The sequence below is a fragment of the Microbacterium sp. genome, assembly GCF_003248605.1.
Taxonomy (GTDB): Bacteria; Actinomycetota; Actinomycetes; order Actinomycetales; family Microbacteriaceae; genus Microbacterium.
This window is the reverse complement of sequence record NZ_QFPF01000008.1, coordinates 1-42,603: the sequence shown is the minus strand read 5'-3', so window position 1 is coordinate 42,603 and position 42,603 is coordinate 1. Positions and strand designations below refer to the sequence as shown.

The window sequence follows — 42,603 nt, the reverse complement described above, 5'->3', positions numbered from 1 at the left end:
CACCGCACCGAACAGCGCGGCCGAGGCCGCTGAAGCGCGCATCGACATCGACCAGGTGACCGACATGCTGCTCGGCACGTGGGCCGACACGCGGCGCGAGGCGCGCGAGATGATCAAGGACCCGGCGTTCTGGCGGGTCGATGACCTCGGCAAGGACGAGCACCGCGAGCGCGTGTTGAGCCAGCTGCACCTTCTGGTCGAGAACGGCGGGGTGCATCGCGCCTTCCCTGTCGAGTACGGCGGAGAGGCGAACAACGGCGCCAACATCGCGGGCTTCGAAGAACTCGTCGCCGCCGACCCCAGCCTGCAGATCAAATCGGGAGTGCAGTGGGGTCTGTTCGGGTCGGCCGTGCTGCAGCTGGGCACGAAAGAGCACCACGATGCCTGGCTGCCCGGCATCATGAGCCTCGAGATCCCCGGCGCCTTCGCCATGACCGAGACGGGCCACGGCTCGGATGTCGCGGCCATCGGCACGACGGCGACCTACGATGCCGCGACCGAGGAGTTCGTCATCCACACCCCCTTCCGCGGGGCGTGGAAGGACTACCTCGGCAACGCAGCCCTCCACGGGATCGCAGCCACCGTGTTCGCGCAGCTGATCACGAACGGCGTCAACCACGGCGTGCACTGCTTCTACGTCCCCCTGCGTGATGAGAGCGGCGCGTTCCTGCCCGGCATCGGCGGCGAGGACGACGGACTCAAGGGCGGTCTGAACGGCATCGACAACGGTCGCCTGCACTTCGACCACGTACGCATCCCCCGCACGAACCTGCTCAACAAGTACGGCGACGTCGCCCCCGACGGCACGTACTCGAGCGCCATCGCAAGCCCCGGCCGCCGATTCTTCACGATGCTCGGCACGCTCGTCCAGGGCCGCGTCTCGCTCGACGGCGCGGCGGCGTGGGCCTCGGCCCTCGGGCTGAAGATCGCGATCACCTACGCCACCCAGCGCCGGCAGTTCGACTCGGGCACGGGCACCGACGAGGTGGTGCTGATGGATTACGGGCGTCATCAGCGGCGTCTGCTGCCCCGCCTCGCGACGACCTACGCCCACATCTTCGCGCACGACGAGTTCCTGCAGAAGTTCGACGCCGTCTTCAGCGGCGCCGCCGACACCGATGCCGACCGCGAGGACCTCGAGACCCTCGCCGCCGCGCTCAAGCCGCTCTCGACGTGGCACGCGCTCGACACGCTGCAGGAGGCCCGCGAGGCGTGCGGCGGCAACGGGTTCCTCTTCGAGAACCGTCTGGTCGGCCTGCGCGCCGACCTCGACGTCTACGTCACGTTCGAGGGCGACAACAACGTGCTGCTCCAGCTCGTGGGCAAGCGGCTGCTCAGCGACTACGCCAAGCAGTTCACCGGCAAGGATGCCAAGGCGCTCGCCGCCTTCGCGGTCGGCCAGACCGCCGGCAAGGTGTTCCACGGCGCGGGGCTGCGTCAGCTCGGTCAGACGGTGGGCGACCTCGGCCAGGTCGCGCGGTCGGTCGAGCGGGGCCTGCGCGCCGACCAGCAGCAGGAGCTGCTCACCGGTCGCGTGCAGCAGATGATCGCCGACGTCGCGGGGCGTCTGCGGCCGGCCGCGAAGCTGCCGAAGGAGGATGCCGCCGAGCTGTTCAACGCCAATCAGTCGGAGCTCATCGAGGCGGCGCGAGCGCACGGCGAACTGCTGCAGTGGGAGGCGTTCACGGATGCTGTCGCCCGCACGAGCGACGAGGGCACCCGGCACGTGCTGACCTGGCTGCGGGACCTGTTCGGGTTGACGCTGATCGAGAAGCACCTGGCGTGGTACCTCATCAACGGGCGCCTCTCCACCCAGCGGGCGGCCGCGGTCTCGAGCTACATCGATCGCCTGTGCGCGCGACTGCGTCCGCACGCGCTCGATCTGGTCGATGCGTTCGGCTATGCGCCCGAACACGTGCGGGCGCCGATCGCGTCCGGGACGGAGAAGGCGCGGCAGGACGAGGCGCGCGAATACGTCGCCGCCCTGGAGGCATCGGGTGAGGCCCCCGTGCCGGAGAAGGTCGCGCGCGCGAGGCGGTGAGATTCCTCGCGGTATCACGCGCCGCGCCCCGCGGCGCGTGATACCGCATCGGGCGCTCGCCGCGCAACGCCCTCGCGTCAGCGGGGCATCCCGCGTAGCTTCATGGGTTGGCACGGCCCAGAAGGCCGCCCCGACCAAGGAAGCAGGAATGTCATGAGTATCGGTTTCGGAATCTTCCTCTTCGCGATCGGCGCGATCTGCGCGTTCGCGCTCAACCTCGATCTCGGCTGGATCGACATCACGACCGTCGGCTACATCCTCATGGGCGCGGGCGCCATCGTGACGTTGATCGGCATCGCACTGCTCGCGCGCCGCCGCAGCGCCTCGTCGACCACGCGCACGCAGGTCGACCCGGCCTCGGGCACGCGTGTCACGCAGCACGAGTCTTCGGCACCGGACGACCCGCGGGTCTGACGCTCCGGGTCCGACGCTCCGGCGCTCTGCCCGATCCCGAGGACAGCGGATGTCCGCGGGATCGGGCACACTGGTGCCCGGCAGAGAGGGGCATCACATGCCGGAGGAGCAGGCCGCAGCATCCATCGCCGACGTGCACGGGGTGATCCGCGTCGTGGGGGCGCGCGAGAACAACCTCAAGGACGTCTCGCTCGAGATCCCCAAGCGGCGCCTGACCGTCTTCACGGGCGTCAGCGGATCGGGCAAGTCCTCGCTCGTGTTCGGCACGATCGCCGCCGAATCCCAGCGGCTGATCAACGAGACCTACCCCACGTTCGTGCAGCAGTTCATGGCGCAGCTGCAGCGCCCCGAGGTCGATGCGCTCGAGAATCTCAGCGCCACCATCCGGGTCGACCAGGAGCGCATGGGCGCGAATGCGCGCTCGACCGTGGGAACCGCGACGGATGTGCACGCCATGCTGCGGGTGCTGTTCAGCCGCCTGGGCCAGCCGCACGTCGGGTCGCCGCAGGCGTTCTCCTTCAACGTGCCCTCGATCAAGGGCGCGGGCGCGGTGACGATCCAGACCGGGACGAAGAAGGGCACGAAGGAGCGCCGGGCGTTCGAGATCACCGGCGGCATGTGCCCCGAGTGCGAGGGTCTCGGCGAGGCGAGCGACATCGACCTCGACGAACTGTTCGACAAGACCCGCTCGCTCGCCGAGGGCGCGATCACGATCCCCGGCTACAGCGTCGACGGGTGGATGGTGAAGGGATTCACCGAGTCCGGCTTCGTCGACGCCCACAAGCCGATCCAGGACTACACCGAGACCGAGCGCGCCGACTTCCTCTACAAGGAGCCGACCAAGGTCAAGATCGGCGGCATCAACATGACCTACGAGGGCCTCGTGCCCAAGGTCACCAAGAGCATGCTGCAGAAGGATCGCGACGCGCTGCAGCCGCACATCCGCGCCTTCGTCGAGCGCGCCGTGAAGTTCCTCCCGTGCCCGGCGTGCGAGGGCACCCGCCTGAACGAGGGCGCGCGCTCGTCCCGCATCAAGGGCGTCAACATCGCCGACGCCGCCGCGATGCAGATCAGCGACCTCGCCGCGTGGGTGCGCAGCATCGACGACGCGCAGGTCGGGCCGCTGATCGAGGGGCTCGCCGCCACGCTCGAATCCTTCGTCGAGGTGGGACTGGGCTACCTCTCGCTCGACCGATCCAGCGGCACGCTGTCGGGCGGTGAGGCGCAGCGCACGAAGATGATCCGGCATCTGGGTTCGAGCCTGACCGACATCACGTACGTCTTCGACGAGCCGACGGCGGGTCTGCACCCGCACGACATCCAGCGCATGAACGCGCTGCTGCAGCAGCTGCGCGACAAGGGCAACACGGTGCTCGTCGTCGAGCACAAGCCCGAGGTCATCGAGATCGCCGACCACGTCGTCGATCTGGGGCCGGGGGCCGGGCGTCACGGGGGCGAGATCCAGTACGAGGGCGATGTCGCGGGGCTGCGGGCATCGGGCACCCTCACAGGGCGGCATCTCGATCACCGGGCGCGGCTGAAGACCTCGTCACGCGCGGCCCGCGGGGCGCTCGAGGTGCGCGGGGCGTCGCAGCACAACCTCGTCGGCGTCGACGTCGACATCCCCCTGGGCGTGCTCACGGTGGTCACCGGCGTCGCCGGGTCGGGCAAGTCCTCGCTCATCCACGGCAACGTCCCCGCGTTCGACGATGTCGTCGTCGTCGATCAGGCGCCGATCAAGGGGTCGCGGCGATCGAGCCCCGCCACTTACACCGGCATCCTCGATGCCGTGCGTACCGCCTTCGCGAAGGCCAACGGCGTGAAGCCGGCGCTCTTCAGCGCCAACTCGGCGGGGGCCTGCATCGCCTGCAAGGGCCTCGGCGTGATCGTCACCGAACTCGGTTTCCAGTCCACCGTCGAGACGCTCTGCGAGCTCTGCGAGGGCACGGGCTTCAGCGACGAGGTGCTCGAGTACACCCTCGAGGGCAAGAACATCGCCGAGGTGCTGGCGATGTCGGCGGTCGAGGCGGCCGAGTTCTTCCCGTCGGGTCCCGCACACACCACCCTCGCCCGCATGATCGATGTGGGCCTCGGCTACATCACACTCGGCCAGGCCCTCAACACCCTCTCGGGCGGCGAGCGTCAGCGGCTCAAGCTCGCGATCAGCATGGCGAAGAAGGGCGCGATCTACGTGCTCGACGAGCCGACGACGGGCCTGCACCTCGCCGACGTCGACAACCTGCTCGGACTGCTCGACAGGTTGGTGGATGCCGGCAACTCGGTCATCGTGATCGAGCATCACCAGGCGGTCATGGCGCACGCCGACTGGATCATCGACCTCGGCCCGGGGGCGGGTCACGACGGCGGCCGGGTCGTGTTCGAGGGCACGCCCGAGCGGCTCGTCGAGACCGCCGAGACGCTCACCGCCCGCCACCTGCGGGACTACGTCCGATCCGGGGTGTGACCGGGTACCCGGGTACTCACACCCGTCGGGCGCGGCCGAGACCCCGGGTTAGGCTGTTCGACGGATAACGCCCCGCCGCGCTCGCGCGGATGCGGGTGGCGCCGCCCGCCGGCGCCGAGAGCTTTGAGAACACGAGAGCGCGCCCCGGGGGGAGGTCGAACTTTCGCATGAGATCCTTCGCGTGGATTCGTGCGCGCCGCAAGGCGCTCGCCGGGGCGAGCGTGGTCACCGCGTCAGCGGTGGTGATCACCACGCTCGCGTTCGTGTACGAGGGGCTCCCCACCACCGAGGTCGATCTGCACGACGGCGGCGTGTGGATCACGAAGTCCTCGAGCCTGCTCGTCGGTCACTTCAACCACGAATCGCGTGTCCTCGACGGCGGCCTGCGCACGACCAGCGACGACTACGACATCCTCCAAGCGGGCACCACGGTGCTCGTCGTCGACTCGGCCGGGTCGACCCTCAGCACGGTCGACCCGGCGCGTGTCGTGCTCGACGAGGGCAGCGAACTGCCCGCGGGCGGCGGCGTCGCACTCGGCGGCGAGACCGTCGCGGTCGTCGATCCCGCGTCGGGCGCGCTCTGGGCGATGCCCGCCGACGCCGTGGGCGGATTCCAGCCGCAGGGCGTCGAACCCCTCGTCGAACTCGGCGAGGGCGCGCGAGCGGTCGTCGGGCTGGACGGCGTCGTGCACGCCGTCTCGCCGCGGGACGGCGAGATCGTGAGCATCGCGCCCGACGAGGGCGGGGAGATGGCCGAGCCCGTGCGGCACGCCGTCGAGGGCCTGGAGGCAGCATCCACCGCCGCCTCGATCACCGCGGTCGGCGACCGGGCATACGTACTCGACCCGGAGACCGGCGTGCTCTCGGGCACCGACGGCACGCGGGTCGACGTCGAGGACGCCGACGCCGCCGTGCTGCAGCAGCCCTCGGTGGCCTCAGACGCGGTGACGCTGTCGACGGTGTCGCACCTCGTGCAGGTGCCGACCGACGGCTCGGAGCCGGTGCGCCGCTCGAGCGGGGCGCAGGGCCTGCCCGCGGCGCCGGTGTTCCTGGGCGGGTGCACCTATGCCGCGTGGTCGGGGTCGGCGCTCTTCATCCGCGACTGCCCGGGAGAGCTCGACGATCTCGAGACGGGCATCGAGGGAGCGGATGAGACGTCGGTGCTGCAGTTCCGCGTCAATCGCGACGTCGTCGTGCTCAACGACGTCGTCGGGGGCGCGGCGTGGATGGCGAGTGATTCGATGCAGCGCGTCGACAACTGGAACGACGTCACCCCGCCCGAGTCCGAGAGCGAGGAGGAGGACGAGCAGACCACGGAGGAGACGGTCGAGACGACCCTTCCCGAGCGCACGGAGCAGAACACGCCGCCGATCGCGGTCGACGACGACTTCGGGGTGCGTCCGGGGCGCACGACCGTGCTTCCGGTGCTCGACAACGACAGCGACGCCGACGGTGACGTGCTCGTGGCCTCAGCCCTCGACGGCGGGCCGTCCATGGGCGTCATCCAGCAGATCCACAACGGCGGTGCGCTGCAGATCGCCGTCCCCGAGGGGGCGACGGGGTCGGAGACGTTCCGCTACGGCGCCGAGGACGGCCGAGGAGGCGAGGCGGAGGCCGCGGTCACCCTCACCGTTCACGATTGGGACGTCAACGCCGCGCCGGTGCAGAAGCGCGTCACGGCGGTCACCGTCGAATCGGGCGGCGTGGTGTCGTACAACGTGCTGCCCGATTGGATCGACCCCGACGGCGACGACGTCTTCCTCAAGCAGGTCACCCCGACCCCCGGCGACGAGGCCGACTTCACGTCGGACGGTCAGATCACCTACCGCGCGATCGGGGGCGTGCAGGGTCGCGTCGACGTGCCGATCGTCGTGTCGGACGGCACCGAGGACGCCGCCGGTGTGTTGCGCCTCGACGTGCGTCCGCTCGGATCGACGACCCCCGTCACGAACGCCGACCACGTCGTCGTGCGTGCCGGGCAGACGGTCACCGTCGCCCCGCTGACGAACGACACCAGCTCCGGCCGTGAGCCCCTGCGCCTGACCCGCGTCGACGAGCTCGACGGCGCGACCATCGTGCCGGACTTCGCCGATCGCACCTTCTCCTTCACCTCGGCTCAGCCCGGCACCTACTACGTGCAGTACCTGGTCTCGGCGGGGGCGAACTCCGTGCCGGGGCTCGTGCGCGTCGACGTCCTGGCCGACGGTGACACCGAGGTGCCCCCGGTCGCGGTGCGGGACGTCGCGCTCCTGCCCCGCGGCGGAGAGGTGCTGGTGAACGTGCTCAGCAACGACACCGACCCGGCGGGCGGCATCCTCGTCGTGCAGTCGGTCACCGTCGATCCCGGCACCGGCGTCTCTGTCGCGGTGCTCGGCCACGAGACGCTGCGCATCAGCGACCAGTCCGCGCTCGACCGGCAGGTCAGCGTGCGGTACCGCATCTCCAACGGCACGCAGACGGCCGAGGGTGAAGTGGTCGTGATCCCGGTTCCGGCCCCGCCGACGCTGCGCCCGCCGGTCGCGAACGACGACCAGGTGGTCGTGCGCGCCGGCGACATCGTCACGATCCCCGTGCTCGAGAACGACTATCACCCCAACGGCGACGAGATCCACGTCGCGCCCGACCTCGTGGCGCCCCTGCCCGATGCCGCCGACGGCGAGATCTTCGTCTCGGAGGACACCCTGCGATTCCGCGCGAGCAACGAGCCGGGCACGGTCTATGCGACCTACGAGGCCGTCGACTCGACGGGGCAGCGGGATGCCGGCTACGTCACGATCCAGGTTCTCCCGGTCAACGCCGAGACCAACGCCGCGCCGCGTCCCCGCGACATCGAGGCCCGCACCCTGAGCGGGTCGGAGGTGCGCATCGCGGTGCCGCTGGACGGCATCGACGAAGACGGCGATTCGGTCGAGCTCGTGGGGCTGGCCTCTGCACCCGGCAAGGGGCGCATCGTCGAGACGGGCGCGAACTTCTTCGTCTACGAGGCGTTCGAGGACTCCGTCGGCGTCGACACCTTCACCTACCGGGTGCGCGATCGCCTCGGCAAGGAGGGCACGGCCCCCGTACGCGTGGGCATCGCCCCGCCCGAGTCGGCCAACCAGGCGCCGTACGCGCTGAAGGATGCCGTCATCATGCGCCCGGACCGGCAGGTCGCCGTCCCGGTTCTCCAGAACGACTCCGATCCCGATGGCGATGAGATCTCGCTCGTGCGTGGCGGGCTCGTGCTGCCCGATGTGCCGGGCCTGGACGCCGAGGTCTTGAACGGCCGCGTCCTCGTGACCGCGCCGCCCTCGCCCGTCGAGACCTCGCTGCAGTACACGATCGAGGATGCGCGCGGAGCGCGCGCCATGGCGGTGCTGCAGATCACGGTGGCCGAGGACGTGCCTCTGCAGCGGCCGATCGCACGGGATGATCGGGTACGCGCCGAGGACGTGACCGACGAGGGCACGGTCGATCTCGAGGTGCTCGGCAACGACGAGGACCCCGACGGCACGGTGGCCGCCCTCGAGGTCTCGGTCGCGGACGGGGCTCAGGTACGCGCCGACGGCACGGTGCGCGTGGTGCTCGGTGAGAGCGCTCAGCTGCTGACGTACACGATCACCGATCGTGACGGCCAGAGCGCGTCGGCGTTCATCCACGTCCCCGCGCTCTCGGCGCTCGTGCCCAGCCTCTCGTCGACGAGTGGTGTCGAGGTGCGAAGCGGCGAGACGATCCAGATCCCCCTCGCCGAGCACGTGCGCGCCGCGGGTGGTCGCGCGGTCGTGATCACCGAGGCCGGCAAGGTCACCGCCGCCCACCACGACGGCGCCTCGCTCGTGCAGGATCAGTCCACGCTCGTCTACACCTCGCGCCAGGGCTACTTCGGTCAGGACGCGATCGTGTTCGAAGTCACCGACGGCCAAGGACCCGACGACCCCGAGGGGCGCAAGGCGACGCTCACCCTGCCCGTCACGGTGCTGCCGCCCGCGAACCAGCAGCCGGCCTTCGCCGGAGCGCAGATGGATGTCGCACCCGGCGAGGATCCGGCATCCCTCGACCTCGCCGCCCTGGTCACCGACCCCGATCCGGGCGACCTCGACGGCATGGGGTACACACTCGTCGGCGGCGCGCCGAACGGGTTCACCGCGTCGATGGACGGATCCGCGCTGAACGTCGCGGCGGACTCCGACATGCAGAAGGGCACCACGATCGATCTGCGCGTGCGCGTGGACGATGGCACCACCGAACCCGTCGAGGGCACCGTCCAGGTGCGCGTGAGCGCTTCCACGCGCCCCGTGCCGACGGCCAACGACGACGTGATCACGGAGGCGGACCAGGGCGAGAGCATCACCGTCCCGGTGCTCGACAACGACTTCAACCCCTTCCCCGAGACGCCGCTGGTCGTCGTGGCCGCATCCGCCGAGACGGGCGTGGGCGTCGCCGAGGTCGCGGGCGACCAGGTGCGGGTGACCCCTGGCGACAGCTTCGTCGGCACGCTCGTCGTGCGCTACCGCGTGCAGGACGCGACCGCCGACGCCGACCGCGAGGTCGAGGGCCGCATCCGCATCACGGTGCAGGGACGCCCGGGCACGCCCGGAACCCCCACCGTCTCGAGCGTGCAGGATCGCACCGTGGTGCTGGCCTGGACGCCGCCGACCGACAACGGCGCGCCCATCACCGGATACACCGTGGCCGCGACCTCGGGCGGCTACACCACCGAGTGCGCATCGACGACGTGCACACTCGGCGGGCTGACCAACAACGTCGAGTACAACTTCGTGGTCACCGCGACAAACCGGGTGGGCGAGTCCGACCCGTCGCCGGCCTCGCAGACGGCTCGTCCCGACGCGCGCCCCGACACCCCGCAGCCCCCGACCCTCGACTTCGGCGACCGCAGCCTGCAGGTGGCGTGGACGACGCCCCCCACGCCCGGATCGCCGGTCGAATCCTTTTCGCTCGAGATCTCGCCCGCACCGCCCTCCGGTGCGGCGCAGAAGACCGATGTCTCGGGCACGTCGCTCACCTGGGAGGGTCTCGAGAACGGCGTGAACTACCAGGTGCGCGTGCGCGCCCACAACCGCGCCCCCGAGCCCTCGACGTGGAGCGCCTGGTCGGCAGGCATGGTGCCGGCGCGAGCGCCCGAGGCCCCCGCCGCCCCGACGACCGAGCGCCTCGAGCCCGTCGGCTCGCAGGCGCAGATGCGGGTGAGCTGGACCCCGCCCGCCAACAACGGCGATCAGATCTCCGGATATCGGCTGACCGTGCAGGGGGGCGGCGGGAGCCGCACGATCGGCGTGCCCGCCGGCCAGACCTCGCAGGCGCTGGCCCTCGACGCGTCGACGAGCGACTACACCTTCACCGTCGCGGCAGAGAACAAGGCCGGCTGGGGCGCGACGAGCGCGCCCTCGGCGCCGCGTCGTGCCTTCGTGGCGCCCGACGCGCCGACCAATGTGCGGGCGACCGAGGGTGATGACCGCGTGTCGGTCACCTACGGCGCCGCCGACGGCAACGGCGCCAACGCGGGGGAGCTGCGCTACGAGTACTCCGTGAACAACGGGTCGTGGCGCGCCGACTGGGACGGCACGACGATCACGAGCGGCGTCGGCAACGGCGGCTCCTACTCGGTGCGGGTGCGGGCCTATACCGCGCTCGACGGTGTGCGCTACGACGGCGCCGCGTCGGCGGCATCCAATACGGTGCAGCCCTACGGTCCCGTGCGCCAGCCCGGGGTCTCGGCGAACGCGAACGGCACGAACATCACCTACCGGTGGACGGCGCCTGCCGAGAACGGCCGCGCGATCACCCGTATGGAGATCCGCATCGACGGGGGCGGCTGGCAGCAGGTCTCGCTCAACGACGCGACTACGCGCGGGTACGGCCACGCCGAGACGCACCGCATCGAGGTGCGGGCCACCGATGCCGCCGGGCAGACGAACACCAACTCCGCGCAGGCGCGCACGTCCGACCCGCCGCAGCCGCGGGCGTGGGCGTCGCGGGGCTCGGCCGTCAACAACGGCAACTGCAACACCGCCAGCTGCGCGCAGGTGCGCCTGAACGTCGAGAACTTCCCCGCGGGCAACTACCGCATCTGGTGCAGCGCCGACGGCGACGCGCGCTGGGGCGGCGGCTACACGATCAACATCCCCGCCAACGGGTCGGTCGAGCCCGGCTGCTACTACGGCTGGCCGGGGGCCCGCGTCTACGTCGAGATCGTCGGCTGGGGCGACTCCGAGAGGGTGACGTGGTGACCGATGGCGCGAGCTCCCCAGACGCACGAGAAGAAGGACGACACACGATGAGCATGACCGCCGAGCAGGCCGCCTGGTTCGAGGGCACCTTCACCAGACTGGTCGACAACGTCGATCGCGCGCTGATGGGAAAGCGCGAGATCGTCGCCCTGGTTCTGCAGGCGATGCTCGCCGAGGGGCACGTGCTCCTCGAGGACGCCCCCGGCACCGGCAAGACGAGCCTCGCGAAGGCGCTCGCGGCCACCGTGCAGGGCACCTCCAACCGCATCCAGTTCACGCCGGACCTGCTGCCCTCCGACGTCACCGGTGTGACGATCTACGACCAGGACTCGCGTCGCTTCGAGTTCCACCGCGGCCCGATCTTCGCCTCCATCGTGCTCGCCGACGAGATCAACCGCGCCTCACCCAAGACCCAGTCGGCGCTGCTCGAGGTCATGGAGGAGTCGCGTGTCACGGTCGACGGGACCGCGCACGAGGTCGGCCGGCCCTTCCTCGTCATCGCAACGCAGAACCCGATCGAGCAGGCGGGCACGTACAAGCTTCCCGAGGCGCAGCTCGACCGCTTCCTGCTCAAGACCTCGATCGGCTACCCCGACCTCGCCGTGGCCGAGCGGATCCTGGCGGGCGCCGCCGAGCGCAATCCGTCGGCGCACCTCACCGCGATCATCACGACCGGCGCCGTCGCCGACATGGCCGATCTGGCAGCATCCGTGCACGTCGATCCCGTCGTGCTGCGTTACACGGCGCAGCTGGCCGAGGCCACGCGCACCGACGCCGCCACCCGGCTGGGGGTCTCGGTGCGCGGCTCGCTCGCGATGGTGCGCGTGGCGAAGGTGCGCGCGGCGTCGCAGGGGCGCCACTACGTCGTGCCCGACGACATCAAGGCGCTCGCCGCGCCGGTCTGGACGCACCGGATCGTGCTCGATCCCGAGGCGGAGTTCGCCGGAACCACCGCCGAGAGCGTCGTCACCCGCGCGCTCGCCGACGTCGAGGCACCGCTGGCGAGGTCGTCCGCGGCATGATGTCACCCTCCCCCGTCACGACGCGCGCAGAGGCCCGCGCGGCTCGCGCCGCCGATCCCTCAGCCGTCGCGGTCCCGCGCGCGGCCGACGTGCGGGGGTCCGGCACAGGGGAGCGGGCGGATGCCGGGGTCTCCGCGCCGGCGGCCACGCCCGTCGCCGCGACATCCGCGCGCGAGCCGTCCTGGCGCGAGAGCGCGGTTCCCGTCGCGGCGTATGCGCTCCGTCGAGTGGCGGGGGTGCTGTCGGTGGCCCGTCCCGTGACGTGGGTGCTGATCGCAACCGTGATCGTGTGCGCGCTCGCCGGATCGATGCTCGGCTGGGCGGAGCTCGTCGTCGCGGCCGTCGTCATCACGACGGCGCTCGCGGTCTGCGCGCTGTTCCTGATCGGCCGCACGACGTACGACGTCGCCCTCGATCTCACGCGCACGCGGGTGGTGGTCGGCGAACGCGCGGTGGGCGCCCTCACCCTCACGAACGGCGGTGACCGGGCGATTCTGCCCTCCCGCGTCGTGCTGCCCGTCGGCTCGGGTCGGGGCACGTTCGATGTGCCGCGCCTATCGGCGGGCGAGTCGCGCGAGGAGCTCTTCACCATCCCCACGACCGCGCGCGGTGTGCTGGCGGTGGGTCCGGTGAGCGTGCTCCGCGGCGACCCGCTCGGCCTCTTCGAGCGCGTGCACAACCGCGAACGGGCGGTGCAGCTCTACGTGCACCCGCGCACCACGGGGCTCGACGGTCTCTCGCTCGGGCACCTGCGCGACCTCGAGGGATTGCCCGCCAGCGACCTCTCACCGGACGACGTGTCCTTCCACGCCCTGCGCGAGTACCAGCCGGGCGATGACCGCCGTCATGTGCACTGGCGCTCCAGCGCCCGTACGGGCACCCTCATGGTGCGCCAGTACGAGGAGACGCGACGGTCGCACTTCGTGGTCGGCCTGTCGGTGCGTCCGGGGGACTACCGGGACGCCGACGAATTCGAGCTCGCGATCTCGGTGGCGGGCTCCGTCGGCCTCCGGGCGTTCCGCGACAGCCGCCGCCTCGATGCGTGGGTGCAGGGTCGCGCGCTGCCCGCGGCCTCGGGACGACGATTCCTCGACGTCCTCGCGGGGCTCGAGCAGGGTCGCACCCGCACGGGCGGCCTCGTGGAGCTGGCGGGCGTGATCGCTGCGGGGGCATCGACCGCGAGCGTGGCGGTGCTGGTGTGCGGCTCCGGTGTGCCCGCGGCGCAGCTGCGTGCAGCGTGCGCCCGGCTGCCGCGCGAAGTGCGCGTCGTCGTCGTCATCGCCGAGTCCGGTGCCCGGCCGGGCCTGCGCCGCATCGGGGATGCCGATGTCGTGACCGTCGGCGCGCTCGATGACCTGCCCGCGTCGCTTCGCAAGGTGCTCGGATGAGCGCCGCCGCCCCCCGGGCCGATCTCCCGCGTGCCGCCGCGCGGCGGCGCACACTCGTCGACGTCGTCGCGGTCGCGCTGCTGCTGGCGGTGCCGGTGATCGGGTTCGCGCCCACCTTCGCCGGCCCGGGCTTCGCCGTCGCCGGGTTCGGGGGACTCGCCGCGGGCATGGGTCTCGCCGTCCTCGGCGCACGGCTGCGCTGGGGCGTCCTCACCCTCACGGCGGCGACGGCGGCCCTGTACTTCGTCCTCGGCGGGGCGCTGGCGCTGCCGCACACGACGCTCGCGGGTGTCGTTCCGACGATCGAGACGTGGCGCCCGCTCGCGGTGGGCATCGTCACGAGCTGGAAGCAGCTGCTCACCACCGTCGCCCCCGTGGCATCCGGAGACGGCCACCTCATCGTGCCGTTCCTGCTCGCGCTGGTCGCCTCCGTGCTGACCGCCGGCCTCGCGCTGCGCGTGCGCCCGCCGGCCTGGGCGCTGGTTCCCGCCCTCGCCTTCCTCGGCGTCGAGATCGCCCTCGGTATGTCGCAGCCCGCGCTCCCGGTGGTCCAGGGCATCGTGTTCGCGGTCGTCGCCGTCGCGTGGCTCGCGCTGCGCCAGGCGTGGGATCCTGCCCGCACCGTCGTCGAGGTGGGCGCACCCGACGCGCTGCCCGTGCCCGGACAGGGGATCCGCCGGCTCGTCGCCGGCGCGGCGATCCTCGGCGTCGCGGCCGCCGCAGGCGTCGCCACCGCGGCGATCGCCGCCCCCGCCGGCCCCCGCTACGTGCTGCGCGACGTCGTGATCCCACCCTTCGACATCCGTCAGTACCCCAGCCCGCTCCAGTCGTTTCGCGGATACGTCCGCGACAGCGCCGACGAGACGCTCTTCACGGTGACGGGGCTGCCCGACGACGCTCGTGTGCGCCTGGCGGTGATGGACGCCTACAACGGCATGGTCTACAACGTCTCCGACGAGGGCGCCGGATCGTCGAGCGCGTTCACTCCCGTTCGCGAGAACATGTCGCCGGATGCCGAGGGCCAGACGATGACCCTCCGCTTCGAGATCGACGAGCTCGACGGCGTGTGGCTGCCCGACGCGGGGGCGGTGACCGAGGTGCGCTTCGACGGCGAACGCGCCGATGACCTGCGCCGCGCGGCGCACTACAACGACGCGACGGGCACCGCCGTGGTCACCGCGGGACTCGCCCAGGGCGATGCCTACACGATGACGACGGTGTTTGCGGCGTCGCCGAGCGATGAGGCGCTCGCCGACGTCGGGTTCGCTCCCGTCCGCATGCCGGAGCAGCGTGAGGCGCCGGAGGGACTCGCCGAGGCGGCGACCGACGCGATGGCCGAGGCGGTCACCCCGATCGAGCGCGTGCGGGCGCTCGAGAGCTGGCTGGCGCAGGACGGGTTCTTCAGCCACGGACTCGAGGGCGAGGCGCTCTCGCCCGCCGGCCACGGCGCCGCGCGCGTGACGACTCTGCTCGGCTCGGACCAGATGATCGGTGATGACGAGCAGTACGCGGTCGCGATGTCGCTCATCGCGGCCGAGCTCGGCATCCCCGCCCGTGTCGTGATGGGCTTCCACGCCGACGAGGAGGATCCGGCGGGGCAGGTCTTCACGGCGACGGGTGCGGACCTGCACGCCTGGGTGGAGGTCGCCTTCGAGGGCTACGGCTGGCTGCCGTTCGACCCGACCCCGCCCGAGGACCAGGTGCCCAACGACCAGACCACCAAACCCAAGGCCGATCCCCGGCCGCAGGTGCTGCAGCCCCCGCCGCCGCCGCAGGAGCCGGTCGAGCTGCCGCCCACGGTCGCCGACGATCGCGAGTCCGAGGAGGATCAGGAGGCGGGCGCCGGGTGGATCGTCACCGTGCTGCTGATCGCGGGCGGTGTCCTCGCGGTGTTGGCCGTACTGCTCGCGCCGTTCATCGCGATCCTCCTGCTCAAGGCCGCCCGCCGCCGGCGTCGCCGCGCCGCCCCCGCCGTCGCCGACCGCATCAGCGGAGGCTGGGACGAGCTGGTCGACCGGGCCGTCGACCTGCGCGCGCCGCTTGCGGCGGGTGCGACCCGTGCCGAGAGCGCTCCGGTCGTGGGGTCGAGTCTCGGTCAGCCCGCCGTCACCGCACTCGCCGCGCGGGCGGACGCCGAGGTGTTCGGCCCCGGCGAGCCCTCCCCGGAGCGGGTGGATGACTTCTGGCGCGAGATCGACGCCGTGCTGGCGGGGTCGGACGCCGGGCTCGGGCGCTGGGCTCGGCTGCGCGCGCGTGTGAGTCTGCGCTCCCTCCTGATGCGCGCGCGCCTCGGCGAGGTGCGCGCGAGCATCGCCCAGCGGGCGACGCAGATCGCCCGCGACGCCCGTGACGCGGCTCCCGCACGTCGCGGCGCCCGCCCCGCCGCCGCCGACACCGGGCACGACGCAGCCCGAGCCGAAGAGGACCCTCGATGACGACATCCGCCGATTCCACGCCCTCGCTCGCCCGCCGCGCGGGCGCCTACGCGATCGATGCGGTCATCGCGGGTGTGGTGACGTCGGTCGTGACCGGCGTCGCCGCGATCGTGTGGCTGACCGCGCAGACCTCGCCGCTGGTCGTGGTGGCGGCGGCGTGGGCGGGCGGGTTCGCATGGCTGCTGATCTACACCGCGATGCAGGGTGGGCGCGGCTCCCTCGGACAGCGTGCGCGGGGACTGCGTCTCGTGCGGCAGGACGCCGCCGCCCGTCCGATCGGCTTCGCCCGGGCCCTGCTGCGCAACATCGTCTGGGGCCTTGCCTGCGCCGTCGTGGTCGGGTACTTCACGCCCCTCTTCGACCGGAGCGGCCGCCGTCAGGGCTGGCATGATCGGGCCGCAGGTTCGGTGATGATGGATGCTGCGCCCTCGCGCACCGGATCTCCGGCCGAGTCCGGGACCGAGCAGGGCGCGGCGCCCGCGCTGGCGCCTCATGCGGGCGCGGGCACCGACGCGCCTTCCGACGAGCCCCTGTCGTTCCTGCCTCCCGGTCCCGTGCTCCCTCCGCCGTTCGCATCGGTCGGCCCGCCGCCCGTACCGACCGATGCCGTCGCGCCGGCATCGGTCGCGCCCCCGGCACCCGCGTACCCCGTGCCGGCCGTGCCGGCGACAGGGCTGATCTCCCACGTCCCCGGCGTCACGTCCCAGGATTCCGCGGCGACTCCGCCGGCCCTGACCCCGCCGGCCCCGGCGCCGGTCGCGCCGCCCGTGCCCCCGGCTCCGGACGGGCCCACCGCCCGCCCCACTCACGCCGCGTCGACCGATGAGCTCGCGCTCACGCGTATCGCCTCCGGTGAGCGGGCGCTCGTGACCCTCGTCTGGGACGACGGTGCGCACCAGGCGGTCTACGGACGCACGGTCTTCGGTCGCAATCCCGCGCCCGAGACGGGGGCGCTGACCGCCGCCGTGCGCGACGAGACCCTCTCGCTGTCGAAGACGCACTTCGAGATCGGGGCCGGCGACGACGGCACCCCCTACGTCCTCGACCGGCACTCGACCAACGGCGTGGTGCTCGTGCGCTCCACCGAGCGGCAGCGAGCCGAGGCGGGGGTGCGCCTGGCGGTGCGCGCGGGCGACGTGCTCGAATTCGGCGATCGACGACTGAGCATCGAGGTGCCCGCATGAGCCCCCGCGACGAAGGCCCGCCGATCCGCGTCGCGGTCGGCGCCGCCACCCACGAGGGGCTGCGCCGCCGGATCAACGAGGACGCCCACCTCGCGCGTTCCCCCCTGTTCCTGGTCGCCGACGGCATGGGCGGGCACGACGCCGGCGACATCGCGAGCGCCGCCGTCATCGACGAGTTCTCAGCGCTTCCGGGCACCAGCGTGACCGTGGACCATCTCCAGCAGGCGCTCGAACGCGCGCGGGTGCGCGTCGATGCGCTGCGGGCGGGGGAGCGCGCGGCGGGCACGACGCTCAGCGGCGTCGCGATCGCCGACATCGACGGCGAAGGGTACTGGCTGACGCTCAACGTCGGCGATTCGCGCACCTACCGTTTCTTCGACGGAGTGCTCGAGCAGATCAGCGTCGACCACTCCGTCGTCCAGGAGCTCGTGGACTCCGGCGCACTCGATGAGGGGGATGCCGCGTCCGACAATCGTCGCAACGTCATCACCCGCGCGATCGGCGCCGGCAGCACGGGCGAAGCCGACTTCTGGCTGATCCCCGCCGAGGCGGGCGACCGCATGCTCGTCTGCTCGGACGGTCTGTCGGGCGAACTGGATGCGCAGGGCATCGCCGACATCCTGGCGGGTGTGCGTGACCCGCAGCTCGCCGCGAACCGCCTCGTGCACGAGGCCATCCTGCGCGGCGGACGCGACAACATCACGGCGATCGTCGTCGATGCACTGGAGGTCTCGACCCGCAACGCGGGCGACGATCACGACACGCGGCCTCCGGAGCCGGCGGATGACGGTCCCGACGTCGACACGGAGACCCGGCCGCGCGCGGCCGCATCGGAGGGAGCACGATGAGCGAGATCACCTATGCCGGGGGGCGCTGGCCGGCGGTGGCGGTGCCCGCCGGGCTGGCGGTGTTCGAACCGGGCGTGCCGACGGCCGTCGTGCGGTTGATCGGCGAGCGTCTGGCGCCGGGGGGTGTCGGCGCAGTCATCGGGGCGCTCGCCGAGGCCTTCGGCACGACCCTCGTCACCCTGCCGACCTTCGGGATCGTGCTGTTCGAGGGCGACGGGGTGCGCATCCTCGTGCGCGGCGACCTCGATGTCGATCTGACGACGGAGGCGGGAGTGGAGACCGTGGGCAACGCCGAGGTCTCGACCTGGACCGAGCGCTTCGCCCCGCGCGCCTCGGCCGTCGTGCTGCGCGCGGGCGGAGTGGACGGGCCGGCGCCGGATGCCGATCGGATGCCGATCCGAGACGGCGTGGTGCTGTTCTCGGAGCTGCGGATCGCGGTGCAGGCCGACGTCGCCGCGCCGGCACCCGCGGCAGCCGCGGCAGCCCCGAGCACGGCGGGCGCGGCGGACGATGCGGCGTCCTGGACGGTTCCGCTGGATGCGACCCTCGAGGAGCTCCAGACCTCCGCGCCGGAGCCCGAGCTCGAGGCCGTTCCAGAGCCTGCCACCGCGCCGGAGCCTGCCACCGCACCCCAGCCGGCACCCGTGCCCGCTGACGCGGAGTACGACCACCTGTGGGGTGCCACGGTGGCCCGCTCGGTCGAGGACGCGGCCGTGCGTCCCGTCTCGGCTGAGGAGACCGACGCGGAGGAGCCGGTCGCGCCGGTCGTCCCGCCCGCGCCGCAGGGCGACCACGACGGGGCCACGATCTCGGTCGAGCAGGCCCGACAGCTCCGCGGGGCCGGGGCCCCGGCATCCCCGCCCACGGCACCGACGATGTCCCTGCGTGCCGTGCCCCGGGGCCGCATCCGTCTCTCGACGGGACGCATGGCCATCCTCGATCGACCCGTCGTGATCGGGCGACGCCCGCGCTCGACCCGGGCGTCGGGCAGCGAGCTTCCCGAGCTGATCGCGGTCGACAGTCCGCAGCAGGACATCAGCCGCAGCCATGTCGAAATCCGCTCCGAGGGCGAGAGCGTGCTGGTGGTCGATCTGCACACGACGAACGGCACGACGCTGCGGCGCGGAACCCAGGACCCCGTCCGCCTGCACCCCGGTGAGCCCACCGTCGTCGTCACGGGCGACGTGCTCGATCTCGGCGACGGCGTGACGGTCGCGTTCGAGGACCTGCCGTGAGCACGAAGCGCCCGCCCGCGCCGCCGCCGCAGCTGCCGGGCTTCACCTATCTCGAGCTGCTGGGCTCGGGCGGCTTCGCCGACGTCTACCTGTACGAGCAGCAGCTTCCCCGGCGCCGCGTCGCCGTCAAGGTGCTGCTGCCCGATCGCCTGACGACCGGCTCGGCCGAGGAGTTCACCGCCGAGGCCAACGTCATGGCGATGCTCTCGACCCACCCGGCGATCGTGACGATCCACCAGGCGGGCGTCGCGGGCGACGGACGGCCGTACCTCGTGATGGAGTACTGCCCCAAGCCCAACCTGCAGGTGCGCTATCGGGCCGAGCCCTTCTCGGTCGCCGAGGCGCTGCGCACCGGCATCCAGGTGGCGGCGGCGGTCGAGACCGCCCACCGTGCCGGCGTGCTGCACCGCGACATCAAGCCCGCCAACATCCTCGTGACCGAGTACAACCGGCCGGCGCTGACGGACTTCGGCATCGCCTCGTCGGATGCGACGGGGGCGGGGGCCTCGGCGGGCCTGTCGATCCCGTGGTCGCCGCCGGAGTCGTTCGCCGACGCCCCGCAGAGCGGACCGCGCTCCGATGTCTACGCGCTCGGTGCGACGCTGTACAGCCTGCTCGCGGGGCGCTCGCCCTTCGAGACCCCGGGGCGCCGCAACACCGGCGCCGACCTGATCGAGCGCATCGTGTCGCAGCCCCTGCCGCCGCTCGAGCGCCCCGACGCGCCCCGCGCGCTCGTCGGCGTCCTCGAGCGGGCGATGGCCAAGAATCCCGGCGACCGCTTCGACAGCGCGGTCGCCTTCGCCCGTGCTCTGCAGAAGGTGCAGATCGAGCTGGCGCACTCGGTCACGCCCATCGACATCCTCGATGACGCCCCCGCGGCGCCCGACGAGGCGGACGACGACGACGGTCTCACCCGCGTGCGGGGAATCGTCAGCATCGACCCGCAGACCTCGCCGGCCGCCGGGCCCACCCGTCCCTCGGCGTTCGGCGCCCCCGCCGCCCCTCCCCTGTCGGGCGCGCCCGTCGCCTCCTCCACGACGGATGCCGTCGCCCCGGTCGTCGTGGACTACCCGGGCGAGACGGTGCTCCGCGCCGACGCCTCGCACGCGTCCGCGGCGCCCCCTGATCCCGCGGCCGACTCAACCCTGCGCCGGCCGGTCTCCGTCGCCCCGGCTGCGTCGCAGGCACCGTCACCGGCCTCCCCGCCGGCCGCACCCGCCGTCGTACGGCGACGGCGCGGCGTCTGGGTGGCGGTCGGCGTCGCGGCGGCCCTCGTCATCGTCGGCGGTGTCGTGACGGCATCCCTGCTCACCGGTGGGGACGCGGCGGAGCCGTCGGCTTCTCCGACCGCGGCCCCCGTCGACGTCGTCGGCGCGGCGGTGCCGACGCCGACGGATCTCACCGGTCGGGTCAGCGACGCGGGGGTGGTGTTCACCTGGACCAACCCCGATCCCCGTAGCGGCGACCTCTTCCTGTGGCGGATCGATGCCCCCGGCCAGGAGGAGGCGCTGACCTCGACCGACCAGAGCACCGTCACGGTGCCCGCGGATGCCGGAGCGACCTGCATCGAGGTGCTGCTGCGGCGCGCCGACGGTCAGGCGTCGCAGACACCGGCGACGGGATGCGCGCCGTGAGCGCCGACATCCCCATCGAGACCGTCCCGCCCGAGGATCCCGCGGGGCGTCCCGCCGCGGCGACTCTGGAGTTCGCGGGCGAGTACCACCGCCTCGAGCCCGGGCGCACGTTCACCGTCGGGCGGGAGGGCGATCTCGAACTCGACGACAACCTCTTCCTGCATCGGCACTTCCTGCGAGTCGAGCACGTGTCGGGCCTGTGGTGGCTGGCCAACGTCGGCTCGCGACTGAGCGCGACGGTCACCGACTCGGAGGGGCGTGTGCAGGCGTGGCTGGCGCCGGGGGCCCGGCTGCCGCTGGTCTTCCGGGCGACGACGGTGGTCTTCAGTGCGGGACCCACGACGTACGAGCTGACGGTCCACGCCGATGAGCCCGCCTTCCGCGAGGTGCCCCGGCCCGCCGCGGAGGAGGGGCTCAGCACGATCGGCGCGGTCCCTCTCACCGAGAGCCAGAAGCTGCTGATCGTCGCGCTCGCCGAGCCGGTTCTGCGCCGAGACGGCACCGGCATGAGCGAGCTGCCGACCTCGGCCAAGGCCGCAGAGCGCCTGGGATGGACGCTCACCCGGTTCAACCGCAAGCTCGACAACGTGTGCGACAAGCTCGACCGCCTGGGTGTTCCCGGCATGCGCGGCGGCGTGCGGCAGTTCGCCACCAATCGCCGGGCGCGGCTCGTCGAGCACGCGATCGCGGCGCGGCTCGTGACCCGCGACGACCTGGCCCTGCTGGACGCGCCGCCCGCCGGCTCGACCGACCACGCCCCCGCGGGCGAGGAGGAGAACGAATGAAGCTGCGCGCCACTCTCGTGCGACCCCGCGGCGACGCGGAGGACATCGCGATCACGGCGGACGCGACCGCGCGCGTCGGCGACATCGCCCGTACGATCGTCATCGCCGATCCCCAGCGCGCGCACGACGGGGCGGGGGAGGCGACGCTCGAGGTGTTCAGCACGATCGGCCAGGCACCCGGCCGTGTGCTCGATCCCGAGACGACCCTTTCGCACGTGGAGATCGCGGCGGGCGCGGCGCTGCGTGTCGTCCCCACCGACTACGCACAGCGATCCCCCGTGGGCGAGCTGCGCATCACGCAGGGACCGGCGGCCGGGGCGAACTGGCCCCTCACCCGGGGGGCGTTCTCGATCGGCCGCGACGCGGCATGCGACATCGTGATCGATGATCCGCTCGTCTCCAAGCGCCACGCGCGGCTCGAAGTCGGCCCCGACCACATCGAGCTCGTCGACGCGAACTCCGCCAACGGCGTGCTCGTCGACGGAGCCGCCGTGCCGCACCTGGCCTCGACGCAGGGCCGGATCACCGCGGTGCTCGGCGACAGCGTCGTCGAGATCCGTGTCGCGGTCGCCGACCCCGACACGGCCGCCGCGATCGCTCCGCGGCAGATCCCGTTCGTGCGCTCCCCCCGCGTCGAGCGCCGCTACCTGGGCGAGGAGCTGGCCGGTACCGACCTGCCCGTGCCCCCTCGCCCGCAGCCGTTCCCGTGGCTGGCCCTCGTCGCGCCGATGCTCATGGGTGCGACGCTCTTCGCCGTCACCGGCAGTGCCATCTCCCTCGTGTTCGTCGCGCTCTCCCCGATCCTCATGATCGGAACGTGGCTGACCGCGCGCATGAACGCGAAGGCGCAGCTGAGTGATGACAAGGCCCGATTCGAGCAGCAGCTCGAACGTCTGACCTCCCGGCTCGACGCCGAACGCCGGGAGGAGGCATCCATCCGCCGTGCCGAAGTGCCCGAACTCGATGCCGTCTGCGCCGATGCGGTCGCCGCCGGCCCCCTCGTCTGGACGCGGCGTGTCGAGCACTGGTCCTTTCTGCACGTGCGACTCGGGCTGGGTGCCGCGACCTCGCGCAACACCGTCGCGGATTCGTCGCAGCGCGATCGCGCCTTTCCGGAGTACCTCGAGCGTCTCGACGCCGTCGTCGAGGCGCATCGTTTCGTGCCGGACGTGCCGATCCTCGAATCCCTCCCCGACGCGGGCGCGCTCGGAATCGCCGGCTCGCCGGCGGGCGCGGCCGGGGCCGCCCGGGCCCTCCTCGCCCAGGTCGGCGCGCTGCACGCGCCCGCCGACGTCGTCATCGCGGGATTTCTGGGCGCCTCGTGGACCCCCGAGTTCGCCGACAGCAAGTGGATGCCGCACACCTGGGCGGCGCAGGAGCTGCTCGGCACCGCGAGCCTCGCCGACAACCCGGCGACCGGCGCACGGCTGCTCGCCCAGCTCGAAGAGATCGTCGAGGCGCGCGGGCGCAGCGCCGCAGCCGCAGAGCGGCTCGGGGCGCAGAAGGAGGAGGACGCCGCCACGCGCGCCGGCGCAAGCGTTGGCGAGACCCGCGGACAGAGGGCGGGCGTGCCGACACCGGCGATCGTCGTGCTGATCACCCCCGATGCGCCGGCTGATCTCGGCCGGCTGATCCAGTTGAGCGAGCGCGCTGCCGGCCGCGGTGTGCTGCCGGTGTGGATCGGCGCCGCCCCCGCCGATCTGCCCGCCGCGTGCCGCACGTGGCTGCACGTGCCGGCGGGGGGCGACCCCTCCGCCCACTTCGTCCGGCTCGGGGAGAGCGTCGCCCCGCTGACGGTCGACAGCCTCGATCCGGCCCGCTTCGCCGTCGTCGCCCGGGCGCTCGGTCGCCTGACCGATGTCGCCGACGTCGCCCACGACGAGGCCGACGTGCCGCGCACCGTCTCCCTCGTGCACCTGCTCGGCCGAGAGGCCGCCGAGCAGGCCGAGGCCGTGATCGACCGCTGGACCCAGAACCACTCCATCGCCGCCCGGCGCACGCCCGGCGGGCGCGGCTACCAGCCCAAGCTTCGCGCGCTCGTGGGGCAGACCGGCCAGGGCGCCCTGCACCTCGACCTGCGCGCGCAGGGCCCGCACGCGCTCGTCGGCGGCACGACCGGGTCGGGCAAGAGCGAGTTCCTGCAGGCGTGGGTGCTCGGGATGGCCGCCGAGTACAGTCCCGAGCGCGTGACGTTCCTCTTCGTCGATTACAAGGGCGGGTCGGCGTTCGCCGACTGCATCCGCCTGCCGCACAGCGTGGGTCTGGTCACCGACCTCAACCCCCACCTCGTGCGGCGCGTGCTCGTGAGCCTGCGAGCGGAGCTGCACCATCGCGAGCGCCTGTTCAACCGCAAGAAGGCCAAGGATCTGCTCGAACTCGAAAAGGCCGCCGACCCCGACGCGCCGCCGGCGCTCGTGCTCGTCATCGACGAGTTCGCGGCTCTCGCCAAAGAGGTGCCCGAGTTCGTCGACGGGGTCGTCGACATCGCCCAGCGCGGCCGTTCGCTCGGCATCCACCTGATCATGGCGACCCAGCGTCCCGCCGGCGTCATCAAAGACAACCTGCGTGCCAACACCAATCTGCGGGTCGCCCTGCGCATGGCCGACGAGACCGACAGCGACGATGTCATCGGCTCGGCGGACGCGGCGCTGTTCGATCCGGGCCTGCCCGGGCGCGGTATCGCCAAGACGGGACCGGGTCGCACCACCCTGTTCCAGTCGGCCTACACCGGCGGGTGGAGCCTCGACGAGTCCGACGACACGGTCGTCGAGCTGCGTCCCTTCGGGCTCTCCGACGCGCCCGCCTGGCCGGTGCCCGAGGCGCCGTCATCCGCCGCGGACGCCGAAGACCTCGGCCCGAACGACCAGCAGCTGCTGGTGGAACGGATGGTGCAGGCGGCGCAGGGGGCGGGGCTCGCGGCGCCCCGCCGGCCCTGGCTGGACGAGCTCGCCCCCACGTTCGATCAGACGCTCCTGCCCCAGCGCACCGACGCGGCCCTCGTGATGGGCGTGATCGATCTGCCCGAGCGGCAGGAGCAGACCGCCGTCGCGTTCCTGCCGGACGACGAGGGTCACGTCGCCGTCTTCGGCACGGGCGGCTCGGGCAAGAGCGTCGTGCTGCGCACCCTCGCGATCTCGGCGGGGATCACCCCGCGCGGCGGTCCCGTGCACGTGTACGGCATCGACGCCGCCGCCGGCGGTCTTCGCATGCTCGAGCCGCTGCCGCACGTGGGCGCCGTCATCTCGGGCGACGACGCGGAGCGCGTCGAGCGCCTGTTCGGGATGCTGCGCCACGAGCTCGACCGGCGGGGCGATGCGTATGCAGCCGTCGGCGCGTCCAGCCTCACGGAGTACCGCGCGCTCGCGGACGCGCCCGACGAACCGCGCCTGCTGGTCCTGATCGACGGATTTCCCGCGTTCCGCACCGCCTACGAAGCCGTCACCGGTCGCGCCGACACCTATCGCGCGCTGCAGCAGGTGCTCTCCGACGGTCGTGCCCTCGGCATCCACGTCGCCCTCACCGCCGACCGGGGGCAGAGCGTGCCCTCGGCGCTGCAGGCGATGATCCAGCGGCGCGTCGTGCTGCGCATGACCGACGACGACGCCTACTCGCTGCTGGGCGTGCCGCGCGACATCCTGTCCTCCGACGCCGTGCCGGGTCGCGCGATCATCGACGACCGCGAGGCGCAGATCGCCGTGATCGGCGGCACCCGCAGCACGAAGGAGCAGGCGACCGCGATCGAGCGGATGGCGGCATCCATGATCCGGCGCGGACGCACCCAGGCGCCGCCGATCCGCTCGCTGCCGCAGCTGTACGGGGCGGGCGAGCTGCCCGCGACGCGTGGCGATCAGGTCGTCATCGGCCTCGCCGACACCGACCTCGGGCCTTTCGGGATCGAGCCGTCGGGCACCTTCATCGTCAGCGGACCACCCGCCAGCGGCCGGAGCAACGCCGTCGCCGCGATAGCCGCGCAGGTGGTGCGGGCGCGACCGGGAGTGCCGACGTACTTCATCGGCGATCCGCGCTCGCCCGCCGTCTCGGCGGTGCCGTGGCGACAGGTCTCGCCCGACGCGTCCCGCGCGATGGCCGCGCTCGCCGACGCCGAGGAGCGCGCCGATGCGGGTGAGGTGCCCCTCGTCGCCATCGAGGGCATCGGCGAGTTCGCCAACTCGCTGATCGAGATGCCGCTGTCGAACCTCGTCAAGCGCGCCGCACGCGGCGAGGTTCTGCTCGTCGTCGAGGGCGAGATCGGGTCGTGGAATTCGAACTTCGGACTGTTCGGCGAGCTCAAGGCCGCGCGCCGGGGGATCATCCTCCAGCCCGAGACGATCGACGGCGAGGTGGTGCTGAAGGCGCCGTTCCCGCGGCTGCAGCGGGGCGAGTTCCCCGTGGGTCGCGGCATCCTCGCGCAGCGCGGAAAGCTCGTGCGGCTGCACCTGCCCCTCGTCGTACCGGAGTCCTGAGCCCGCGCGTCTGGGTATTTGTCCCCATCGGCGCTTTCGTGGCCGCCGGTTAGTCTCGAAGAGTCAGAAGTGCCGTCCGTCCGGGCGGCGCCCGGGGGAGGAAAGGGCTACCCATGTCGAACTTGAACGTCACCTACGACCAGATGCACCAGGCCGCCGGCCGCCTTCGCCAGGGACAGGCCGAGATCGAGGCCAACCTGCAGCAGCTGCGCCAGCTGGTCGCCCAGCTCGTGCAGGACGGCTTCACCACGACCCGCGCCTCGGGTGCCTTCGACGCCTCGTACACCGAGTTCAGCACCGGCGCCACCAAGACCGTCCAGGGCATCGACGGCATGGCCACGTTCCTCGACAAGGCCGCCGAGGCTCTGCGCACGACCGACGAGCAGCTCGCCAGCCAGCTCGGCCAGTAGCGCGGCTCAGCGGCCGGTGTCGAACAGGTGCCGGCCGCCGTGGCCCAGCACCTTGACCACGATGCCGCGGCGGTGCAGCTCGGCCACCGCGCGGGTCTCCTCGTCGATGTCGCGGCCCAGCGCATGCACGGTCGCGACCACGAGCACATCGCCGGGCTGCAGAGTGTCGAAGAAGCGGCCGAGCCGGTCGGACCACCCCTCGAGGGATTCGGGCGACGGGTGCCGGAATCCCTCGATCGGCACGCCGAACCGCGTGAGATCGTCGCGCTGAAGCGCGACCGAGGGCATGTCGGGCCGCGAGACGACGAGCCCGACGAGCCTCGCTCCCGCGGGCCGGGCGAGCCACCAGTCGCGATCAGCCTGCAGTTCGGTGAAGCACTTGGGGCAGGCGGCTGCGGCGTGCGGGAGGGTGATCGGACTCGACTGCGGCGCGTCGGCGCCCGGCATTCGCACGGTCACGCCGCCGGTCTGTGCGTCGTCGCTCATCTCGCCCTCCCTCGCGCCGCAGGCGGCAGACTCCGCGACGCCCCTCCATTGTGCCCGACGGCGCCCGCCGGGCTCAGTCCCGATCAAGACGCAGCTGGATGCTGAGCTCTTCAGCGTCGAGTTCGTCGAGCGCGTGCCGGAGGGCCACCGAGCTGAACGCGCCGTCGCCGCGCACGTCGACCAGGCGCACCCGCATGGCCCGCAGCGCGATCAGGCGCAGCTCGAGTGCCTCGCGCGCGGCGACCGACAGATCATCGTCGCGCGGCTCGGTCCACTTCTTCAGCACCCGCTCGCGCATCCCGGAGTCGAACGTGTTGCCGTCCGCGCGGCGCAGCGCGGGATCGCCGATGGCGGATGCCGCGGCGGCGTGCAGTTCCACGTTCAGGCGCTCGAGCTCGGCTCGGGTCGGCCCGCTGCCACCTTCGCCGGACAGGCCGAGCCGCCGCGCGAGCCACGCGAGGGTGCCGCCCTGGATCAGCAGGGTGCCCGCCGCGACGAGGAATGCGACGAGCACGAGCAGCGCCCGGCTAGGGGTGTCCCGCGGAAGGGTCTGCGCCGCTGCGAGCGTCACGGCACCGCGCATACCCGCCCAGACGATCACCGTGCCGTGGCGCCAGCCCAGCGGTGAGGACTCGAAATAGTCCAGGTCGGCCAGGGCGCGTCTGACCCGCCGTCGCGCCGGGTGCCAGGGGCGGCGGGCGAGCTTCTCCTCGAGGCCGCGCAGCGCGACGCGGCCGCGATCGACCCCGCGTGCACGCCGCGACTGCAGCCAGATCAGGGGCGCGACCCAGAGGGAGCGGACGGCGATGACGATCAGCACCGCGACGGCGGCGAGCCAGGCGGCGTGCGCGAATCCGCCCATGCTCTGCCGGTTCTCGTCGAGGATGGCGGAGAGTTCCAGTCCCATCACGAGGAAGACCGCTCCCTCGAGCACGAGTTCGATGGTGCGCCAGTTCACGCGATCCGACAGCCGCTGCTCGGGCGTGAACCACCTCGCGGCGCCGTGACCCGTCACGATCCCCGCCACCACCGCGGCGACCAGACCCGAGCCGCCCAGGTGCTCGCTGGGCAGGTAGGTGGCGAAGGGGACGACGAAGCCGAGAGCCGTACCCGCCGTCGTGTGCCGGATCCAGGAGCGCACGCGCAGGTTGATCCAGCCGATCACGAGCCCGACGGCGACGGCGATGAAGACCGCCCAGGCGAAATCCAGCAGACCCTCGCTGAACGTGAACGATCCCGTCACGGCGCCCAGCGCCGAGCTCAGCAGCACGAGAGCGGTCGCGTCGTTGAGAAGACTCTCCCCCTCGAGCACGGTCACGACCCGGGGTGAGATGCCCAGGCGCTTGACGATCGATGTGGCCACAGCATCCGTCGGGCTGAGGATCGCGCCCAGGGCGATGGCGAGCGCGATGCCCAGGCCGGGCACCGCCCACGCGAAGAACAGGCCGAGCGCGAACGATGTCAGCAGGACGAGGGCGACCGAGAGCCCGCCGATGGCTCGGAAATCGCGGCGGAACTCCATCGCCGGCAGCGACACCGCCGCCGAGTACAGCAGCGGGGGCAGGACGCCCATGAGGATCCACTCGGGGTCGATCAGGACATCCGGAACGAAGGGCAGCAGGCTCACCCCGACGCCGATGAGCACGAGCGCGAGCGGAGTGACCACGCCCACGCGGGGCGCGAGGGCGGTCACGACCGCGATCGCGACGACGCCGAGGATGAGGACGAGCAGCAGATCCATGAGGAGACCGAGCCTATTGGGTGAGTTGCTGCGGCTCGGTGCGGCGGGACGACCCGTGCTCGCGGCGCGCCCGGCGCTCCCCGGAGATCCCGCTCAACGCGCGGGTGCCGCGCTACCGTGAGGCTGTGACGTTCAATGAGGGGGCCTCGGTCGGGGGCAATCGCGCCCGCCGCCGGGGCCGCGGCGTGGCGATCGCCGGTGGCGGCGTGGTCGGACTCGGCGCGATCGCCGTACTGCTGCTCAACCTCTTCACCGGAGGCGATTTCTCGGGTCTGCTCGGCGGAGGCACGGATGCCGCGCCCGGCGCCGGCGGCGGGTCCGAGATCGCGCAGTGCGAGACGGGGGCCGATGCGAACGAGGACGACGCCTGTCGCCTTGCCGCAGGCTCCCTCGCGATCGATCAGTACTGGGGCGAGACGCTCGAGGGATACGTCGAGCCCGCGCTCGTCATCGTCGACGGTCAGACTCCGAGCGCGTGTGGGACGGCGTCGAATCAGACCGGTCCCTTCTACTGCCCGCCGGAGCAGACCGTCTACATCGACCCCACCTTCTTCGCCCTTCTGCGGGAGAGGTTCGAGGCGAGTGCGGGCAGCCTCGCGCAGCTGTACGTGCTCGCGCACGAGTACGGTCATCACGTGCAGAATCTCGCCGGCATCCTCGAGGCGTATCCGACGGGAGACTCCGGTCCCGACAGCAACGGCGTGCGCATCGAACTGCAGGCGGACTGCCTGGCCGGTTCGTGGGTCGGGGCGATGACCGAGCAGGAGGACGAGAGCGGCGTCCCCTACCTGCAGGCGCCCACCGCCGCGCAGCTCGCGGACGCGCTGGATGCCGCCGCCACGGTCGGCGACGACCACATCCAGCAGGAGTCGGGCGGGTTCGTCAATCCCGAGAGCTGGACTCACGGCTCGAGCTCTCAGCGACAGCGCTGGTTCGACGCCGGCTATCGAGACGGACCCGAGGCCTGCGAGACATTCGGGATCCCGGGAGAGCAGCTGTGAGCACGCAGAACGGCGACGCGGCGTCGCAGGGGGCAGGCGGCGCGCTGTACCCCCCGATCGAGCCCTACGAGACCGGCGAGCTGTTCGTCGGCGACGGCCAGCGACTGTACTGGGAGCAGTCGGGCAACCCGGACGGCAAGCCCGTCGTCTTCCTGCACGGCGGACCCGGAGCGGGGACCTCGCCGTGGCAGCGCCGGCTGTTCGACCCCGAGCGGTACCGGATCGTGCTCTTCGACCAGCGTGGATGCGGCCGCAGCACGCCGCACGCGAGCGCCCCGGATGCCGACCTGCGCCACAACACGACGTGGCACCTCGTGGCCGACATCGAGCTGCTGCGCAAGAACCTCGGTATCGAGAGGTGGCAGGTCTTCGGCGGCTCCTGGGGGAGCGCACTCGCCCTCGCCTACGCGCAAACGCATCCTGACGCCGTCACCGAGATCGTGCTGCGCGGCATCTTCACCCTGCGTCGGCACGAACTGGAGTGGTTCTACGAGGGCGGCGCCGAGGCGATCTTCCCCGATCTCTGGGAGAAGTTCGTCGCGCCGATTCCGGTGCTCGAACGCTCACGCATGATCGAGGCGTACCACCGGCGCCTGAGCGATCCCGACCCGGCCGTGCACGTCCCCGCGGGCATGGCCTGGACGACGTGGGAGGCCTCGACCCTGACGCTTCGCCCCGACCCGGAGCTCGTGGCGTCGATGACGGATCCCGCCGCTGCCGTGGCGTTCGCGCGCATCGAGAACCACTACTTCATGCACGCCGGATGGTTCCGGGAGGGGCAGCTCATCGCGGACGCGGGGGTGCTGCGTGACATACCGGCCGTCATCGTGCAGGGCCGATACGACGTCTGCACGCCGCCGATGACGGCGTGGGATCTGCACCGGGCGTGGCCCGAGGCCGACCTCGTGATGGTCGACGACGCGGGTCATTCGGCCACCGAGCCCGGCATCCAGGCCGCCCTCGTCGCCGCGACCGACCGATTCGCGGCGCACTGACGCGGGCTCGCGTCCGGGCGCAGGAGGCCGCTCAGATGAGGGAGAGCTCGCGCAGCTTCGCCTCGACGTCGGCGTTCGAGGGCTCGACGTGGTGCGAGGAGTCCGGGTAGACGACCACGGGGATGTTGGTGCGACCGGAGATGTCGCGCGCGACATCCGCCGCGGCCGGCTCGGCCTCGAGGTCGATGTAGGTGTACTCCACACCCAGCTCATCGAGCTGCTTCTTGGTGCGCCGGCAGTCGCCGCACCAAGTGGCGCCGAACATGGTCAGGGTCTCGGAGGATGCAGAAGTCATACCGACAAGCCTAAAGGCGCGCGGGATCAGGGGCGCCCGAGGCCGCGGTAGGTCCACCCGGCTGCGCGCCACGCCGCCGGGTCGTAGCTGTTGCGGCCGTCCACCACCTGACGACGCGCGACCTTCGCTCCCACGGCCTCGGGGTCGAGGTAGCGGTACTCGTCCCACTCCGTCACGAGCACCACGACGTCGGCTTCCTCGACGGCCTCGTCGAACTCCTCGCGGTAGTCCAGCTGCGGGTGCAGGCGACGCGAATTCTCGATCGCCTCCGGGTCGGTGACGCGCACGTCGGCGCCGAGGCCCTTGAGGCGTACGGCGACGTCGAGTGCGGGGGAGTCGCGCACGTCGTCGGAGTGCGGTTTGAAGGCGAGGCCGAGCACGGCGACCCGCTTGCCGTAGGGCTCGCCGTCGAGGGCGTCGACGACGTGGTCGACGACGCGCTGCCGGCGGCGCAGGTTGATCGCGTCGACCTCCTTGAGGAAGGCGACGGACTCGCCTCGACCGAGCTCTTCGGCGCGGGCCATGAAGCCGCGGATGTCCTTCGGCAGGCACCCGCCGCCGAAGCCGACCCCGGCACCGAGGAACCGGCGGCCGATGCGCGCGTCGAAGCCGATCGCGTCGGCGAGCTGAGTGACATCCGCGCCGGTGACCTCGGCGATCTCGGCCATCGCGTTGATGAACGAGATCTTGGTCGCGAGGAACGCGTTCGCCGAGACCTTCACGAGCTCGGCGGTCGCGTAGTCGGTCACGACCAGGGGGGTGTCGTCGCCGAGGGCGGTGGCGTACACCTCCCGGAGGGCTTCTTCGCCGCGGGCGCCCGCCTCGGACTCGGGCGCGAGACCGAACACCAGCCGGTCGGGGGTGAGCGAGTCCTTGACGGCGAAGCCCTCGCGCAGGAACTCGGGGTTCCACGCGAGCACCGCACCGGATCCGTGCTCGGCCACGCGCGCCGCCAGCCGGGCGGCCGTGCCCACGGGAACGGTGGACTTGCCGACGACGACGTCGCCGGGGGAGAGCTGCGGCAGCAGCTGCTCGAGCGCGGCATCCACGTAGGTCAGATCTGCCGCGTTCGAGCCCTTGACCTGCGGTGTTCCGACCGCGATGAAGTGCACCTCGGCCCCCTTCGCCTCGGCGATGTCGTCGCTGAAACGCAGGCGCCCGGTCTTGCCGGCGCTGATCAGAAGCTCGGGCAGGCCCGGCTCGAAGAAGGGCGCCTCGCCGCGTGTGAGCGCGGCGAGCTTGACGGGGTCGACGTCGATGCCGACGACCTCATGCCCGAGCTCGGCCATGGCCGCGGCGTGCACCGCGCCCAGATACCCGCATCCGATCACCGAAACCCGCATACCGTTCCCCCTCGTTGTCCGTCTTCATCCGCGAAAGAGGCCTGCTTCCCGAGGCGATCGACGACTCGGGCGCAAGGCCCACCTCAGACGATAGCGGCGCGGCCGCTGCCGTCGAGTCCCGCCCCGGCAGAGATCATGTCGAGAGCGCGGCGCAGCGCGGTGCTGGAGGTGTGGGCCGTGTACGGGAAGTACACGACCTCGACGCCCACCGCTGCGAACTCCCGCTCGAGGGCCAGGCCTTTCTCGGTGCCGCGCCAGTCGTCGCCCTTGAAGAAGTGCGTGAACCCCACGTCGCGCCAGGCATCGATCTTGTCGGGCATCGTCTCGACGTACACGTCGTCGACGAAACGGATGCTGCGCACGATCTCCGCGCGCTCGATTGTCGGGATCACGGGCTCGACACCCTTGACCTGACGCAGCATTTCATCGCTCACGACCCCCGCGATCAGGACGTCGCAGTTCTCCCGAGCGTGTTTCAGGATGTTCAGATGGCCGACGTGGAACAGATCGAATGCTCCCGCGGCGTAGCCGATGCGCTGTGGCATGAAGGTTCCCCAGTTTCCCCAGATGCCCGGCTCCCCAGCCGAGCGACGCGGCTCCCCAGCCCCGCTGCGCGCCAGTCTAGCGCGACGGCGGCGAGGTCAGGATCCGTCGCGGAGGGCGTACTCGCGGTAGGTCCTGCCCAGAGCGCCGGCCAGCATCCCGAAGCCCCGCGCCGCGAGGCGCGCGCCGCGGGCGTCGTGTACGTCGTCGCGGGTCAGGCGCCCCCATGCGCAGCGCGCCGCGCCCATGCACGTGCGCGCGGCGCCGACGACCGCCCAGCGGCCGCGCCGCAGCGCCCGCCGCGGCGGGGTGGTGCGCAGGCGCACATCGCCCGCGACGGTCGTCGTGCCCACCCGGTACGCGCGGCGCAGCACCCACGCACGGGTAGTCCGCTCGGCGGGCACCGGATCGATCACGCGCGCGGCCGGCGCCGAGACGATGCGTGCCCCGAGCGCGACGGCGCGGCGCGTGAAATCGATGTCCTCGCCGCCCGTCGCGGCGAAGCGCTCATCGAAGCGCAGGCCGAGGGCGGCGATGACGGTCAGATCCAGGAGCAGGTTGTTCGTCGGCGCCGCCGGCATCGAGACGCCCTCGGCGAACCGGACGCGACGGAAGAATCCGCCGGCGATGATCCAGGGATCCACACCCTCCCCGAACACCGAGTGCACCTCGCCCGAGACGGCATCGGCGTCGCCGGCCGCCCACGGGGCGACGAGCGCGGCGAGCCAGCCGTCGTCGGGGATCTCGTCGTCATCGATGAAGACCAGGGCGTCGGCGCCCGCGGCGGTCGCCGCGTCCAGGGCGGCGTTGCGGACCGCGGCGAGTCCGCGCGCGGGTTCGATCATGTGGAGGGCCCCCGCCGCGTGCGCCGCGCCGGCGGCCGAACCCGCGGGATCGTTGTCGACGACGATGATCGTGGAACGGATGCCGGGGGTCGATGCGGCCTGAGCCACCACGACCGCGAGCAGTTGCGCGAGCTGCGCGGGGCGGTGGAAGGTGGGCACCGTGACGGCCACGAGCGGGAGGACGCCGGTCACCGCACCCGCTCCGGCGCGCGGGTGCGCCGCGCGGCGACGGCGTCGGCGTAGGCCGCGGCGTGCAGCATCCCGGTACGGGTCCAGTCCCGTGCCGAGAGGTCCGGCGCCGCCGGAGGGTCGCCGGCGACGGCCGCCATGAAGCTCTCGAGATCGCGGGCGTCGAGCTCGCCGGCGAACATGTGCACCCACCCCGGTCCCACCTCGTCGGCGAGCGCGGCGTTGACCTCGTTCTGCGGGACGAGCACGGGCCGGCCGAGTGAGAGGGCGGCAAGGACGACTCCCGAGTTGTGCATGAACCGGTAGGGCAGCACGAGACCGCGCACGCGGGCGATGGCCGCGGCGAAATCGTCCTCGGCGAGGAAGCGCAGATCGAAGGCGATCCGTTCGTCTCCGGCGGCGAACGTTCGCAGCTGATCGGCGAGCTCGGCGCTGCTGGGATTCCCGGCGATTCGGAGTCGCCAGTGCGGGTGTCCGGTCCGGGTGGCGCCGAAGGCCTGGATGAGCCCCTCGACGCCCTTGTAGCGACGCACGAGGCCGACGAATCCGATGGTCTGCGGATCGGGCGTCGTGTCCCCGTCCCGCGCGAACCAGTCGCGGAAGTGGCCGTGCGGGATCACCGTGGACGCGCCGTCGACGCGGGTCTGCTCGTTGAGGAGGATCCTGTAGTCGGTGCGCCGTTCGATGCCCTCCAGCATCCGCCGTTCCGCGCGGGTGACATCTTTCGGGAGCTCGACGTTGTGCACCGTGCGGATGACCGCGACGTTCGTCAGACGCAGCCGGCTCAGCAGGGCCCGGGCGTACACGCGGCGTGCCCATGCCTTGAGCCTGGTCGACCCGCCGAGAAGCGTCTCGGGCCAGTGGAAGTGGATGGCGTCGTATCGGCCGAGCAGCGCCCGGCGCCGATCGAAGCGCAGATGTTCGACGCCCGGCGCCTCGGCGAGGGCGGCATCGAGCATGTGGATGTAGGGGTTCGTGGTCGGTCGCGGCGCCCCGAACGACTGCATCACGCGCACGCGGCGCGCCGGATCGATCGATGTGTCCCCCACGCGGGCCATTCTGGCAGGTGGCGGGGCGTGTCCGTGCGAGCGCCTATGCTCTAGTCCATACCGACGTGCAGTGGTTGGGGGATCTGAGCATGTCCGAGTCGTTCGCCGCGTCCTATCGCCGGCTTTCCGCGGCCCAGAAGGGCCACGCCCGGGGTGCGCCCGGGTATTCCGTCTATGTGAACAGGCGCATCGGCCGTGTGCTCGCGGCCGCCGCGCACACGTGGGGGCTCACGCCCAACCAGGTCACGATGATCAGTGCGGCGCACACGTTCGCGGCCGTCGTGGTCCTGCTCGCGGCGCCCGCCGCGTGGTGGACCGGTGTGATCGTCGCCGTCCTGCTCGCCCTCGGCTACGCCTGGGACTCGGCAGACGGGCAGCTGGCCCGCCTGCGCGGGGGCGGGAGCCTTGCCGGCGAGTGGCTCGACCACTTCGTCGACGCGGTGAAGATCGCCTCGCTTCATCTCGCGGTGCTCGTCGCGCTCTGGCTGCACACGCCCTACCGCGACACACCCTGGCTGCTCGTGCCGCTGCTGTTCTCGGTCGTGGGTGTCGTCACCTTCTTCGGGATGCTGCTGAACGATCTGCTCAAGGGCAAGAAGGGCGTGGCGTCGACCCACGCGCGAGGCGGCGGCACGTTCGTGCGGTCGATGATCCTGGTGCCCACCGACTACGGGCTGCTGTGCCTGCTGTTCGCGCTGTGGGGCGCAACCGCCGTGTTCCTCTGGGCGTACACGGCCCTCATGGTGCTCAACGCGGTCTTCCTCGTGCTCGCCGCGGCGAAGTGGTTCCGCGAGATCCGGGCCCTCGATCGCACGCTCGTCGCATGAGCGGACCGAGTGCCTTCGAGAGCACCCGGTTCGCGGTGATCATCGTCAACTACGGCTCGAGCGCGCTGCTCGAATCCGGCGCCGCCCGGCTCGCTCTGCCACCCAACGGCACCGTCGTGCTCGTGGACTGCTTCAGCGACGTCGACGAACGGGCGAGAGTGGCCGCGCTCGCCGAACGGCACGGATGGACGAGCGTGCTGCTGGATCGCAACGCCGGATTCGGCGGGGGCAGCAATGCGGGCGCGCAGACGGCGCTGCGCACCGGCGCCCAGGTGCTGGTCTTCCTCAATCCTGACGCGCAGATCGATCGCGCCTCGCTCGCCGCCCTCGTCTCGACGGCGGCGACCGATCCGTGCACCCTCGTCTCCCCCCGCATCGTGACGGGGGACGGGGGCGCGTGGTTCGCGGGTGCCGATCTGTACCTCGATGACGGCACCACCGCGGGTGCCGCCCGGCGGGCGCGCAACGGGCATCGCCCCCGCCGGGAGTGGGCGACCGGGGCGTGCTTCGCCGTGTCCGCGCCGCTCTGGGAGCGGGTGGGCGGCTTCGACGAGGAGTACTTCCTCTACTGGGAGGACATCGACTTCTCGCATCGCGTGCTCGACGCCGGAGGACGACTGCTCCTGCTCGAGGAGGCGCGGGCGGTGCACGACGAGGGCGGCACCCACGGCGATGCCGTCGCCGGACGAGCCAAGTCCGAGACGTACTACTACCACAACATCCGCAATCGGCTGCTGTACGCCGCCAAGCACCTCGACGACGAAGACCTCGCCGCGTGGCTGCGCTCCGCGCCGCGTGTCGCCTACCGCGTGCTGCTTCAGGGTGGCCGACGGCAGCTGCTGACATCCATCGCGCCCTGGCGCGCCTATGCCCGGGGACTCCGGGACGGCCGTCGCGTCGCGCGCCGCCCGCGCGCGACGCCGGCGGGCACCGATCCGACGCGACGCTAAAGTCGCACCGACAAGGGGGTTTCCTGTGGCTACGCAACGCAAGGCCTACATTTTGACGGTCTGCACCGCGAACGTCTGCCGCTCGCCGCTGGCGGAGTTCGTGCTCCGAGAGGCCCTCGACGACCTCCCGGGTTTCGAGAGCGTCGTCGTCGAGAGCGCGGGCGCCGGCTCCGCTCGCGCGGACGCGGTCTGCACGCGCGTAGCCGGCCGCCGGGACACGGAGCAGTGGCGCGATCTTGCGGCGGCGCATAGGCCCCGTACGCTCACCAAGGCGCTCGTGACCCGGTCGCAGCTGATCCTGACGGCCTCGCGGTCGGCGCGCGCCGCGGTCGCGCGCATCGCGCCGGACGCCCGCTCGCGCACCTTCACGATGCGCGAGGCCCTCTGGCTCGCCGAGGACTACCGTCCCGACCCCGCGCTCGTCGGCAGGGACGCCGTGCTCGCGCTCGCGGTGTACCTCGACCGCCAGCGCGGACTGCGGCCCGCGCCCGTCCCCCGGCCCAAGCGGCTGTGGGGGTCAGCGCCCGTCGATCCCTTCGACATCCGGGACGGCCACAACATCGACGACCGAGCGCACGGCGCCACCCTCGACGACGTCGAGCACGACGCCCGACGCATCGCGGCCCAGCTCTCCAGCGCCGCGGAGCAGACCAAGCCCGGCCTGCTGCGTACGACGCTGCGCCGCTGAGAGCCCGCCGTCAGCGCGTCGCGGCGCTGCGGAGCACGTCGGCGGCGCGCTCCCACGTGAACTCGTCGATGACCGCGCGCCGTGCCGCGATCCCCGGCCGGCGTCCCCACTCCGCGTCGATGACCTCGGCGATCACCCCGGCCTCGGCGAGGGGGTCGACGAAGCGCGCGTACTCGCCGACGGTCTCGCGGAAGACGGCGATGTCGCTGACCACCAGTGCGGAGCCGTGCAGGGCGGCCTCGACCGCCGGCATCCCGAACCCTTCATCCAGGCTCAGGGAGATCGTCAGCGCCGCGTGGGCGTACATCCAGGTCAGCTCGTCGTCAGAGATCGGACCGAGGAACACGACGCGCCCCGCGGCGCGCAGCGCCTCCAGCTCTTCACCGAGCCCCGGGCCTCGCCCGGAATGCGCAGTGCCGCCGACGACATACAGCGGCGACCGGGCGGTGATGCGCCCGCTCGCGCCCGCCGCCCGCAGAACCGCCGCGAGATTCTTGCGCACATTGAGCCGGCCGACGGTGATCGCGAACTCCTGGGCCTCGGGAACGTCCGGAGGTCGGCGTCCGGCACCTGTCAGTGTGGCCGGAGGAGCAAGGCCCGTCACCGCGATCGGCGCGGGGGCGGCGGGCCCGTGGCGACGGATGCGGTCGGCCTCGGTGCGGGTCGATGTGGCGACCGCGTCGGCGGCCGCGCTCCAAGGGAGCATCGGCGCGAAGTACACGCGCTCCTTGCGGGAGAACCACTCCGGATGTTCGGCGAACATCACGTCGTGGATGAACACGACCGATCGGGCGCCGGACGCCCTGCGCGGTGCGTAATTGTGAGAGATCACCGCATCGGCGCGAACCCTCGACGCATGCCGGGCCAGCTCCAGCCGGTTGGAGAGAGCATGCGGCCACAGGCGCGTGCTCACCATCGCCATGCTCGAGGGCAGGTCGGCGGGTCGGTCCGCGCCGCGCACGGCGACGACGATCTCGTCATCCGGGAAGGCCCGCGCCCAGGCGAGGACGAACTCCCGCTGGACGGTGCGGTTGGCCAGCGGTCCCGACCGCCACCAGTACCCGTCGAACAGCACGCGCATCTGCTCTCCCCCCACCCAGGCACATCCTAGGTGGACGTATGCGCGTACGCGAATGAAGCGGATGTCGACAACCGGGCCCCGCGTGTCGTATAGTCCGTTCTGAACGGCCGTGGGAAGTCGTTCAACTGGGGAATCTGGGGATACGCGTGAACGCACGTTTTCGTGCGAGCCGTGACGGGTGGGGTGCGACGCCGAGCGTCGCCGCTGCCGCGATCGGTCTCGCCGCACTGTTTTTTGTCACGGGCTGCACCGCTGGGGGCGGGCAGACCACGGACTCGTCGGCATCTTCGCCGAGTCCCACCATGATCGCGCCTCCGCCGTTACCGGAGGCCTCGGGTGATCCGTCGCCGGCGGCGCCGGCGCCGCTGCCGACGCAGACGGCCGCCCTCGGCGAGACGATCTCGTTCGACACCGGCGTCGCGATCACGATCGACGAGGTGTCGGCGACGACCGTCACCGCGTCGACGCCGGGCGAGGTCACGGGCCCGGCTGTCATCGTGCACGTCACGGCCCGGAACGACTCGACCACGGCACACAGTGTCGACTCGGCGGTCGTGTCGCTCGTCGCCGACGACGGCGCACTGGGCATCCCGACCACGGCCGGCCCCGTCTCGCCCCTCACGGGCGAGGTGCCCGCCGGCGCCTCCCGCGAGGGCACCTACGTCTTCATGCTCGATCCGGCCACCGGCCGCGCCTTCACCGTCACCGTCAACTACGCGGCGGGCGAACCCGTCGCCGTGTTCCAGGGGAGCATCTCGTGACCGTTCGCACTCGCACAGATCGGCCGGCCGGTCACGTCCGTCGCCTTCTCGCGGCGGCCACGGCGGCCGTCCTGGTCGCCGCAGGCCTCGCCGTCGTCACTGCGGCACCGGCCGTCGCTGCGGATCTGCCGTCGCCGGCCACGGCGCTGCAGCGCGATGAGGACGTCGTCACGTCCGACCCCCTGCCGACTGTGCAGATCGACTCGGGTTACGTGTGGGCGCAGACGACGATCGGCAACACCGTGTATGCGGCGGGCAGCTTCAGCAACGCTCGGGCGCCGCTGGCAAGCCCCGGCACCAACCTCACGCCGCGCTCGAACATCCTCGCGTACGACATCACGACGGGTGCTCTGCTGCCGTTCGCGCCGTCGGTCAACGGCGTCATCAAGTCGATCGCCGCGTCGCCCGACGGCACGCGCATCTACATCGGCGGCTCCTTCAACTCCGTCAACGGCCAGACCCGGTGGAACATCGCGGCGCTCGACGCCGTGACCGGCCAGCTCATCGCCGGCTTCGCGCCCTCGGTCGGAGGTGCGGGTGTCTACGGCATCGCGGCGACGGCCGACACCGTCTACGTCGCGGGTCTGCTCACCCAGGCCAACGGGGTCGCACGCAAGAATTTCGCGGCCTTCGGCGCGGCAGGCGGCACCCTACTGCCCTGGGCCCCGACATCCGACCTGCAGGCCGACGCCCTCGTACTCGAGCCCGGCACGTCGCGCGTCATCGCGGGAGGCCGCTTCTACCTCGTCAACGACGTCGTACAGCGAGGACTCGTGGCGCTCGACGGCACGACCGGGGCGATCGACACCGGCTGGGCGGCGCCTCAGACGATCGTCAACGGCTGGAACTCGGGTCAGTACGCGGGCCGGGCGGGCATCTTCGCCCTCAGCACCGACGCGACCGGTGTCTACGGCACGGGCTGGGTGTTCGCCAACGCCAGCGTCGGCAACCTCGAGGGCGCCTTCGCGGCGGACGCGGGCACCGGCGCCGTCCGCTGGGTCTCGGACTGCCACGGCGACCACTACGGGGTCTACTCGACGGGTGAGACGGTCTACACGACCAGCCACACGCACGCCTGCGAGACCCTGGGCCTGTGGCCCGAGCAGAGCCCCCGCCAGTACCGCTACGTCGAGGCCTACACGGCCGAGGCGGGCGGCATCCTGACCCGCACGGCCTCCGCGGGAACGACCTACAAGGACTGGAGCGGCACTCCGTCGCCCTCGCCCTACATCTGGTACCCCGACTTCACCGTCGGCACGGCGTCCGGTCTCGGCCAGGCCGGTCTGTCCATCACCGGTGCGGGCGACTTCATCTCGATCGCGGGCGAGTTCACGACCGTGAACAACCAGCGATACCAGGGCATCGTGCGCTTCGCGACGCAGCCCTCCACCGGAGCCAATGACGGGCCGCGACTCTCGGCGAGCACCTGGTCGGCGCCCGAGGCGCGCTCGATCTCACCCGGGCGTGTGCGCGTGGTCATCCCGGCCAATTGGGACCGCGACGACCGCGACCTGACGTACGAACTGCTTCGCGAGGGCACGGCCGAGCCGATCGTGACCCGCGTGCTCGCGTCGGGATGGTGGCAGCAGGGCCGGCCGACGGTGATCCTCGACGACAAGGACGTCGAGCCCGGCTCCGCGCAGACCTACCGCGTGAGGGTGAGCGACGGCGACGTCAACACCGTCACCAGCGCGTCGGCGACCGTCGACGTCGCCGAGGGCGAGCCCTCGCTCTACAGCGACGCCGTGCTCGATGACGGGGCCTCGATCTATTTCCCGCTGGGTGAGGTCACCGAGGACTGGGCGGGCGTCGAGACGCAGATCCGCGGCTCGGGCGTGACGACGACGACGCCCGGAGCCGTCGAGGGGCTTTCGGGCGAGAGTGCTTCCGCGTTCACGGGCACCTCCTCGGGGCGCATCTCGACGAGGAACCGGATCGCGGTCGGGGCGGAATACTCCACCGAGCTGTGGTTCCGCACGGAGACCACCCGTGGTGGCAAGCTCCTCGGATACGGCAACTCGCAGACGGGAACGTCGGGAAGCCACGATCGCCACGTCTACATGCTCAACAACGGACGACTGACCTTCGGCGTCTATCCCGGGACGGTGCGCACCGTCGTCACGCCGACCGCCTACAACGACGGCGACTGGCACCACGTGGTGGCCACGCAGGGCGCTGAGGGCATCAAGCTGTACGTCGACGGCGAACTGCAGGGCGAGAACACCGAGGCGACGTCGGCGCAGAACTACAGCGGCTACTGGCGCATCGGTGGCGACAGCCTCTCGGGCTGGCCCTCCCGTCCGTCCTCCGACTACTTCGACGGAGCGATCGACGAGGTGGCGATCTACCCGACGGTGCTCAACGCGACCCAGGTGCTCGCGCACCACGCGGCCGGTCTCGGGCTCGACGCCCCGACGGCGCAGTTCGCAAGCGCAGCCACCGATCTGGCGATCACCGTGGATGGATCCGCGTCGACCGCGCCCGACGGACGCTCGATCGTCTCGTACGCGTGGGACTTCGGCGACGGGCAGTCGGCGAGCGGGGCCACCGCGTCCCACACCTTCGCCGCCGCCGGCGCCTACCCGGTGACCCTCACCGTCACCGACAGCGCGGGGCTCTCGCACGCGCAGACCCAGACCGTGACCGTGCTGGCGCCGAATGTGCTGCCGAGCGCGGACTTCAGCACCGTGACGCAGAGCCTGACCGTGACGGTGAACGGCGATGCATCGGCCGACGACGACGGCACGATCGACTCCTACACGTGGGACTGGGGCGACGGCTCGGCGCCCGGCGCGGGCTCGACGGCCTCGCATGTCTACGCCGCGAGCGGGCAGTACACCATCACTCTGACGGTGACGGACGATCGCGGGGGCATCGCCTCGACGACTCAGGCGGTATCGGTGGCGCACGACGCCCCGGTGGCCTCGTTCACCTCGGCGGTCTCGGGACTTACGGTCTCGACCGATGCGACAGCATCCACGTCCTCCGACGGCACGACGCGCGACTACGCCTGGTCGTGGGGAGACGGCACACCGGCGAGCGCGGGCGTGGGGGCCTCCCACACGTATGCCGCAGCAGGCACGTACGTCGTCGAGCTGACCGTGACAGACAGCCTGGGCGCCTCGCACACGTCGAGCCAGACGGTGACCGTCTCGTCGGTGCAGTTTGCGGCGCGGGATGATTTCGAGCGGTCTGTGGCGTCGGGGTGGGGTTCGTCGGATGTCGGTGGTGCGTGGTCGGTGTTGTATGGGGCGGCGTC

General features: G+C 71.9%; 29 protein-coding genes. 21 read left to right on the top strand and 8 right to left on the bottom strand.

Going from position 1 to position 42,603, the window contains the following annotated elements; all coding sequences use genetic code 11:
• From DI573_RS02410 to DI573_RS02345, 14 genes are all read left to right on the top strand, one after another.
• A partial coding sequence (locus DI573_RS02410) for an acyl-CoA dehydrogenase (RefSeq protein ID WP_292810248.1) occupies positions 1 to 2,041 on the top strand: 2,041 nt, incomplete at its 5' end.
• 153 nt (positions 2,042 to 2,194) lie between these two features.
• Positions 2,195 to 2,455 carry a DUF6458 family protein gene (locus DI573_RS02405; RefSeq protein WP_292810246.1) on the top strand — a complete coding sequence of 87 codons (261 nt, stop codon included), beginning with the start codon at positions 2,195 to 2,197 and terminating at the stop codon, positions 2,453 to 2,455.
• Positions 2,456 to 2,552: 97 nt separating this feature from the next.
• A complete protein-coding gene (locus tag DI573_RS02400) occupies positions 2,553 to 4,919 on the top strand; it encodes an excinuclease ABC subunit UvrA (protein WP_292810244.1) in 2,367 nt (788 codons plus the stop codon).
• Positions 4,920 to 5,086: 167 nt separating this feature from the next.
• Positions 5,087 to 11,146, top strand: coding sequence for an Ig-like domain-containing protein (locus DI573_RS02395; protein WP_292810242.1), 6,060 nt, complete (start codon positions 5,087 to 5,089; stop codon positions 11,144 to 11,146).
• A gap of 47 nt (positions 11,147 to 11,193) precedes the next feature.
• Positions 11,194 to 12,168, top strand: a complete 975-nt coding sequence (locus tag DI573_RS02390) for a MoxR family ATPase (RefSeq protein WP_292810240.1) — start codon at positions 11,194 to 11,196, stop codon at positions 12,166 to 12,168.
• Entirely contained in the window at positions 12,165 to 13,556 is a 1,392-nt protein-coding gene (locus DI573_RS02385; protein WP_292810238.1) for a DUF58 domain-containing protein, read from the top strand. The genes DI573_RS02390 and DI573_RS02385 overlap by 4 nt, the downstream gene beginning before the upstream one ends.
• Positions 13,553 to 15,991 (top strand): transglutaminase-like domain-containing protein, encoded by a 2,439-nt coding sequence (locus tag DI573_RS02380; protein ID WP_292810235.1) that lies wholly within the window; start codon positions 13,553 to 13,555, stop codon positions 15,989 to 15,991. Before DI573_RS02385 ends, DI573_RS02380 begins: the two co-directional genes overlap by 4 nt.
• Positions 15,988 to 17,175: an RDD family protein gene (locus DI573_RS02375; RefSeq protein WP_292810233.1), complete on the top strand. Its 1,188-nt coding sequence runs from the start codon at positions 15,988 to 15,990 to the stop codon at positions 17,173 to 17,175. Before DI573_RS02380 ends, DI573_RS02375 begins: the two co-directional genes overlap by 4 nt.
• The gene (locus DI573_RS02370; protein ID WP_292810231.1) at positions 17,172 to 18,023 is read left to right on the top strand and encodes a protein phosphatase 2C domain-containing protein; all 852 of its coding nucleotides are present in this window, start codon (positions 17,172 to 17,174) and stop codon (positions 18,021 to 18,023) included. The genes DI573_RS02375 and DI573_RS02370 overlap by 4 nt, the downstream gene beginning before the upstream one ends.
• The gene (locus DI573_RS02365) at positions 18,020 to 19,258 is read left to right on the top strand and encodes an FHA domain-containing protein (protein ID WP_292810229.1); all 1,239 of its coding nucleotides are present in this window, start codon (positions 18,020 to 18,022) and stop codon (positions 19,256 to 19,258) included. Before DI573_RS02370 ends, DI573_RS02365 begins: the two co-directional genes overlap by 4 nt.
• On the top strand, positions 19,255 to 20,892 hold the full coding sequence (locus DI573_RS02360; protein WP_292810227.1) for a serine/threonine-protein kinase: 1,638 nt from the start codon (positions 19,255 to 19,257) through the stop codon (positions 20,890 to 20,892). Before DI573_RS02365 ends, DI573_RS02360 begins: the two co-directional genes overlap by 4 nt.
• Before the next feature lie 14 nt (positions 20,893 to 20,906).
• A complete protein-coding gene (locus DI573_RS02355) occupies positions 20,907 to 21,677 on the top strand; it encodes a hypothetical protein (protein ID WP_292810252.1) in 771 nt (256 codons plus the stop codon).
• Positions 21,674 to 26,140, top strand: coding sequence for an FtsK/SpoIIIE domain-containing protein (locus DI573_RS02350; RefSeq protein WP_292810225.1), 4,467 nt, complete (start codon positions 21,674 to 21,676; stop codon positions 26,138 to 26,140). The genes DI573_RS02355 and DI573_RS02350 overlap by 4 nt, the downstream gene beginning before the upstream one ends.
• Before the next feature lie 113 nt (positions 26,141 to 26,253).
• Entirely contained in the window at positions 26,254 to 26,550 is a 297-nt protein-coding gene (locus DI573_RS02345; protein WP_292810223.1) for a WXG100 family type VII secretion target, read from the top strand.
• A 6-nt stretch (positions 26,551 to 26,556) separates the two neighbouring features.
• Here the strand turns inward: DI573_RS02345 and DI573_RS02340 are convergent, their stop codons facing one another.
• Positions 26,557 to 26,997, bottom strand: coding sequence for a recombinase family protein (locus DI573_RS02340; protein ID WP_292810250.1), 441 nt, complete (start codon positions 26,995 to 26,997; stop codon positions 26,557 to 26,559).
• A 112-nt stretch (positions 26,998 to 27,109) separates the two neighbouring features.
• Entirely contained in the window at positions 27,110 to 28,777 is a 1,668-nt protein-coding gene (locus tag DI573_RS02335; protein ID WP_292810221.1) for a sodium:proton antiporter, read from the bottom strand.
• Between the two features lie 125 nt (positions 28,778 to 28,902).
• Here DI573_RS02335 and DI573_RS02330 point away from each other — a divergent pair, with 125 nt between their 5' ends.
• Positions 28,903 to 29,778, top strand: a complete 876-nt coding sequence (locus DI573_RS02330; protein ID WP_292810219.1) for a neutral zinc metallopeptidase — start codon at positions 28,903 to 28,905, stop codon at positions 29,776 to 29,778.
• Positions 29,775 to 30,773 (top strand): prolyl aminopeptidase, encoded by a 999-nt coding sequence (gene pip, locus DI573_RS02325; protein WP_292810217.1) that lies wholly within the window; start codon positions 29,775 to 29,777, stop codon positions 30,771 to 30,773. Before DI573_RS02330 ends, pip begins: the two co-directional genes overlap by 4 nt.
• Positions 30,774 to 30,804: 31 nt before the next feature.
• Here pip and DI573_RS02320 read toward each other — a convergent pair whose 3' ends face one another.
• The 5 genes from DI573_RS02320 to DI573_RS02300 all read right to left on the bottom strand — a co-directional run bounded on the left by DI573_RS02320 (position 30,805) and on the right by DI573_RS02300 (position 35,037).
• The gene (locus DI573_RS02320; RefSeq protein WP_292810215.1) at positions 30,805 to 31,068 is read right to left on the bottom strand and encodes a glutaredoxin domain-containing protein; all 264 of its coding nucleotides are present in this window, start codon (positions 31,066 to 31,068) and stop codon (positions 30,805 to 30,807) included.
• 26 nt (positions 31,069 to 31,094) lie between these two features.
• Positions 31,095 to 32,411: a UDP-glucose/GDP-mannose dehydrogenase family protein gene (locus DI573_RS02315; protein WP_292810213.1), complete on the bottom strand. Its 1,317-nt coding sequence runs from the start codon at positions 32,409 to 32,411 to the stop codon at positions 31,095 to 31,097.
• An 83-nt stretch (positions 32,412 to 32,494) separates the two neighbouring features.
• Positions 32,495 to 32,956 (bottom strand): adenylyltransferase/cytidyltransferase family protein, encoded by a 462-nt coding sequence (locus DI573_RS02310; RefSeq protein ID WP_292810211.1) that lies wholly within the window; start codon positions 32,954 to 32,956, stop codon positions 32,495 to 32,497.
• 96 nt (positions 32,957 to 33,052) lie between these two features.
• Positions 33,053 to 33,991, bottom strand: a complete 939-nt coding sequence (locus tag DI573_RS02305; protein WP_292810209.1) for a glycosyltransferase — start codon at positions 33,989 to 33,991, stop codon at positions 33,053 to 33,055.
• On the bottom strand, positions 33,988 to 35,037 hold the full coding sequence (locus DI573_RS02300; protein ID WP_292810207.1) for a glycosyltransferase: 1,050 nt from the start codon (positions 35,035 to 35,037) through the stop codon (positions 33,988 to 33,990). Before DI573_RS02300 ends, DI573_RS02305 begins: the two co-directional genes overlap by 4 nt.
• Positions 35,038 to 35,126: 89 nt before the next feature.
• On the opposite strand from DI573_RS02300, the gene DI573_RS02295 reads away from it, so the two are divergent.
• From DI573_RS02295 to DI573_RS02285, 3 genes are read left to right on the top strand one after another with little or no spacing between them, the layout of a single operon-like run.
• Positions 35,127 to 35,864 (top strand): CDP-alcohol phosphatidyltransferase family protein, encoded by a 738-nt coding sequence (locus DI573_RS02295; protein ID WP_292810205.1) that lies wholly within the window; start codon positions 35,127 to 35,129, stop codon positions 35,862 to 35,864.
• Positions 35,861 to 36,814, top strand: a complete 954-nt coding sequence (locus DI573_RS02290) for a glycosyltransferase family 2 protein (RefSeq protein WP_292810203.1) — start codon at positions 35,861 to 35,863, stop codon at positions 36,812 to 36,814. The genes DI573_RS02295 and DI573_RS02290 overlap by 4 nt, the downstream gene beginning before the upstream one ends.
• A 25-nt stretch (positions 36,815 to 36,839) precedes the next feature.
• Positions 36,840 to 37,502 (top strand): hypothetical protein, encoded by a 663-nt coding sequence (locus DI573_RS02285; protein WP_292810201.1) that lies wholly within the window; start codon positions 36,840 to 36,842, stop codon positions 37,500 to 37,502.
• Positions 37,503 to 37,512: 10 nt separating this feature from the next.
• Here the strand turns inward: DI573_RS02285 and DI573_RS02280 are convergent, their stop codons facing one another.
• Positions 37,513 to 38,598: a glycosyltransferase family 1 protein gene (locus DI573_RS02280; protein WP_292810199.1), complete on the bottom strand. Its 1,086-nt coding sequence runs from the start codon at positions 38,596 to 38,598 to the stop codon at positions 37,513 to 37,515.
• Between the two features lie 287 nt (positions 38,599 to 38,885).
• Between DI573_RS02280 and DI573_RS02275 the strand changes: the two genes are divergently transcribed.
• Together DI573_RS02275 and DI573_RS02270 are read left to right on the top strand one after the other, a co-directional pair.
• Positions 38,886 to 39,344, top strand: coding sequence for a hypothetical protein (locus tag DI573_RS02275; RefSeq protein ID WP_292810197.1), 459 nt, complete (start codon positions 38,886 to 38,888; stop codon positions 39,342 to 39,344).
• Positions 39,341 to 42,603: PKD domain-containing protein (locus DI573_RS02270; RefSeq protein ID WP_292810195.1), on the top strand; the 3,263-nt coding region annotated here is incomplete at its 3' end. The genes DI573_RS02275 and DI573_RS02270, both read left to right, overlap by 4 nt.

Bases quoted from the DNA above. Each gene is read 5' to 3' on its own strand.
- DI573_RS02405 (WP_292810246.1), top strand. From the start codon at position 2,195: ATGAGTATCGGTTTCGGAATCTTCCTCTTCGCGATCGGCGCGATCTGC.
- DI573_RS02400 (WP_292810244.1), top strand. From the start codon at position 2,553: ATGCCGGAGGAGCAGGCCGCAGCATCCATCGCCGACGTGCACGGGGTG.
- DI573_RS02395 (WP_292810242.1), top strand. From the start codon at position 5,087: ATGAGATCCTTCGCGTGGATTCGTGCGCGCCGCAAGGCGCTCGCCGGG.
- DI573_RS02390 (WP_292810240.1), top strand. From the start codon at position 11,194: ATGAGCATGACCGCCGAGCAGGCCGCCTGGTTCGAGGGCACCTTCACC.
- DI573_RS02385 (WP_292810238.1), top strand. From the start codon at position 12,165: ATGATGTCACCCTCCCCCGTCACGACGCGCGCAGAGGCCCGCGCGGCT.
- DI573_RS02380 (WP_292810235.1), top strand. From the start codon at position 13,553: ATGAGCGCCGCCGCCCCCCGGGCCGATCTCCCGCGTGCCGCCGCGCGG.
- DI573_RS02375 (WP_292810233.1), top strand. From the start codon at position 15,988: ATGACGACATCCGCCGATTCCACGCCCTCGCTCGCCCGCCGCGCGGGC.
- DI573_RS02370 (WP_292810231.1), top strand. From the start codon at position 17,172: ATGAGCCCCCGCGACGAAGGCCCGCCGATCCGCGTCGCGGTCGGCGCC.
- DI573_RS02365 (WP_292810229.1), top strand. From the start codon at position 18,020: ATGAGCGAGATCACCTATGCCGGGGGGCGCTGGCCGGCGGTGGCGGTG.
- DI573_RS02350 (WP_292810225.1), top strand. From the start codon at position 21,674: ATGAAGCTGCGCGCCACTCTCGTGCGACCCCGCGGCGACGCGGAGGAC.
- DI573_RS02345 (WP_292810223.1), top strand. From the start codon at position 26,254: ATGTCGAACTTGAACGTCACCTACGACCAGATGCACCAGGCCGCCGGC.
- DI573_RS02340 (WP_292810250.1), bottom strand. From the start codon at position 26,997: ATGCCGGGCGCCGACGCGCCGCAGTCGAGTCCGATCACCCTCCCGCAC.
- DI573_RS02335 (WP_292810221.1), bottom strand. From the start codon at position 28,777: ATGGATCTGCTGCTCGTCCTCATCCTCGGCGTCGTCGCGATCGCGGTC.
- DI573_RS02320 (WP_292810215.1), bottom strand. From the start codon at position 31,068: ATGACTTCTGCATCCTCCGAGACCCTGACCATGTTCGGCGCCACTTGG.
- DI573_RS02315 (WP_292810213.1), bottom strand. From the start codon at position 32,411: ATGCGGGTTTCGGTGATCGGATGCGGGTATCTGGGCGCGGTGCACGCC.
- DI573_RS02310 (WP_292810211.1), bottom strand. From the start codon at position 32,956: ATGCCACAGCGCATCGGCTACGCCGCGGGAGCATTCGATCTGTTCCAC.
- DI573_RS02295 (WP_292810205.1), top strand. From the start codon at position 35,127: ATGTCCGAGTCGTTCGCCGCGTCCTATCGCCGGCTTTCCGCGGCCCAG.
- DI573_RS02290 (WP_292810203.1), top strand. From the start codon at position 35,861: ATGAGCGGACCGAGTGCCTTCGAGAGCACCCGGTTCGCGGTGATCATC.
- DI573_RS02275 (WP_292810197.1), top strand. From the start codon at position 38,886: ATGATCGCGCCTCCGCCGTTACCGGAGGCCTCGGGTGATCCGTCGCCG.